The 57671-nt window shown below is 33.0% G+C and carries 49 protein-coding genes and 1 other annotated feature (1 of these 50 running past the window's edge); of the genes, 34 read left to right on the top strand and 15 right to left on the bottom strand.

From position 1 onward, the window contains the following. A protein-coding gene (locus M1D64_RS05220; RefSeq protein WP_041080038.1) for a bifunctional 3,4-dihydroxy-2-butanone-4-phosphate synthase/GTP cyclohydrolase II crosses the window boundary here: on the top strand, positions 1–887 show its 3' portion. The gene continues 295 nt to the left of window position 1, outside the view; 887 of the gene's 1182 nt are visible here — the last part of the coding sequence; its start codon lies off the left edge, out of view; the stop codon is at positions 885–887. Positions 888–900: 13 nt separating this feature from the next. Further along, positions 901–1359 (top strand): 6,7-dimethyl-8-ribityllumazine synthase, encoded by a 459-nt coding sequence (ribH, locus tag M1D64_RS05225; RefSeq protein ID WP_041080037.1) that lies wholly within the window; start codon positions 901–903, stop codon positions 1357–1359. A gap of 264 nt (positions 1360–1623) precedes the next feature. Here the strand turns inward: ribH and M1D64_RS05230 are convergent, their stop codons facing one another. Beyond that, complete coding sequence (locus M1D64_RS05230; protein WP_037538235.1) at positions 1624–2625, bottom strand: proline dehydrogenase family protein; 1002 nt, start codon at positions 2623–2625, stop codon at positions 1624–1626. A 266-nt stretch (positions 2626–2891) separates the two neighbouring features. On the opposite strand from M1D64_RS05230, the gene M1D64_RS05235 reads away from it, so the two are divergent. The 3 genes from M1D64_RS05235 to M1D64_RS05245 all read left to right on the top strand — a co-directional run bounded on the left by M1D64_RS05235 (position 2892) and on the right by M1D64_RS05245 (position 5460). Next, positions 2892–3716 carry an alpha/beta fold hydrolase gene (locus M1D64_RS05235; RefSeq protein WP_037538238.1) on the top strand — a complete coding sequence of 275 codons (825 nt, stop codon included), beginning with the start codon at positions 2892–2894 and terminating at the stop codon, positions 3714–3716. A gap of 235 nt (positions 3717–3951) precedes the next feature. After that, the gene (locus M1D64_RS05240) at positions 3952–4908 is read left to right on the top strand and encodes an L-lactate dehydrogenase (RefSeq protein WP_041080035.1); all 957 of its coding nucleotides are present in this window, start codon (positions 3952–3954) and stop codon (positions 4906–4908) included. Positions 4909–5058: 150 nt separating this feature from the next. Beyond that, positions 5059–5460 carry a transcriptional regulator, SarA/Rot family gene (locus M1D64_RS05245; protein ID WP_002482982.1) on the top strand — a complete coding sequence of 134 codons (402 nt, stop codon included), beginning with the start codon at positions 5059–5061 and terminating at the stop codon, positions 5458–5460. 119 nt (positions 5461–5579) lie between these two features. Here the strand turns inward: M1D64_RS05245 and mnmM are convergent, their stop codons facing one another. Continuing rightward, complete coding sequence (gene mnmM, locus M1D64_RS05250; RefSeq protein ID WP_011302854.1) at positions 5580–6140, bottom strand: tRNA 5-(aminomethyl)-2-thiouridylate-methyltransferase MnmM; 561 nt, start codon at positions 6138–6140, stop codon at positions 5580–5582. Continuing rightward, positions 6137–7090: a tRNA modification radical SAM protein MnmL/YtqA gene (gene mnmL, locus M1D64_RS05255; protein WP_002482984.1), complete on the bottom strand. Its 954-nt coding sequence runs from the start codon at positions 7088–7090 to the stop codon at positions 6137–6139. Before mnmL ends, mnmM begins: the two co-directional genes overlap by 4 nt. Before the next feature lie 109 nt (positions 7091–7199). Between mnmL and M1D64_RS05260 the strand changes: the two genes are divergently transcribed. From M1D64_RS05260 to M1D64_RS05270, 3 genes are all read left to right on the top strand, one after another. Beyond that, entirely contained in the window at positions 7200–8369 is a 1170-nt protein-coding gene (locus M1D64_RS05260) for an MDR family MFS transporter (protein ID WP_075340108.1), read from the top strand. A 287-nt stretch (positions 8370–8656) separates the two neighbouring features. Beyond that, positions 8657–8847, top strand: a binding site (T-box leader). A 50-nt stretch (positions 8848–8897) separates the two neighbouring features. After that, positions 8898–11312, top strand: coding sequence for a leucine--tRNA ligase (gene leuS, locus M1D64_RS05265; RefSeq protein WP_069822067.1), 2415 nt, complete (start codon positions 8898–8900; stop codon positions 11310–11312). Positions 11313–11330: 18 nt separating this feature from the next. Then, positions 11331–11642 (top strand): rhodanese-like domain-containing protein, encoded by a 312-nt coding sequence (locus M1D64_RS05270; RefSeq protein ID WP_002482987.1) that lies wholly within the window; start codon positions 11331–11333, stop codon positions 11640–11642. Between the two features lie 195 nt (positions 11643–11837). Here the strand turns inward: M1D64_RS05270 and M1D64_RS05275 are convergent, their stop codons facing one another. Further along, complete coding sequence (locus M1D64_RS05275; RefSeq protein WP_129530961.1) at positions 11838–13091, bottom strand: BaiN/RdsA family NAD(P)/FAD-dependent oxidoreductase; 1254 nt, start codon at positions 13089–13091, stop codon at positions 11838–11840. Positions 13092–13212: 121 nt separating this feature from the next. Between M1D64_RS05275 and M1D64_RS05280 the strand changes: the two genes are divergently transcribed. The 8 genes from M1D64_RS05280 to M1D64_RS05315 all read left to right on the top strand — a co-directional run bounded on the left by M1D64_RS05280 (position 13213) and on the right by M1D64_RS05315 (position 21385). Then, the gene (locus M1D64_RS05280; protein WP_002482989.1) at positions 13213–14850 is read left to right on the top strand and encodes a putative polysaccharide biosynthesis protein; all 1638 of its coding nucleotides are present in this window, start codon (positions 13213–13215) and stop codon (positions 14848–14850) included. Further along, positions 14847–15545, top strand: a complete 699-nt coding sequence (locus M1D64_RS05285; RefSeq protein WP_037538246.1) for a pseudouridine synthase — start codon at positions 14847–14849, stop codon at positions 15543–15545. Before M1D64_RS05280 ends, M1D64_RS05285 begins: the two co-directional genes overlap by 4 nt. Before the next feature lie 18 nt (positions 15546–15563). Further along, complete coding sequence (locus tag M1D64_RS05290; RefSeq protein ID WP_129530962.1) at positions 15564–15977, top strand: YtxH domain-containing protein; 414 nt, start codon at positions 15564–15566, stop codon at positions 15975–15977. 219 nt (positions 15978–16196) lie between these two features. Continuing rightward, positions 16197–17606, top strand: coding sequence for a dipeptidase PepV (gene pepV / locus M1D64_RS05295; protein ID WP_002482992.1), 1410 nt, complete (start codon positions 16197–16199; stop codon positions 17604–17606). 2 nt (positions 17607–17608) lie between these two features. Further along, complete coding sequence (gene dat, locus M1D64_RS05300) at positions 17609–18454, top strand: D-amino-acid transaminase (RefSeq protein WP_002482993.1); 846 nt, start codon at positions 17609–17611, stop codon at positions 18452–18454. A 464-nt stretch (positions 18455–18918) separates the two neighbouring features. After that, positions 18919–19710, top strand: coding sequence for a phosphotransferase family protein (locus tag M1D64_RS05305; RefSeq protein WP_041080027.1), 792 nt, complete (start codon positions 18919–18921; stop codon positions 19708–19710). 12 nt (positions 19711–19722) lie between these two features. After that, on the top strand, positions 19723–20358 hold the full coding sequence (gene trmB / locus M1D64_RS05310) for a tRNA (guanosine(46)-N7)-methyltransferase TrmB (RefSeq protein WP_037538252.1): 636 nt from the start codon (positions 19723–19725) through the stop codon (positions 20356–20358). A 199-nt stretch (positions 20359–20557) separates the two neighbouring features. Beyond that, positions 20558–21385: a YtnP family quorum-quenching lactonase gene (locus tag M1D64_RS05315; RefSeq protein WP_002482996.1), complete on the top strand. Its 828-nt coding sequence runs from the start codon at positions 20558–20560 to the stop codon at positions 21383–21385. Between the two features lie 88 nt (positions 21386–21473). On the opposite strand, the gene M1D64_RS05320 is transcribed toward M1D64_RS05315, so the two are convergent. Beyond that, complete coding sequence (locus M1D64_RS05320) at positions 21474–21791, bottom strand: hypothetical protein (protein WP_011302866.1); 318 nt, start codon at positions 21789–21791, stop codon at positions 21474–21476. A gap of 82 nt (positions 21792–21873) precedes the next feature. Here M1D64_RS05320 and M1D64_RS05325 point away from each other — a divergent pair, with 82 nt between their 5' ends. From M1D64_RS05325 to ccpA, 10 genes are all read left to right on the top strand, one after another. Beyond that, positions 21874–22950 carry a M42 family metallopeptidase gene (locus M1D64_RS05325; protein ID WP_037538255.1) on the top strand — a complete coding sequence of 359 codons (1077 nt, stop codon included), beginning with the start codon at positions 21874–21876 and terminating at the stop codon, positions 22948–22950. Positions 22951–22967: 17 nt separating this feature from the next. Then, positions 22968–23276, top strand: coding sequence for a thioredoxin family protein (locus M1D64_RS05330; RefSeq protein WP_041080025.1), 309 nt, complete (start codon positions 22968–22970; stop codon positions 23274–23276). A gap of 130 nt (positions 23277–23406) precedes the next feature. Beyond that, positions 23407–24270 carry a DUF1444 domain-containing protein gene (locus M1D64_RS05335; RefSeq protein ID WP_041080024.1) on the top strand — a complete coding sequence of 288 codons (864 nt, stop codon included), beginning with the start codon at positions 23407–23409 and terminating at the stop codon, positions 24268–24270. Positions 24271–24284: 14 nt separating this feature from the next. Next, positions 24285–24884, top strand: coding sequence for a YtpR family tRNA-binding protein (gene ytpR, locus M1D64_RS05340; RefSeq protein WP_002483001.1), 600 nt, complete (start codon positions 24285–24287; stop codon positions 24882–24884). 17 nt (positions 24885–24901) lie between these two features. Further along, the gene (locus M1D64_RS05345) at positions 24902–28654 is read left to right on the top strand and encodes a DNA translocase FtsK (protein ID WP_069822066.1); all 3753 of its coding nucleotides are present in this window, start codon (positions 24902–24904) and stop codon (positions 28652–28654) included. Between the two features lie 23 nt (positions 28655–28677). Further along, complete coding sequence (murC, locus tag M1D64_RS05350; RefSeq protein WP_002483003.1) at positions 28678–29991, top strand: UDP-N-acetylmuramate--L-alanine ligase; 1314 nt, start codon at positions 28678–28680, stop codon at positions 29989–29991. 70 nt (positions 29992–30061) lie between these two features. Next, complete coding sequence (locus M1D64_RS05355) at positions 30062–30556, top strand: DUF948 domain-containing protein (RefSeq protein ID WP_002483004.1); 495 nt, start codon at positions 30062–30064, stop codon at positions 30554–30556. Positions 30557–30635: 79 nt separating this feature from the next. Then, positions 30636–31976: a YtxH domain-containing protein gene (locus M1D64_RS05360; protein ID WP_041080021.1), complete on the top strand. Its 1341-nt coding sequence runs from the start codon at positions 30636–30638 to the stop codon at positions 31974–31976. A gap of 388 nt (positions 31977–32364) precedes the next feature. Continuing rightward, positions 32365–33456 (top strand): bifunctional 3-deoxy-7-phosphoheptulonate synthase/chorismate mutase, encoded by a 1092-nt coding sequence (locus M1D64_RS05365; protein ID WP_002483006.1) that lies wholly within the window; start codon positions 32365–32367, stop codon positions 33454–33456. A gap of 311 nt (positions 33457–33767) precedes the next feature. Continuing rightward, positions 33768–34757: a catabolite control protein A gene (ccpA, locus tag M1D64_RS05370; RefSeq protein ID WP_041080020.1), complete on the top strand. Its 990-nt coding sequence runs from the start codon at positions 33768–33770 to the stop codon at positions 34755–34757. Between the two features lie 296 nt (positions 34758–35053). Here the strand turns inward: ccpA and M1D64_RS05375 are convergent, their stop codons facing one another. Then, positions 35054–36211 carry an acetoin utilization protein AcuC gene (locus M1D64_RS05375; RefSeq protein ID WP_011302874.1) on the bottom strand — a complete coding sequence of 386 codons (1158 nt, stop codon included), beginning with the start codon at positions 36209–36211 and terminating at the stop codon, positions 35054–35056. A gap of 13 nt (positions 36212–36224) precedes the next feature. Beyond that, positions 36225–36857, bottom strand: a complete 633-nt coding sequence (locus tag M1D64_RS05380; RefSeq protein ID WP_002483009.1) for a hypothetical protein — start codon at positions 36855–36857, stop codon at positions 36225–36227. A 179-nt stretch (positions 36858–37036) separates the two neighbouring features. On the opposite strand from M1D64_RS05380, the gene acsA reads away from it, so the two are divergent. Beyond that, positions 37037–38746, top strand: a complete 1710-nt coding sequence (gene acsA / locus M1D64_RS05385; RefSeq protein ID WP_002483010.1) for an acetate--CoA ligase — start codon at positions 37037–37039, stop codon at positions 38744–38746. A gap of 596 nt (positions 38747–39342) precedes the next feature. Further along, a complete protein-coding gene (locus M1D64_RS05390; RefSeq protein WP_069822064.1) occupies positions 39343–41010 on the top strand; it encodes a formate--tetrahydrofolate ligase in 1668 nt (555 codons plus the stop codon). Between the two features lie 237 nt (positions 41011–41247). On the opposite strand, the gene M1D64_RS05395 is transcribed toward M1D64_RS05390, so the two are convergent. Then, positions 41248–42159: a biosynthetic peptidoglycan transglycosylase gene (locus M1D64_RS05395; RefSeq protein ID WP_129530963.1), complete on the bottom strand. Its 912-nt coding sequence runs from the start codon at positions 42157–42159 to the stop codon at positions 41248–41250. A 405-nt stretch (positions 42160–42564) separates the two neighbouring features. On the opposite strand from M1D64_RS05395, the gene tyrS reads away from it, so the two are divergent. Next, complete coding sequence (tyrS, locus tag M1D64_RS05400) at positions 42565–43827, top strand: tyrosine--tRNA ligase (protein WP_041080019.1); 1263 nt, start codon at positions 42565–42567, stop codon at positions 43825–43827. Positions 43828–44116: 289 nt separating this feature from the next. Here tyrS and M1D64_RS05405 read toward each other — a convergent pair whose 3' ends face one another. After that, entirely contained in the window at positions 44117–45391 is a 1275-nt protein-coding gene (locus M1D64_RS05405) for a S1C family serine protease (protein WP_002483014.1), read from the bottom strand. 166 nt (positions 45392–45557) lie between these two features. Here M1D64_RS05405 and M1D64_RS05410 point away from each other — a divergent pair, with 166 nt between their 5' ends. The 3 genes from M1D64_RS05410 (at position 45558) to M1D64_RS05420 (ending at position 49178) form a co-directional block, all read left to right on the top strand. Continuing rightward, positions 45558–46181, top strand: coding sequence for a lysophospholipid acyltransferase family protein (locus M1D64_RS05410; RefSeq protein ID WP_041080017.1), 624 nt, complete (start codon positions 45558–45560; stop codon positions 46179–46181). Positions 46182–46357: 176 nt separating this feature from the next. Beyond that, a complete protein-coding gene (nagE, locus tag M1D64_RS05415) occupies positions 46358–47842 on the top strand; it encodes an N-acetylglucosamine-specific PTS transporter subunit IIBC (protein ID WP_129530964.1) in 1485 nt (494 codons plus the stop codon). 214 nt (positions 47843–48056) lie between these two features. Continuing rightward, positions 48057–49178, top strand: coding sequence for an HAD family hydrolase (locus M1D64_RS05420; protein ID WP_002483017.1), 1122 nt, complete (start codon positions 48057–48059; stop codon positions 49176–49178). 84 nt (positions 49179–49262) lie between these two features. Here the strand turns inward: M1D64_RS05420 and serA are convergent, their stop codons facing one another. The 3 genes from serA to M1D64_RS05435 all read right to left on the bottom strand — a co-directional run bounded on the left by serA (position 49263) and on the right by M1D64_RS05435 (position 52638). Beyond that, the gene (gene serA, locus M1D64_RS05425) at positions 49263–50879 is read right to left on the bottom strand and encodes a phosphoglycerate dehydrogenase (RefSeq protein WP_041080015.1); all 1617 of its coding nucleotides are present in this window, start codon (positions 50877–50879) and stop codon (positions 49263–49265) included. Then, the gene (locus M1D64_RS05430) at positions 50872–52032 is read right to left on the bottom strand and encodes a pyridoxal-phosphate-dependent aminotransferase family protein (RefSeq protein ID WP_041080014.1); all 1161 of its coding nucleotides are present in this window, start codon (positions 52030–52032) and stop codon (positions 50872–50874) included. The genes serA and M1D64_RS05430 overlap by 8 nt, the downstream gene beginning before the upstream one ends. A gap of 165 nt (positions 52033–52197) precedes the next feature. After that, entirely contained in the window at positions 52198–52638 is a 441-nt protein-coding gene (locus M1D64_RS05435) for an SACOL1771 family peroxiredoxin (protein ID WP_041080013.1), read from the bottom strand. 76 nt (positions 52639–52714) lie between these two features. On the opposite strand from M1D64_RS05435, the gene M1D64_RS05440 reads away from it, so the two are divergent. After that, positions 52715–53461: a glycerophosphodiester phosphodiesterase gene (locus M1D64_RS05440; protein ID WP_041080012.1), complete on the top strand. Its 747-nt coding sequence runs from the start codon at positions 52715–52717 to the stop codon at positions 53459–53461. Positions 53462–53707: 246 nt separating this feature from the next. Here M1D64_RS05440 and M1D64_RS05445 read toward each other — a convergent pair whose 3' ends face one another. The 3 genes from M1D64_RS05445 to M1D64_RS05455 form a co-directional block, all read right to left on the bottom strand. Then, entirely contained in the window at positions 53708–54235 is a 528-nt protein-coding gene (locus M1D64_RS05445) for a GNAT family N-acetyltransferase (RefSeq protein WP_037538272.1), read from the bottom strand. 155 nt (positions 54236–54390) lie between these two features. Continuing rightward, entirely contained in the window at positions 54391–54993 is a 603-nt protein-coding gene (gene rpsD / locus M1D64_RS05450) for a 30S ribosomal protein S4 (protein ID WP_002483023.1), read from the bottom strand. A gap of 255 nt (positions 54994–55248) precedes the next feature. Continuing rightward, complete coding sequence (locus M1D64_RS05455; protein ID WP_011302889.1) at positions 55249–55713, bottom strand: GAF domain-containing protein; 465 nt, start codon at positions 55711–55713, stop codon at positions 55249–55251. A 225-nt stretch (positions 55714–55938) separates the two neighbouring features. Between M1D64_RS05455 and ezrA the strand changes: the two genes are divergently transcribed. After that, positions 55939–57630, top strand: coding sequence for a septation ring formation regulator EzrA (gene ezrA, locus M1D64_RS05460; RefSeq protein WP_037538279.1), 1692 nt, complete (start codon positions 55939–55941; stop codon positions 57628–57630). The last annotated feature ends 41 nt before the right edge of the window (positions 57631–57671 follow it).

The following is a 57671-nucleotide window of genomic DNA, read 5'->3' on the forward strand; positions in this document are numbered from 1 at the left end:
GTGCAGACGAAAGAACAATGACAGCGAGAGCATTGATCGATGAGCAAGCTACTGGATCTGATTTTAATAAACCGGGTCATTTATTCCCTTTAATTGCACAAGATAATGGTGTGCTATCAAGACGTGGTCATACTGAAGCGTCTGTGGATTTAGCTAAATTAACTGGCGCTAAACCAGCAGCATTAATTTGTGAAATTATGGATGAAGATGGGACAATGGCAAAAGGAGCGTCATTAGAAGCATTTAAAGAAACGCATGGTTTAGTTATGATTTCTATTGAAGACTTAGAAAAGTATCGAAAATCTTCAATTTCTAAACTAGATGCAAAAGCAAAAGTTAAGATGCCAACAGAATACGGTAACTTTGATATGTATGGCTTTACTACAGATAATAGCGAAGAAGATATTGTTGTTATCGCTAATGGCGACATTAATAAAACTGAAAATGTTCGAATCCATTCAGCATGTTTAACTGGCGACATTTTTCATAGTCAACGATGTGATTGTGGTGAACAATTAGCAGCATCGATGAAATATATAGCAGAGCATGGTGGCATGATACTGTATCTTCCTCAAGAGGGTAGAGGCATAGGCTTAATTAATAAGTTGAAAGCTTACGAATTAATCGAACAGGGTTATGATACAGTTTCTGCAAATATTGCATTAGGATTTGAAGAAGATTTAAGAGATTATCAAAATGCTGCCCAAATATTAAAATATTTTGGTGTGGACAGTGTAAATTTATTAAGTAATAATCCGAAAAAATTTGAAAGTTTAGAATCATATGGTATTCATATTGCGAAGAGAATTGAACTCATCGTACCAGCCAATGCATACAATCAGGATTATATGAATACAAAAAAAGAAAAAATGGGTCACTTAATATAGGAGGTAATGAACAATGAATTTTGAAGGTAAATTAGTAGGTTCAGATTTAAAAGTAGCGATTGTTGTAAGTAGATTTAATGATTTTATTACTAATCGATTATTAGATGGTGCAAAAGATACATTAATTAGACATGAAGTACCGGAAGCTAATATCGATGTAGCATACGTACCAGGAGCATTTGAAATTCCTTTAGTAGCTAAAAAATTAGCTAAGAAAAATGATTATGATGCAGTTATCACTCTAGGTTGTGTTATTAGAGGATCAACGTCTCATTACGATTACGTTTGTAACGAAGTAGCCAAGGGTGTTTCAAAAGCGAATGATGTTACTGATACGCCAGTCATATTCGGTATTTTAACTACAGAAAATATTGAACAAGCAGTAGAACGTGCAGGTACGAAAGCAGGTAATAAAGGTGCAGAAGCAGCAGTAGGTGCGATAGAAATGGCTAATTTATTAAGAGAAATATAAAGTTAAACTTGTCTAATGCTTATCAATTTTTAATATCGTATCGTTTTTCAATTATATTAAATTAGTAGAACGCCAAAGACATGACAGCTTTGGCGTTCTTTGTTTTTATAATAAATTCAATGACTATCTAAATTAGAATTCGGATATGTAAATCTTTTTAAACATCATTGAACTTAAAATTTGTGCTCGTATGATTACTTAGATGTAGTGTTTAAAAAGTGAATTGTTTTAAAATAATTATTTATATATTGAACATTGAATTGATTATTTTTTAAGTACTCTATATAGTATTGAACCTGTAGCTACAACGCCAGCAAATATGCCAGCAATAGTGCCTACTTTTTTCAATATATCTGGTTTTAACAATTCTTTAAACATTAAATTCAAATTTTGTGGTCTTTCAGCTAATCTTCTCATAAAGTAACTGAACCAATCATCTCCATATGGCACATAAATGCAGAAATTGTTGCCTTCGCCGGCAATTTGTTCTGCTAAATCGGAGCGAAAGCCGTATAACATTTGAAATTCATAACGATCTTTATCAATTTTATTATCTTTAATAAATTGTTTGATTTGTGTAATGATTTTATCATCGTGTGTAGCGATAGAAGTAACGTTTTTAGCACTTAACAATCTTTTTTTTATTAAACGTATGTAGTTTTCGTCGATTTCTTCTTTTGTTTGAAAAGCAATAACTTCATTTTCTTTATATGCACCTTTAACCATGCGTAATCTTAGTTCAGGATATTTATCTATGAGCGCATCAGCTTTATATAAATATGCTTGAATGACTGTACCAACATTTTTAAATTCACCTTTTAATCGATCTAATACTTGAGTGATATCAAACAAGCTATCATACTTTTCAGTATCGATATTAATATGCATATTATCAAATTCATTTGCTTTCAATAATATTTCTCGTAAATTACGGTAAGCAAGATCTATATCAAACTCTGAACCTAGTTGGCTTAATTTCACAGACATATGTCCATTTAAACTATGATTATAAATGGCATACATGACTTCCAAAATTTGATCTTTAGCTTGGATAGCTTCACCTTCAGTTACGACAAACTCTCCAAGACAATCAACAGTCACTGTAATTCCCTTGTTGTTTAAACGTTCAATTGTGTCTATCAAGGATTTAATCGTATTACCCGCAACGACTTTATTCGCCCCAAACATGGGTCCTACTTCCTTGGCAGTCTTATTTAAAAACGAATTATTTGATAATCCGATAAAGAAATCTTTCACAATTGGCATATTAATTCCTCCCATTCCGCTTATAGCTATGTTTCAATAATAGTGTAGCATGAATCTAATAGTAATGAAATCGTTTGCAATAAAATATATTACACTTTAAATTTCAATATACACTCATGAGATATGTATTGAACAGAAATAAGAAATTTATTGTGGGAAATAAATTTAGTTTTATGTTTATTTAATATGTTTAAAATGGAAAAAGCATAGCGTATTTTGATACAATAAGCGTAATGAATTTAAATGTAGAAGGGGAAGTATGGATTATGTGGAAATGGGAAACCGAAAATGAAGCAAAAGGTGTCGTAGTAATTGCACATAACATGCTTGAACATACTGGAAGATATGCATATGTGATTACGATGCTTCGCCGAAATGGATATCATGTTATTATGGGCGATTTGCCAGGACAAGGGCAAACATCACGTTCAAATAAAGGTCAAATTGATAATTTTGATGTATATCATGAGCATATACTTGAATGGATTAGAATCGCAAATGAATATAAAATTCCAACTTATGTCCTAGGTATAGGTCTTGGTGGTTTGATTGTCTTAAATTTATTAGAAAAAACAGAAGTGCCGATTGAAGGCCTGATGTTGCTTTCACCACTTTTAGAATTTAAGAAAAGTAATAAATCTAGAAAAGATAAAATTATTTCTAATATAGGTAAAATTGCGAAAGATACTCGATTTAAAGTTGGTATCACAGTTGAAGATTTAACAAGAAACGAAGAAGTTATAGAAGAGACGAATAAAGATCAATTGATGTTAAATAAAGTAACTTACTACTGGTATAAACAGATTATTGAAATTATGAAAGAGACAGTCAACCATTTAAAAGATGTAAAATCATTGCCGTTATTATTAATGTACGGTACAGAAGATAGAGTTGCAGATATAAGCGCAATGGATTTAATAAAAGATAAAATAATGACAGAAGAACTTTATTTTAAAGCGTGGGAAGGATTATATCATGAAATTCATAACGAGCCTGAACGTGATGAAGTCATGCGATATATTTTAGCGTTTTTAAATAATAGTGCAAGTAACAATGGATTTATAGTACATGATGAAAATGAAGTTTCATAGTACCTGAATACAATGATAATACAGTAAGTGGCAAAAGCGGTGGATTTGTATCCTAATTTTAAAAGGATATGATTTCACCGTTTTTTATATTTGATTTTTATTGTAACTTATAATTAATATTTTTGTGAAATAAATTACAAATAACTATTGCAAATGCTCGGAGGAACTGATATATTTATATTGTGAAATAAATCACAATATAAATTATTAATTTTCATGTGAGGAGCGTTCTGTGATGGAATATATAAAAAGTAATAAAGTTGTTTTAATTGGTGATGGTGCAGTTGGATCAAGTTATGCATTTGCATTAGTAGCTCAAGGTGTGGCAGATGAACTCGTTATTATAGATTTAGATGAAGACAAAGTGAAAGGTGATGTAATGGACTTAAACCATGCGGCACCGTATGGAGGTTCACCTGTTAAAATTAAAGCTGGTTCATATAAAGCATGTCACAATGCTGATTTAGTGGTGATTACTGCTGGAGCAGCTCAAAAACCAGGAGAAACGAGATTAGATTTAATTGAAAAGAATACAAAAATATTTAAATCGATTGTTTCTGAAGTTATGGCATCTGGATTTAATGGGATTTTCTTAGTAGCCACTAACCCTGTTGATGTACTTACCTATGTAACACAACAAGTTTCTGGATTACCTAAAGAAAAAGTAATTGGATCAGGTACGATTTTAGATACGGCACGATTCAAATATGAATTAGCTGAAGAATTTGGCGTTTCTGATAGAAGTGTTCATGGACAAATCATTGGGGAACATGGAGACTCTGAACTAGCTGTTTGGTCACAAGCAAATATTGCAGGACAGCCATTATACCAATTGTTAAAAGATGATCCTGAAAAACAACATAGAATAGAAGAAATATTTGTTAATACACGAGATGCAGCCTATGACATTATTCAAGCTAAAGGTGCAACATATTATGGCATTGCTATGGGATTAGTGCATATAACTAAAGCGATTTTAAATAATCAAAATTTAGTGCTTACCGTATCCAGTCGTTTAGAAGGTGAATATGGTCAAGAAGATGTCTATATAGGTGTCCCTACAAAAATTAACAGACAAGGTGCGGTAGAAGTTTTTGAAATACCGTTAAACGATGAAGAAAAAACTTTATTTACCCGTTCTGTTGGTATTTTGAAAGAAATGCAAAATAAAATATCTCATTTAATTGCATAATTCATAGTTTAAATTTAAACTGTATATAAGATTAATTTTATTAAAAATTCTAATATTTATTCAGTGTAGAATTTATTTTACAGTGATTGATGATTTTTTGAAATTAATTTTACATGTTTAAACTTTATACTATGATTGGGGGATTACACTATGGGGAAGACATTTACTGAAAAAGTGGATGGCGTTTTGCAATTAGAATCTGTGTTGAAAGATATCGAGGATATTTTTGACAAAGTTCAAAAGCAATATAAAATGTCAAAAGAAGAAATTTTAATCCTTTTGACACTTTGGAAAGAAGGGTCAATGACTTTAAAAGAAATGGATGACTTTGTTCATATTAAATCATACAAACGTACACGTACGTACAATGATTTAGTTGAAAAAGCGTGGATTATTAAAGAAAGACCACAAAACGACGAACGTACAGTTATTATCCATTTTAATGAAGATTTAAAAGATCAAAGGGAAAGTCTTTTAAACTTTTTTAAAGAAGAAATTGATTCTAACTCATCTACTATTCAAAACAGTCTTAAATCTATCTTAAATCTATAGGAATTATGAATTTTACAGTGTAATTTACACAAAAAAGCTGCCAACAAAGTTTAAATACTTTTATTGGCAGCTTTTTTTATTTTTAAAGCGTGTGCTTTAGGAAAACTAAATGATAGAATTTATCTTTTTTCTATCGCACAAATAAATGGTGGATTATTTTGTTGATTGATAAATTGATATTTTAGAATATGTGCTTTATTTTGATCGAATTGTTCCAAATAATCTAGAATAGCATCTCGCTCCAATTTGCCTTCATCATGGCCATGATAAATAACAAGAATAATGATGCCTTCTATGGATAAAATATTAAATATTGCATTTATGGCAGCAATTGTACTTTCGGCTTGTGTAACAATGGATTTATCTCCTTTTGGTAAATAACCTAAGTTAAAAATCGCTGCGTCAATTTTACCTTGTTGATAATTTGGAATATATGATTGGATATTTGCATGGCTATCTTGAACGATAGTGACATTGTTAAAATCATGAATCTTAAGTTGTGTCTGCTTAATAGCTTCATCTTGTATATCAAAAGCATAGACATTACCGTTTGGAACTTGTTGGGCAAGAAAATGTGTATCATTACCGTTACCGCATGTAGCATCGATCACGATACTGTCATCTGATACGTGTTGTTGAATTAATGTTCTAGCAAAAGGGAGAATGCGTTCAAGTTTCATGACTTAACTGTGCTTTCAAAATATTTTCCTTGGTATGAATCTCGGCGAGCAAGTTCATTATCAATTTCATTGAGAACTTCCCATTTGTTAACACTCCACATAGGACCTACCATTAAATCGATTGGACCATCACCGGTAATTCTATGAACGATCATTTCTTTTGGTATGATTTCTAACTGATCACACACTAATTTAGTGTATTCATCTTGTGACATAAATTCTAGCATGCCTTTATCATATTGCTTAACCATTGGCGTTCCTTTTAATAGGTGAAGTAAATGTATTTTTATACCTTGTACGTCCATTTGAGCGACTTCTCGTGCAGTTTCCATCATCATATTATAATCTTCACCAGGTAAACCATTTATAATATGCGTACAAATGTTTATATTATGTTTGCGTAGTTTGGCAATACCTTCATAATAAGTTTTCATATCATGTGCGCGATTGATTAAATCAGATGTTTCTTGGTGTATTGTTTGAAGACCTAGTTCAACCCATAAGTAAGTACGTTCATTCAATTCTGCTAAATACTCGACTACATCATCAGGTAAACAGTCTGGACGTGTACCTATGGATAAACCAACTACACCAGGCTCTTTCAATGCAGTTTCATATTTTTCACGCAATACCTCTACGGGTGCATGTGTATTTGTAAAAGCTTGGAAGTAGGCGATGTATTGGCCATCGTGCCATTTTTCATGCATTCTATCTTTTATTTCTTTAAATTGTACATCGATTGGATCTACACGATTACCTGCAAAGTCACCGCTACCAGCTGCTGAACAAAATGTACAGCCACCATGTGCAACGGTACCATCTCTATTTGGACAATCAAATCCTCCATCAATTGCAACTTTAAATATTTTTTGTCCAAATTTATTTTTTAAATGATAATTCCATGTATGATATCTTTTATTCTCGAATGCGTAAGGGAAGAATTGTCCCATATAACATTTTCCTTTCTAAATTCATTCTAGTTAAAGATTTTAACATATTTTAATGATATAGTGTTTAAAGTAAAATAAGAAATTTTGATGTAGAAAGGAGCTTAATGTTATGAATATGCCTAAATCAGTGTGGTGGCTAGTAATTGGTATGGCATTAAATATCACAGGCTCAAGTTTCTTATGGCCATTAAATACAATTTATATGAATGAAGAATTAGATAAAAGTCTAACTATCGCCGGATTAGTACTAATGATCAATTCATTTGGCATGGTCATAGGTAACTTATTAGGGGGCATGCTTTTTGATAAATTAGGTGGTTATCGTACTATTATTATAGGAACAGTAATTTGTTTAATGAGTACAACACTGCTTAATTTTTTCCATGGTTGGCCATGGTATGCTGTATGGCTAGTAGCACTAGGATTTGGTGGCGGTATGATTGTTCCAGCAATTTATGCATTGGCTGGCGCCGTGTGGCCACAAGGTGGTCGTCAAACTTTTAATGCAATTTATTTGGCTCAAAATTTAGGTGTAGCCATTGGTGCTGCATCAGGTGGATTTGTAGCAGAATTAAGTTTTAATTATATTTTTATAGCGAACTTATTAATGTATGTCGCATTTGCAATTGTAGCCGTGACACAATTCAAAATTAATTTAGATGTTAAAGTGAAATCAACGGATGCAATGAGTCTTTTATCTAAAGCATATAGACCACAGTTTATAGCGCTAACGTTATTATGCGTTATGTTCAGTATTTGTTGGATTGCTTATATTCAATGGGAAAGTACGATAGCTTCGTTTACTCAAGAAATCAATATTTCAATGAGTCAGTACAGTCTGTTATGGACAGTTAACGGCATTATGATTTTAGTTGCGCAACCTTTAATCTTACCTGTCATTAGATTGTTAAAAGGAAACCTAAAATATCAAATGCTTGTTGGGATTGTCATCTTTATTCTCTCTTTCTTTGTGACAAGTTTTGCTGAACAATTTTCAATTTTCATGGTAGCTATGATTATACTTACTTTAGGAGAAATGTTTGTTTGGCCAGCCGTACCAACAATAGCGAATCAATTAGCGCCTAAAGGGAAAGAAGGTTCATTCCAAGGTTATGTTAATTCTGCTGCAACTGTGGGAAAAGCTTTTGGACCATTAATTGGCGGTGTTGTTGTAGATTCGTTTAATATGCAAGCTATGTTTTTAAGTATGATTGTATTATTACTTATTGCACTGGTATTCCTGTTAATATACGATAAAAAATTACCAAAAGATACGTAAGATATCTGATGAGTCTGGGATATAAATAAATATCTTAGGCTCGTTTTCAATTGGCAGTCAATGTATCGTCAGCGCTTTGTACAGAAGTGTGCCTTTTGTATAAGCATGAACCTTAATTATCCTTGCGGGCGTGGGTCTATGAAATCACTGTGAAAAACGTTGGTCTCTGTCTCACTAATTTATATAATAATTTATTTTTTAGTTATACATGCTTATCATATGTAGTAAATAAGTATGTTTCCTGTTAAATCAGGTTTTACTCTTGAAATAAATAGTTATTTCAAATATTATTAGTAATGTATAGGAGTAGTAACTTTAAAACTTATCTACAGAGAACTAGGGTTGGTGGAACCTAGTGTTAAGTTAAAGTGAACTTACCAGGACTTAAAGATAATTTATGACATCTCTTACTATTAGTTAAAATGAGTGCACATTTAATGTGAATTTGGGTGGTACCGCGGCGAAAGTCGTCCCTTTGTAATTAAATAATAGTTTGGGGTGTTTTTTTATTGAATAGGAGGAAAAGTAGTGAATTACAGTCATAATGAAATTGAAAAGAAATGGCAGGACTATTGGGAAGCAAATAAAACTTTTAAAACGAGCGACAATTTAGGGCAAAAGAAATTTTATGCTTTAGATATGTTCCCTTATCCATCAGGAGCAGGCCTGCATGTTGGTCACCCAGAAGGGTATACTGCTACAGATATCATCTCTCGTTATAAACGTATGTTAGGTTATAACGTATTACACCCAATGGGTTGGGATGCATTTGGCTTACCAGCTGAACAATATGCATTAGATACAGGTAATGATCCACGAGAGTTCACTAAAGAAAATATTCAGACCTTTAAGCGTCAGATAAAAGAACTTGGTTTCAGTTATGACTGGGATAGAGAAGTGAATACGACAGATCCTGAATACTACAAATGGACACAATGGATTTTCATACAATTATATAATAAAGGTTTAGCTTATGTAGATGAAGTGGCTGTGAATTGGTGTCCAGCATTAGGTACGGTATTATCGAATGAAGAAGTTATTGATGGCGTATCAGAACGTGGCGGCCATCCTGTATATAGACGTCCAATGAAGCAATGGGTTCTTAAAATTACCGAATATGCAGACAGATTGTTAGAAGATTTAGATGAATTAGACTGGCCAGAGTCATTGAAAGATATGCAACGTAACTGGATTGGCCGTTCTGAAGGTGCATCAGTGGCATTTGATGTGAAAGATTATAATGAGCAAATTGAAGTATTTACTACTAGACCTGATACAATATACGGTGCGTCATTTTTAGTGCTTAGCCCAGAACACGAGCTTGTAGATTTGATTACTACGGAAGATAATAAAGATGATGTAGAAGCTTATCAAAAAGAAGCGGCTAAGAAATCTGATTTAGAACGTACTGGCTTATCAAAAGAAAAGTCTGGTGTATTCACTGGTGCATATGCTGTTAATCCATTATCAGGGCAACAAGTACCAATATGGATTGCAGATTACGTACTATCCACTTACGGTACTGGTGCGGTCATGGCTGTACCTAGTGGTGATCAGCGTGATTATGAATTCGCTAAAACATTTGACTTACCAATTATAGAAGTCATCGAAGGCGGAGATATGAGCAAGGAAGCCTACACTGGCGACGGACCGCATATTAATTCTGGTGAACTAAACGGATTATACAATGAAGCAGCTATAGAAAAAGCGATTGAATTGTTAGAAAATAAAAATGCCGGTATGCGTAAAGTAAACTACAAACTTAGAGATTGGTTGTTCAGTAGACAAAGATATTGGGGCGAACCTATTCCAGTTATTCACTGGGAAGATGGCTCAATGACGACAGTACCTGAAGATGAACTACCATTACTTTTACCAGAAACTGATGAAATAAAACCGTCAGGGACAGGTGAATCACCGTTAGCGAATATTGATGAATTTGTAAACGTTGTCGATGAAGCCACAGGTATGAAAGGCCGTCGTGAAACAAATACGATGCCACAATGGGCAGGTAGCTGTTGGTATTATCTAAGATATATTGATCCAGACAATGAGCAAATGTTAGCAGATCCTGAAAAATTAAAACATTGGTTGCCTGTAGATTTGTATATTGGTGGCGTAGAACATGCTGTATTACATTTATTGTATGCACGATTTTGGCACAAAGTATTATTTGATTTAGGTGTGGTACCAACAAAAGAACCATTCCAAAGGTTATTCAACCAAGGTATGATTTTGGGTGAAGGTAACGAAAAAATGAGTAAATCTAAAGGTAATGTAATTAATCCAGATGATATTGTAAAATCTCATGGTGCGGATACGTTACGTTTATATGAGATGTTTATGGGACCGCTTGATGCCGCTATCGCTTGGAGCGAAAATGGTTTAGATGGTTCGAGACGTTTCTTAGATAGGATTTGGCGTTTATTAATTACAGAAGATGGTTCAATTTCTAATAAAGTGGTAAACAATCATAGTAAGGCTTTAGATAAGAGTTATCACCAAACAGTGAAAAAAGTTACAGAAGATTACAATTCGCTTAACTTTAACACAGCGATTAGTCAACTTATGGTATTTATTAATGATTGTTATAAAGCGGAAGAAATTTATAAACCATATATCGAAGGCTTTATTAAAATGCTAGCGCCGATTGCACCTCATATATCTGAAGAATTGTGGTCACGTTTAGGCCATGATGAAACAATCACTTATCAACCATGGCCATCCTACGATGACGCGTTACTTGTTGATGACGAAATTGAGATTGTCGTACAAGTAAATGGTAAAGTGCGTGCTAAAATTAATGTATCTAAAGATATTGCGAAAGAAGAAATGGAGCAAATCGCACTAGATAATGAACATGTTAAATCTGAAATAGAAGGTAAAGATATTAAAAAAGTTATTGCAGTTCCTAAAAAACTTGTTAATATCGTTGCTAAATAAACACAGGAGGAATTAATTATGGAATCTATCACAGTAACTGAACTAAAAGAGAAAATTTTGGATGCAAACCCAGTTAACATTGTGGACGTTAGAACTGATCAAGAAACAGCGATGGGTATCATTCCAGGTGCTGAAACCATTCCAATGAATAGTATTCCAGATAATCTAAACTATTTTAATGATAATGAAACGTATTATATTATCTGTAAAGCCGGTGGCAGAAGTGCGCAAGTCGTTCAATACCTTGAACAAAATGGCGTGAATGCAGTGAATGTTGAAGGTGGTATGGATGAATTTGGTGATGAAGGTTTAGATATTAAAAGTATTTAATTATAAAATAAGTAGTTAATTAAAAGCCGAGACATAAGCATATGTCTCGGCTTTCTTAAGGTAATCAACAGTTTATTTATAATGCTTTATTTGTCCATATAGTAATGGCTTTACAGTGAATGATGCACTGCTACTTTATCAAATATTAATGAAACTATTGGATTTCAATGTTATCTTTTACTATATATAATCAATTTAGAAAAGGCTTGCATTAGTGCCAGCTACATGACCTGTGACAAGGGCGCTTGTGATATTATATCCACCTGTATAACCGTGGATATCCAGTACTTCACCACATAAAAACAAACCAGGTACAAACTTAGACATCATTGTTTTGGGTTGTATTTCTTTTAATGAAACACCACCTCCTGTAACGAAGGCTTTTTCAATAGAAAGTGTGCCGTTAACCGTAAAGGTAAATCCTTTTAATAATTCTACAAGTTGATTAATTTGTGCGTTGGCAATATGGTGCGCTGTTAAATCATCTGAGATATGGGCTTGCTTAATTAAAAATAACAAATAGCGCTCTTCAATTAAGCCATGCAAACTATTTTTAACAAATTTATCAGGTGTTTCTTCTAACAAACGTCTAATCTTTTGTTCGAGTTCATTTTTGGTAAGTTCAGGAAAGGCATCCAGTTGCATTTGAATATCTTGTTTTTTTTGATTCTTTTGTTCTTTATATACAAATTGACTACACCTTAGTGCAGCGGGTCCACTAATTCCAAAGTGAGTGAATAACATATCCATTTGATGTGTGATTCGTGTTTTACCATTCTTTTTTAAAACGGATAGCGCAACATTTTTTAAACTCAAACCTTTGAGACGTTTGTTTTTGATAAATGTTTCAGAAGAAGTGATGGGTACTTCAGTTGGAAATAATTCAGTAATGGAATGTCCCAAGTGTTCGGCAAATTTATAACCATCACCTGTTGAACCAGTTTGAGGGACGCTTGTGCCACCGGTGGCAATAATTAAACTATTGCTTGAAAATTGTTGCTGATCATTTAATGTTACGGTGAAAGTATGTTGGTCCGTGTATTCAATTGATGATACAGTGGATTCTTCTTTTATTTCTACGTTATTCTGTTGCAAAGTATTGATGAGTGCGTCAACAACATCTTGTGCTTTATTAGAGACGGGGAACATACGACCGTGGTCTTCTTCCTTTAAAAGAACGCCTCTAGATTCGAAAAAATGGATGATAGATTCATTATCAAAAACAGAAAAAGGGCTATATAAAAATTTCCCATTACCAGGTATATTTTTGATGATTTCATCATAAGGTAAGCGATTTGTTACGTTGCAACGTCCGCCTCCAGAAATTTTCAATTTACGACCGAGTCCTTTTTTCTTTTCAATTAATAAAATATTATGATTATTGAGACTTGCCGCAGCAGCTGCCATTAGCCCGCTAGGACCGCCACCGATTATAATTGTTTGATACATTTTATTGCCTCCCATAAGCGTATAGTGTTATTTTATAGTAATATAGTTTTGAAAAAAAGTAGCTATCACGTTATTATTAAGATTACGAGTGTAAAATTTAATTTGAGATAGGAAGATCAGAATGAGTGAAAGTAAAGAGTTAGTGAGAGGGACCTTTTTAATTACGCTAAGTATTTTAATTACTAAAGTATTAGGTGTAATTTACATTATTCCATTCTACGCCATAATTGGTGGAGAAGAAAATCTGGCGCCTTTCAACTACGCGTATACCCCATATAATATTGCCATTGCCATCGCAACAGCAGGTGTGCCATTGGCAGCATCAAAATATGTTTCGAAATACAATGCGTTAGGCGCATATAAAATTAGTGAAAAACTATATAAATCTAGTTTTATTGTTATGACCATAACAGGATTTATTGGATTTTTAGTATTATATTTATTAGCTCCAAGCATAGCTGGTATTACATTAGCCAATAAAGGTCATGTAGATGGTGGCTGGACTGTTGATGATATTACTTGGATTATAAGAATTATTAGTATCGTGGTCATTTTTATTCCATTATTAGCGACGTGGCGTGGTGTATTCCAAGGTTATAAATCTATGGGGCCAACTGCGGTATCAGAAGTCATAGAACAAATTGCACGTATTTTATTCATTTTAATAGGAAGCTATTTAGTGCTTAATGTGTTTAATGGTAGTGTACTTGTAGCGAATGGTGTTGCGACGTTTGCAGCGGCAATCGGTGCAATCGCAGCAATCATCGTCTTATGGTATTACTGGAGAAAAAGAAAGAGCAACATAGAACGCATGGTTGCAACGGATCATACAGGTATGGATGTCTCATATGGCAAGATGTATAAAGAGATTATTTCATATAGTATTCCTTTCGTTATTGTAAGTTTGAACTTCCCGCTGTTTAATTTAGTCGATCAGTTTACACATAACACTGCGTTGAATTTAGCAGGTGTACCAAGCAATTTGCATGATTACTTTTTCTCAATTCTGAATATGACAACTAACAAAATTGTGATGATTCCGACATCTTTATCAGCGGGTTTTGCTGTGAGTTTGATTCCATTCATTACAAAGACTTATGCATCAGGCCAGTTACATGAAATGCACAGACAAATACGCACATCTTTAGGTGTATTAATGTACATAACAGTGCCAGCCAGTTTAGGTATTATGGCATTGGCCTTACCTCTGTATACAGTTTTCTATAGTTATAATATTGACGGTAGCCATTTATTATTTTATTATGCACCCGTTGCAATATTAATCGCGTTATTAAGTGTGACAGCGTCAATGTTACAAGGTATAGATAAACAAAAATTAACAGTATTTGTCATTTTAGCAGCAGTAGTAATAAAAATTATTTTAAACACGCCGCTTATAGTTACTTTCCATACGGCAGGCGCAATTTTAAGTACGGCAATCGCGTTATTATTTGCAGTTTTATGTAATTTTTATATTCTTAAAAAGTATGCGAAATTTAACTTTTCTGAGACTTGGTTACACTTTGGAAAAATATTTATGTATGGATTTATTATGATGATTGGGGTTGAATTGACATTCTTCATATTACAAATGTTTATTTCTCCAGAACATAAAATAGGTTCTCTAATTATTCTTGTTATAAGTGTTGTGGTAGGTATGCTGATTTATGGTAGCATGACAATGAAAACAAGACTTGCTGATCAATTCTTAGGTGAAATTCCAAATAAAATCAGACGCAAATTAGGTATTATTAAATGAGATTAGATAAATTTTTATCAAATATGGGTGTTGGCACTCGAACAGAAGTAAAACAACGCTTAAAAAAAAAGCAAGTCACAATTGATGATAAGGTAGAAACGTCACCTAAGAAGCAAATCAATCCAGAACTAGAAATAGTGAAAGTCAATGACCAAAAGATAGACTTTGTTAACAAAGTCTATCTCATGCTTAATAAACCTAAGGACTATATATCAGCTACAACAGATGAACAGCACAAGACAGTGCTCGATTTAATAGAGGGCTATAGATACTTAGATTTGTTTCCAGTCGGCCGATTAGATAAAGATACAGAAGGACTTTTATTGATTACCAATGATGGACAATTTAATCACGAATTAATGAGTCCAGGTAAACATGTCGCTAAAACTTATGAAGTGATTTCTCAAAAAAACATTACAAAAAATGATATAAATGCATTTAAAGTGGGTATTGAATTAAATGAGGGATTGGCGAAACCTGCAAAATTAGTCCAAGGTGATGAATTAAACAAATCGTTTGTCACAATATATGAAGGACGTTACCATCAAGTGAAGCGAATGTTTCATGCTATAGATAATGAAGTCTTAGCTTTGAAACGTATTCGTATTGGCGACTTACAACTTGATTCAACATTAGCATCAGGAGAATATCGTCATTTAACTCAGCAAGATTTTAAACTATTAGGATTAAAATAAAGAAGAGGTGTAAATATTATGTCAAAATTATTTAAAGCAATCGTAGGCATAGGGGGAGCAGCTGTAGCAGTAGTGCTTTCCAAAAAAGAAAATAGAGATAAATTAAAAGATGAGTACAGTAAATACAAATCTAATCCAGAATCATACAAACAAAATGCAAAAGATATCGCTAGTCAAATCAGTTCAAAAGCTGGCGAAACATATAATGAAGTAAAACAGGATCCTAAAGGTTATGCTTCAAAAGTAAAACAAGATCCTAAAGGTTTCATTAATGAACAAAAAGATCGTTTCTCTAATGTGTCTGAACAAGAAGAAGAGCACGTTGAAGAAGCAAGATTTACAGATGAAGGTGCAGCCAATCCTTTAAACAATTTACGAGTTGTAACTGAAGAAGAGTTAAAAAATAATAGCAATAAACATGACGGTAAGTAATACGTTGTCATGATTTTATATCAAACCTAGTTCGCAATTGGAACTAGGTTTTTTATATTAATACAGTTTATATATATAGTAAAAGTAAGCGGTTTAACTGTTTTATTATAAAGCATAACAGTTGATTTTTTTGTTTTATGATTACATCTCACTGTAGTTTCTCTACGACTTCATGTAAAATATTAAATATATAAGTTATAAGAAGGAAGTTGATTGTATATGTGGAGAGACAAAGTAAAAGAATATGAGGATTTCATACTAGAAGATTTGAAAGGTTTACTTTCAATTGAAAGTGTAAGAGAAGACGATAAAGCTTCTGCTGAAAATCCAGTAGGACCTGGACCTAGACAAGCTTTAGATTACATGTATAAAATCGCAGAACGTGACGGCTTTGGCACACATGATGTTGATCATATCGCGGGACGTATTGAAGCGGGTAAAGGCGATGATGTATTTGGTATTTTATGCCATGTGGATGTTGTACCTGCAGGCGATGGATGGGATTCAGATCCGTTTAATCCAGTAGTAACTGATGATAAAATTATTGCTCGTGGTACGTTAGATGATAAAGGGCCGACCATTGCTGCTTATTATGCAGTTAAAATTTTAAATGAAATGAATGTAAACTGGAAGAAACGTATACATATTATTATTGGTACAGATGAAGAGTCTGATTGGAAATGTACTGAGCGTTATTTCCAATCAGAAGAAATGCCTGAATTAGGGTTCGCTCCAGATGCTGAATTTCCTGCTATTCATGGTGAAAAAGGAATAAGCACGTTTGATGTAATTCAAAATGAAAAAGCAGATGATCAAGATGAGCCTGAATATGAATTGCGTTCATTTGTATCAGGACAAAGATATAACATGGTGCCTGATGAAGCGATTGCCAATGTAGTTGTTAAAGAAAATATGACAGATGTTATCCAAAATTTTGAACAATACTTAAACGAGCATGACGTTGAAGGTGAAAGTGTTGTAGATAGCGGTGTCTTGGTGCTTAAAGTACAAGGTAAAGCGGTTCATGGGATGGATCCATCTATAGGCGTCAATGCAGGATTATATTTACTTAATTTCCTTGCAACATTAAATTTAGATAAAACTGCTGCAAATTTCGTAGCGTTTAGCGAACGATACTTGTTTGAGTCACATTTTGGAGAAAAAATGGGAATGAAATTCCACACAGATGTTATGGGCGACGTGACTACTAATGTTGGAATTATCACTTATGATAATCAAGATGGTGGCAAATTCGGCATTAATTTAAGATATCCAGAAGGTTTTGAATTTGAAGAATCGTTAACAAGATTCAAGGGAGAAATTCAATCACTAGGATTTTCAATTGAGTTAGGTAAAAATCAAACGCCACATTATGTAGAAAAAGACGACCCATTCGTACAAAGCTTAGTACAAGCCTACCGTAACCAAACTGGTGATGATACAGAACCGTATACGATTGGTGGCGGTACTTATGCACGAAATTTAGATAAAGGTGTTGCATTTGGTGCGATGTTTAGTGATTCTGAAGATTTAATGCATCAAAAAAATGAATATATAACTAAAAAACAATTATTCAATGCGACAAGTATCTATTTAGAATCATTATATAAATTGTGTGTGGAGGAATAAATATGACAAAAGTATTAATAAATGAAAAACTCGTTGATGAACAAGATGCAAATGTGCCTTATAATGATAGAGGTTATGTATTTGGCGACGGTATTTATGAATATATTAGAGTATATGATAATAGTGTATTTACTGCTAAGGAACATTTTGAAAGACTTTTACGTAGTGCAAAAGAAATTGGTCTTGAATTAAAATATAGCGTTGAGGAACTTACGGAATTAATACAGGAGTTATTATCAACAAATGGTGTGATTAATGGTGGTGTCTACATTCAAGTTACACGTGGTGCCGCACCGCGTGATCATGCCTTTCCAACACCTTCTGTTGAAACCAATATTATGGCTTTCACTAAATCATATGATCGTCCTTACAAATCATTAGAAGAAGGTATTAATGCGATCACTACTGAAGATATTCGTTGGTTAAGATGCGATATTAAGAGTTTAAACTTGTTGGGTAATGTATTAGCTAAAGAATATGCAGTTAAATATAATGCTCAAGAAGCAATACAACATCGTGGTGATATTGTCACAGAAGGTTCTTCTAGTAATGTGTATGCAATCAAAGATGGTGAAATCTATACACATCCTGTAAATAATTATATTTTAAATGGTATTACGCGTATGGTAATTAAATCTGTTGCTGAAGATAAAGGGATACCTTTTAATGAAGAAACGTTTACATTAGACTTTTTGAAAAGTGCGGATGAAATCATTGTATCAAGTACTTCAATTGAGGTTATGCCAGTTGTTAAATTAAACGGTGAAAATGTCGGTGATGGTCAAGTTGGCTCGATAACAAAATCATTGCAAGAAGGATTTAACAGATACATTGATACACATAGTTAATATTTTCAATAAATAGATAGAAAATATAACAAAAATTCATATTAAATTATGTTATAATGCTAACTGAGCCGTTTGAAAGAAACTAATAGAAATAAGAAAGTAAAAAGTGACTTTTTGTTTCTCATTATTGGTTGAAATTCATACCCAAACATTATAAAATCTTTTATGAGTCTTGAAATTGAACGAGAAAAATTTCTTGAAAAAAGATAGAGAAATATTAAAAAATATGCTTTGTTTGGGTTTCTTTTATGGTATGCTATAAAAGTTACTATAATTTGAAAATCAGTTATTTATAATTTTAAAAATTAACTTGAGCCACATGGGACATTATGCTAGTCATAACACTTGAGACAGCATAAATTATGGTTGAAGTTTAAAAAAATTTGCTATAGAAAATGATTATATATGGCTCTCGAAAAATGTTTTTCAGGAGCCATTTTCTAATTGAAAGTGAGGTGAACGTGTTGGAGCAGTTTTATCAATTGGGATGGACGCTTGACTCAGCAGGCGGTGCATCGGGTGAGGCGTACATGGCCGAACAGGATGGACAAAAATTATTCTTAAAAAGAAATTCAAATCCATTTATAGCTGCATTATCAGCTGAAGGTATTGTGCCTAAACTTGTATGGACGAAACGCATTGAAACTGGCGAAGTTGTAACAGCACAACATTGGAAAAATGGTAGAGAACTTACTTTCAATGAAATGCATGAACAACGTGTAGCGAATTTATTGAAAAAAATTCATAGTTCGAAGACATTATTAAACATGCTAAAACGTATGGAAATGGAACCTATCACGCCAGATATTTTATTAAATAAAATAAATGCTTCGTTATCAAGAGATGTACTGACACATCACGTGGTTAGAAAAGCTTTAACGTATTTGGAAGATCACATGCCTAACTTAGATCCTCGTTTCTTTACAGTTGTTCATGGTGATGTTAACCATAATAATTGGTTGTTATCAGATCATGATGAGCTATATCTCGTTGATTGGGAAGGTGCAATGATTGCTGATCCCGCAATTGATTTAGGTATGCTGCTGTACAATTACGTTCCAGAAAATAAATGGCCAGAGTGGTTAAACTTGTATGGTACAAAAGATTCAATGGATTTACAAAAACGTATGAAGTGGTATACCGTTGTACAATCTATCGGTATGGTTCAATGGTATGAAGAACAAAAACGTTACAAAGATATGAATATGTGGCTAACTTTTTTAAATCAAGTGATGAATAATAATGCTTTTATATAAGGAGTTATCAAAATGAGAATGCGCTATAAGCCTTGGGCAGAGGACTACTTAAAAAAAGAACCGAATATAGTTGATATCGATGGTAGTCATGCAGGGCGAATCAGTGAATGGTTTGATAATGATCAACCGATTTATATTGAAGTAGGATCAGGTATGGGTCAATTCATAACTACGCTTGCAGCAAAACATCCCGAAATAAACTTTATCTCTATGGAAAGAGAGAAAAGTGTTATGATAAAAGTCTTAGATAAAGTTATTGAACAAGGCTTAACAAATATCAAGTTAATTTGTAATGATGCAATTGAACTTAATGATTATTTCAAAGATGGAGAAGTATCAAGATTATACCTTAATTTCTCAGATCCATGGCCTAAAAAAAGACATACTAAACGTCGTTTGACATATCAAACATACCTAGCATTGTATAAACAAGTTTTAAAAGATGATGGTGAAATCCATTTTAAAACAGACAATCGTGGTCTGTTTGCATATAGTTTAGAAAGTATGTCTCAATTTGGTATGTATTTTACAAAAATCAACCTGAATTTGCATGAAGAAGATGATGAAGAGAATATTGAGACTGAATACGAAAGAAAATTTTCTGATAAAGGTTCAAGAATTTATCGTATGGAAGCTAAGTTTCATTAAATATAATTACGCACTCAATTGATAGGACATAGGTTCTATCAATTTTTTTATGTCCAAATTAAGATTTTTATAATTTAATGTAAATAGAGTTGTGCTAATTTAAATGTATTTATGTCCATTATTTTACCTAGAACATTGTTTGTATTACTATTAATGTTCAGTAGTTATTGTGTTTATATTTTACGAGGAGGATAAGTAGATGAAATTAGGGGATTTTCGTATACATTATTTAAATGGTGGTATCACTCACATTGATGGTGGCGCAATGTTTGGCGTGGTGCCTAAGGCGTTATGGACTAAAAAATATGAAGTGAATGATAAGAATCAAATTCCATTACCAACGCATCCAATATTAATACAATCGAACGATTATAATATTATCATTGATACAGGTATAGGTTCAGGAAAATTAACAGATAAAGAACGTAGAAATTTTGGAGCTCATTATGAAAGCCAAATTAGTGAAGACTTAAAGGCTTTAGATTTAACGACTGCAGATATTGATTATGTATTAATGACACATTTACATTTCGATCATGCTGCTGGATTAACAGATAATGAGGGTAATTCAATTTTTAATAAAGCAATCCATGTGATTCAACAAGATGAATGGCATGAATTTCAAAGCCCTAATATACGCAGTAAATCAACATATTGGCCAAAGAATAATGGAGATTTTAAAAAACGATTACTATTGTTTGAAAATGAAATCGAAATAGTGCCAGGTATTAAAATGATTCATACGGGCGGTCATAGTTTTGGTCATGCAATCATTACAATTGAAAGTCAGAATGAAAAAGCGGTGCATATGGGTGATATTTTTCCAACAACTGCACATAGAAATCCATTATGGGTCACAGCTTATGATGATTACCCTATGCAATCAATTAGAGAAAAAGAACGTTTAGTACCGTATTATATTCATCAAAATTATTGGTTTTTATATTATCATGATGTAAATTATTTTGCGGTGAAATTTGATAAGCAAAATATAACTGAATTTGATACATTTATTTCTAGGAATTAAAAAGGTTAAAGCTAAGCGGCACATGAATAAGAAGATATTCTGAGTTAGAATATGTTTGTCATCGTGTCGCTATGGCTTTAACCTTCTATCATTTGCATTCAATGATATCTAATATTTCACCTGTTTTGGCATCAGCATAAAAGTCATAATATGTAAGTGTGTTATGGTTTCGTGTCGTAATGCCACCTTGAAAAGCAATGATTTTTGAATCGGATTTTGTATACGTCATCGGCACTTTTAATATATATGATCCTATAACATTCATAAAATAAGTTTTTACTTCTTTAGTGATTTTTTCAGGATCTCGATATTGGATATGTTTTCGACGTTTATAAAAATAAATTGATCCTGCAATTGTAGTTAGGAAAAATAATAAGAGGATGAACCAATTTTTTTTATTTAACATAACATAATCTACCCCCAATAAAGTCATATTTATAGTTTACCATAATGAAGATGATATAATAAATATTAAGGAGTGAGAGACGTTGAACATAGATAAAAGTAAAACATTGAATAGAATGAAAACATTAACAGAATTACATGGTGTAGCAGGTTTTGAAGAAAATGTAAAATCATATTTGAAAGCAGAAATGGAACCATTTGTGGATGAATTTGTTTATAATCGTATGGGCGGATTTTACGGTGTTAAACGTTCGAAATCAAGTAATCCAAAACGAATCATGGTTGCTGCACATATGGATGAAATTGGTTTCATGGTCACAAATATCACGTCAAATGGTATGCTACAATTTACTAATTTAGGTGGCGTTGCAAACGATATATGGCAAGGCCAAAGGCTAAAAGTTAGAACGCGAAATAATGATGAGATTACAGGTATTGTAGCTAATATTCCGAAACATTTTAGAACTGGAAATGAAGGAGCACCTAAAATAGAAGATTTATTATTGGATATTGGTGCAGAAAATGCTGAAGATGTATCGGCACGTGGTATTGCTATTGGTGATACGATTGCACCTGATACGCCTTTTACACAGTTATCAGAGCATCGATTTGCCAGTAAAGCCTGGGATAACCGTTATGGTTGTTTAATTGGTATTGAGCTACTGGAATTATTAAAAAATACTGAATTGGACTTTGATTTATATGTCGGTGCAAATGTGCAAGAAGAAGTAGGATTAAGAGGAGCAAGTGCAGCGGCAGAGTTAATCGATCCTGATGTAGCATTTGTTGTAGATTGTTCGCCTGCGAATGATATGAAAGGTAAGCAAAATTTATCAGGGGAATTAGCTGGAGGTACATTAATCAGAATTAAAGATGGTACAATGTTACTTCGACCAACCTTTAGAGATTATTTGCTTGATTTAGCGAAGCAGTATGATATTAAACATCAATACTATATTTCTCCAGGTGGTACGGATGGTGGAGAAATACACAAGGCAAAATTAGGTATCCCAACCGCTGTGATAGGTGTGTGCGCACGATATATTCATAGTACAAACGCAGTGTTTGATATTAGAGATTATGAAGCTGCCAGAAGCCTGTTAGAACAATCAGTTAGACATTTAAATGAAGACCAAATAAAAATATTACAATATAAATAATAATTAGGAGTGGTATTATGCAACAATTAGAAAGTGAGCAGCAATTTGAAAATCTGAAAAATGAACAAACAGTGTTTTTATTTACAGCAGATTGGTGCCCAGATTGTAAAGTTATAGAACCAGATTTACCTCAATTAGAAGCAAAATATACTAATTATAAATTTATTTCAGTTGATAGAGACAAATTTATTGATATATGCATTAATTATGACATTATGGGTATACCTAGTTTTCTAGTATTCCGTGACGGGAATCAAATTGGCAGTTATATTGGAAAAGAACGAAAATCCAAAGAACAAATAGACCAATTTTTAGCGTCTTTGTAGGTGGCATTAATTTAGGATTAAATTAAAGTTAAATTATAAAAATATATACCCTTAGAGCGCACATTTTTTCTGTTCCTAAGGGTATATTTATTGTAAACTATAGTAAGGCACGTAAATAGGAGTGTTAATAATGAATGTCTTTCAAATGAGAGATAAATTAAAAGATAGATTGAATCATCTTGATGTGAAATTTAGTTTTAATCGAGAAGATGAAACACTACGTATCTCAAGAATAGATAATGGTAAAGGCGTTACCGTTAAAATTAATCCAATAGTAGCTAAATATAAATCTCAAAAAGAAAAAATAGTCGATGAAATTGTGTATTATGTTGAAGAAGCAGTCGAGCAAATGAAAGGGGAGGCATTGGAAAATACGGATTATATCCAAATTATGCCGGTTTTAAGATCTCCTAGCTTTGATAAAAAAGACAAAAATGGTAATTCATTTGTAATCGATGCACATACAGCAGAAACAAACATTTATTATGCAGTTGATTTAGGTAAGTCATATCGTCTAATTGATGAAGCGATGTTAGAAGAATTAAAGCTAACAAAGCAACAATTAAAAGAAATGGCGCTATTTAATGTGCGCAAATTAGAAAATAAGTATACAACTGACGAAGTTAAAGGTAATATTTTTTACTTTGTGAATTCAAATGATGGTTATGATGCAAGTAGAATTTTAAATACGTCATTTTTAAATGAAATACAAGCACAATGTGAAGGTGAAATGTTAGTAGCGGTACCTCATCAAGATGTGCTTATCATTGCAGATATCCGCAATAAGACGGGTTACGATGTGATGGCGCATTTAACTATGGAGTTTTTCACTAAAGGATTAGTGCCAATAACATCATTATCTTTAGGTTATGATAAAGGGCATTTTGAACCAATCTTTATTTTAGGTAAAAATAATAAACAAAAAAGAGATCCTAATGTGATTCAAAGATTGGAAGCTACACGAAAACAATATGAAAATAAAGATAAGAAATAAGGAGTAATGAAGTTATGAATTTATTTTATAATAAAGAAGCTGTTGGCGATGTTGCATTTTTACAAATTAATCCTACAGAAGGTGAATATAACTACGTCACTCAAGGGGATGTAGTTGAAATACAGAATGACGGAGAAGTCGTTGGTTACAATATCTTTAATGCATCAAACAAAGCAACACTAACAGGTAATGGACATATTAAGTTGACTGAAACATTAGTTCAAGCGTTTCAAAAAGCAATTGAAGCTGCTGGATTTACTTATAAATTAGACGCAGACTTTACTCCTAAATTTGTAGTGGGCTATGTTGAAACAAAAGACAAGCATCCAGATGCAGATAAATTAAGTGTTCTAAGTGTTGATGTTGCAACTGAAAAACTACAAATTGTTTGCGGGGCACCGAATGTTGAAGCTGGACAAAAAGTGGTGGTAGCAAAAGTTGGTGCAGTTATGCCAAGTGGTATGGTTATTAAAGATGCAGAACTTAGAGGCGTTGCATCAAGTGGTATGATTTGTTCGATGAAAGAGTTAGGATTACCAAATGCACCACAAGAAAAAGGTATTATGGTTCTAAGTGATGATTACACTGTAGGGCAATCATTTTTTGAAGTATAAAAAGGAGGTAATGTAGTATGAGCTGGTTCGACAAGTTATTTGGAGAAGATAATGAATCAACAGATAATTATCTTAATAAAAGAAGCCAACGACGTCAAAAAGCTACACAACAAGAAGAACATGATTCATTACTTCCTCAAAATAATGATGTTTATGAAAGACCCAAAGGGAAATTCAGGTTTCCTATGCGTGTTTTAGAAGAGGCAAATGACAGTTTGAAGACAGATGATGAGTTGAATTCTGATATTGCGTCTACATCTCATAAAACTTCCCATGATGTACATAATGATGTGAGTCATGGGAATGCACATCATCAACAAAGAAGACGTAGACATATGTATGATAAAACACCAACTCAAAATATAAACTCGAGTGATTCAGTTGGGCAACAATCGCAACAACAAGATCATTACCAAACTGAAAATGAGACTAGAACACATAAAGGCAAAAGAATGAGGATTCAAACGGATGTTTTACGAGCAAATGCTTCGTCAAAACACAAACCAACGACGTCAAATTTTCATCATAGCGATTTTAAAGCGAGTGAAGTGCCTTCAGCGATTTTTGGTACTAAAAAACCCCGTCCTTTAGAAAATGGTGTCATTAAACGTCAAGATGATTCAGAAGAAGGTACGCAAGCGGAAAATGAGACGAATCATCGTAATTATAATGATGAATCATCTCAACAGAAACACCAAACAGTAAAAGATTCAGATAGTAATTCAACAGATATTCAAAATGAAGCACATATGTATCATGAAAATTCAAATGATACTGCATATGATCTATCTGATAACAAAGAGCGCCGTGACGCACAACATGTTGAGGAAAATGGTGAAGAAGTTGAGCTGAATCAACCAGTAACAAGTCAAAATAAAAAAGATAATACGATTAAAATAGAAAACATCTATGCTTCTCAGATTGTTGAAGAAATTAGACGAGAGAGAGAACGTAAAGTATTACAGAAGCGTCAATTTAAAAAGGCACTTCAACAAAAACGTCATGATAATCAAGACAAACAAGAAGATAGTATACAAAAAGCAATTGACGAAATGTATGCAAAACAAGCGCGGAATTACATAGGTGAAAGCTCGTTAGATGAAGATGGTAACGCAATGAATATGTCCAAATCGAAAACGTCAACATCACGTCAAAGTGCAGAAAATCAGCAACAAACAGAATCGACGAATAGTGAAGATATTGAAGAAGATTCAAATACACCATTTAATTATGAAGAAGTTGATTTAGATCATGTACGCGATGTTCATACGATTAATAATGAACAGGTTAATGTAAATACTAAAAATGACAGTTCCGCAATTGAAGCAAATCAAAATCAAGTTGAACAGGTCACACCTAACAGTGATTTCGAAAATCAAAACGATGAGAACAACACTGCAATAGAGTCTAGTCAAAGTGATATGTCAGAAAATGAGCGCACATACATCTTAGAGAAATCATTTGAGCGTTATTTAGATGAGAATGACGTGGATGATGCGCAGTATAGAGAATTATCTGAAACAGACCCTAAATCCAAAGAATCATTAGCTTTTGATTCATTAGATTCACAAAGTGAAAATGAGCAATTGTCAGAGTCATTATCACAACCAGACCATGGTTTTGAAAATTCAGAGTCCGATATTATCGATAATCATGTAACTTCAAATGATGCAGCACCATCAGAGGCATCACAGCTAGAATCTGATGAAAGTATGAATGAAAATGAATCGCTTAACGTCCAAAATGAAATATTAGATGAAAGGTCTGAATTGGAGCAATCTGATAGTACTGATAATAATAATGGAAATCATATTAAGCAACCCGACGAAACTAAAACGTATAAAAAGGCTACATCTATCAAGAAAGGTAGTAAACCTTTCAATGTCGTGATGACACCATCAGATAAAAAGCGTATGTTAGATGCACAAAAAGAAAAAAATAAGTCAAACATACAATTAAATAATGTAGATAATTTTAAACATAATACGTCATCCGATATTAGCGACAAACAATCACAGTCGAATAATGATCAATTAGCAAATGAACCTGCTTCAGAGTCATTGACTGTAACTGATGACAACCAAAACGAAACGAATTTATCACATGACTTGATTGATGAACAGAGTGACTTTAAACCGGAAACGGATGCTTCTTCTTATAGTGATGATTATAATCGAAATGACTCAACTCAGTCTAATGTACAACAAGAGTCAGTTGAAAGTGCTGAGTCAGATATGACAAATGTGCCTTCTGAACAAAATGAAAATCATAAGCAAAATGTACAAGAACCAGTTCTCAAACCTGAAACTTCTGGTAACCAATTAGGTGGATTAAAAACACCAACTGAGGATGATAATAAGGCTACTATTAGAAGAGGACCCAATATTAAACTTCCAAGTATTGAGTTATTAGAAGCGCCAAAACAACATGAAATTGACAATGCTTGGATTGAAGATAAAAAACAGGAATTGAATGAAGCTTTTTATTATTTCAATGTGCCTGCAGAAGTTCAAAATGTTACTGAAGGCCCTAGTGTGACACGATTTGAATTATCAGTCGAAAAAGGTGTGAAAGTATCTAGAATAACAGCTTTACAAGACGATATAAAAATGGCGCTTGCAGCTAAGGATATTCGTATTGAAGCACCCATTCCAGGTACGAGTCTAGTTGGTATAGAGGTACCAAATCAAAATGCAACAACTGTAAATTTACGTTCAATTTTAGAAGAACCAGCGTTTAAAAATGCAGAATCCAAATTAACTGTAGCTATGGGACTTAGAATTAATAATGAACCTTTATTAATGGATATTTCTAAAACACCGCATGCTTTAATAGCTGGTGCAACAGGCTCAGGTAAATCCGTATGTATTAATAGTATATTAATGTCGTTATTATATAAAAATCATCCTGAGGAATTAAGATTGTTACTTATTGATCCGAAAATGGTTGAATTAGCACCTTATAATGACTTACCACATTTAGTTGCACCTGTGATAACAGATGTAAAAGCAGCAACGCAAAGTTTAAAATGGGCTGTTGAAGAAATGGAAAGACGTTATAAAGTTTTTGCTAAATATCATGTTAGAAATATTACGGCGTTTAATAAGAAAGCAACTTATGAGGATAGAATGCCAAAAATTGTTATAGTAATAGATGAATTAGCAGATTTAATGATGATGGCACCACAAGAGGTGGAACAATCTATTGCGCGCATTGCACAAAAAGCACGTGCATGTGGTATTCATATGCTAGTTGCAACGCAAAGACCTTCTGTTAATGTCATCACTGGATTAATCAAAGCAAATATACCTACTAGAATTGCATTTATGGTATCATCTAGCGTAGACTCTCGCACTATCTTAGATAGTGGTGGTGCAGAACGTTTATTAGGTTATGGTGACATGCTTTACCTAGGAAGCGGTATGAATAAACCTATCCGTGTTCAAGGTACATTTGTCTCTGATGAAGAAATTGATGATGTTGTAGATTTCATAAAACAACAACGAGATCCGGAATACTTATTTGAAGAAAAAGAATTATTGAAAAAAACAGAAAGTCAACCACAAGATGATTTATTCGATGATGTGTGTCGATTTATGCTAAATGAAGGACATATTTCAACTTCATTAGTACAGCGTCATTTCCAAATCGGATATAATCGTGCTGCAAGAATTATTGATCAACTAGAACAACTTGGCTATGTGTCGGGCGCAAATGGATCTAAACCAAGAGATGTATACATTACAGAATCAGATTTGAATGAGAATTAATATAGAGATAAAGGAGTGTTACAATGACACATTATCATTTTGTCGGTATAAAAGGTGCCGGTATGAGTTCATTAGCACAAATAATGCATGATCTTGGAAACGAAGTACAAGGTTCAGATATTAAAAATTATGTTTTTACAGAAGTGGCATTAAAAAACAATGGTATTAAAATACTGCCATTTGATGCGAATAGTATTCAATCAGATATGGTAGTCGTACAAGGAAACGCATTCCCGGATACGCATGAAGAAGTTGTGAAAGCACATGAATTAAAACTTGAAGTTATTCGCTACCATGACTTCTTAGGTCATATTATTAACCAATATACGTCAGTCGCCGTAACTGGTGCACATGGTAAAACTTCGACAACTGGTTTATTATCACACGTAATGAATGGTGATAAGAAAACATCTTTCTTAATTGGCGATGGAACTGGACTTGGCATACCAGCAAGTGATTACTTTGCGTTTGAAGCATGTGAATATCGTAGACACTTTTTAAGCTATCATCCAGACTATGCCATTATGACCAATATAGATTTTGATCATCCAGATTATTTCAAAGACGTTGATGATGTATTTAATGCTTTCCAAGAAATGGCGCATAACGTTAAAAAAGCGATTATTGCTTGGGGTGATGATACACACTTGCGTAAAATTGAAGCAGACGTACCTGTTTATTATTATGGATTCTCAAATAAAGATGACGTTTATGCAGATAATTTAGAGATAAGTGAAAAAGGTACAAAATTTGATGTATATATTAAAGGTGAATATTTTGATACTTTCCTTTCACCACAATTTGGCGATCATAATATATTAAATGCCTTATCGGTTATTACGATTAGTTACTTAGAAAGTTTAAATATCGATAATATTAAAGAAGCATTAGAGACTTTTGGTGGCGTGAAACGTAGATTCAATGAAACAAAAGTAGGAAATCAAGTATTAGTAGATGATTATGCACACCATCCTAGAGAAATTAGTGCTACAATTGAGACAGCGAGAAAAAAATATCCTAACAAAGATGTTATCGCAGTGTTTCAACCTCATACATTTAGTAGAACACAAGCATTCTTGGGTGAATTTGCAGAATGTTTAAGTTTAGCCGATAAAACATTTTTATGTGAAATTTTTGGTTCGATAAGAGAAAATAGCGGTAACTTAACGATTCAAGATTTAGTTCAAAGAATTGATGGTGCAACATTGATTGATGAGGAAAGTGTAAATGCGCTTGAACAATATAGTGATGCTGTTATTTTATTTATGGGTGCAGGAGATATTCAAAAAATTCAACGTGCATACATGGAAAAAATAGGTGTTACTTCTCCATTTTAATATGTTTATGTTAAAATGATGGGGGTATTTATATTAAATAACAACATATGATTAATAGGAGGCGTTTTAAATGGAATGGATTTTACCTATAGCTGGAATTATTGCAGCGGTTGCATTTCTAATATTAGTAATTGGTATCGTTGTGGTATTACTTTCAGTTAAGAAAAATTTAGATCACGTAGCAAAAACACTTGATGGTGTCGAAGGACAGGTTCAAGGTATTACGCGTGAATCTACAGATTTACTTCATAAAGCGAACCGCTTAACTGAAGATATTCAAGACAAATCAGATCGTTTAAATTCAGTAGTTGATGCTGTTAAAGGTATCGGTGATTCTGTACAAACTTTAAATGGTTCTGTTGATAGAGTGACAAACTCAATTACGCACAATATTTCTCAAAATGAAGATAAAATTTCTCAAGTAGTACAATGGTCAAATGTAGCAATGGAAGTTGCTGATAAATGGCAAAATAGAAGAAATCGTAGAGATAGTGCAAATTACAAAACGAGCAGTGTAGCAAATGACACGAATCATAGCTATACTACACGTGTAGATAACAAATAATTCATATATTAAAAAACAAATGCACTTAAATGAGGTTTGAAACTTATTTAAGTGCATTTGTTATAGGGGGCATTGGACAATGAAGTATTATAACCGTGATAATTATGAAAGAAATTTAGAAAGTTACGAAGTGCCAGAATATTTTACAAAAGGTGCCAGAAATGAATTTGTATATGGATTTATTGTAGGTGCTGTTATAGGTTCCGCTGTTGGTTTAGTATCCATTAGTAAGTCGAGAGCAACGAATAAATCTATTCCAGAACAAGACAATCAATTTAAATCTAGCATTATTGAGCAGTCCGAATTAGAACGTCAAGAAGCTGACGATAAAGTAAATGAAATTAAATCAACTATTGACGACGCGCAAAATAAAAATACAGAAGTAACCGATGCAGAATTATCTGCGCAACGTGTAGCGATTCAACAAGAAACTTCTGATAATAATTTAGCTAATATGTCACCGGATGCCCAAGAACAACAGGAAGTGACAACTAGTGAAGATGCAAATCAATCAGATGACAGTTTAGCACATATAGATCCAAATGCAGAACCAAGTGAAAGTGAAATTAATGCACAACAAAATGCAATTAAAGAAGAAACAGAAACAAGTGATGCGAATATAGATGGTGAAAACTCAAATAGCAATGCAGTTACTGCAGGTACAGCAGCTGGTGGTGCAGTTGCAGCGAGTGGATTAGCTAAAGCAGCACATGATAAAAATGAAGCGTTAAATGAAGATAATCAAGTTGCAGAAAACACATCTAATCTTTTAAAAGAAGAAGAAGCGCCTGCTAACACTAACACAAATAATAAAACGCCGAATTTGGTTACTCAAAGCGATGAAACAGATGATAGTAAGCAAGGGGCAATTGCAGGTGTGGTAACTGCGTCAGGTTTAGCATTAGCGGCTAAAAATAAAAATAAAGCATTAGATGACAATCCTTCTGTTGCAGAAAACACAGCTAATTTACTTAAGCCAGAAGCTCCAGCACAGACAAAACATAAAGTTGTACCTAATTTGGTTACGCCAAAGGTTGAAAGTGCTGTTGAATCTACAACAGATAAAGTAGAACAAGGCGATAAAAAAAATGATACAAAAGTTAAACCAGAAGCTGCAGACCAGAGAGTAAAACAAACACACGATCAAGTTGCATTTAAAGATGGTATCATCGTTCATGAAAATGCTTCTGGTCAAACGCAATCAGCAACAACTCCTACAAATTTAGATTCAAAAAATGATGGTATCATTAATCATGATGATTCAGAATCTGCAGATAACCTATCATCTACAAAAGACGCAAGTACTTTGACAAATGAAAGTACTACTGAATCTGAAGCAACATATTCAAAAAACAGACCACAAACGAAGAAAACAGAAAAAGCAAAAAGTAAGATTGATAAAAGAACATTTAATGATTAAAAATATTTAATAAAAAGAATCGGACGCTTTGTTCGATTCTTTTTTTATGTAGTATTATTTGATACATATCTATTTGCTTAATAGAACATCATGTAAAGCGTATCGTTGATTAAATATGACATGTCTTATGAATTTGAAGCATATCATGAACAAGGAATTTGTAAATTTATCTATAAAATTTATAAAAAAGAAGTAATAGTGTAAAATATAACTAGCAAATGACTGAAAATTTAGTTATCATTAATGTTATTCACTTTTTAAGTGAATTTTTAATAATCCTTACTTGAACTTATAAGGAGTTATTGTTAGAATAACCTTTAACATATATTTTATCGCTTTAAAGCAGAATAAAATATTGGTTTTAAAATTTTTCATAGAGGTGAATAAAATGGCAGACAAATTACAAGAATACAGAGATGAGATAGTTGAAATTAATGAAAAAATCTTAGGTCTTTTATCTAAAAGAGGTAAGATAGCACAAAAGATTGGTGAAGAAAAACGCAAACAAGGTACACTTGTTTACGACCCACAACGCGAAAAAGAAATGATTAATCAGTTATTAGATCAAAATGAAGGTCCATTTAATGACAATGTGATTAAACAACTATTCAAAGAAATTTTTAAAGCCTCTACTGATTTACAAAAATCTGAAAATGAAAAACATTTATATGTGTCGAGAAAATTAAAACCAGAAGATACAATCGTTCAATTTGACAACGGAGGCATCATTGGAGACGGCAACAAATCATTTGTATTTGGTCCATGTTCAGTTGAATCACAGGAACAAGTCGATGCAGTCGCAGCTAATTTACAAGCGAGAGGTGAGAAATTCATTAGAGGTGGCGCATTTAAACCTCGTACATCACCGTATGATTTCCAAGGCTTAGGTGTCGAAGGGCTTAAAATACTTAAAAATACGAAAGATAAATATGGTTTAAACGTTGTAAGTGAAATTGTAAACCCAGCAGACTTTGAAGTTGCTGATCAATATTTAGATGTATTCCAAATTGGTGCACGTAATATGCAAAACTTTGAATTATTAAAAGAAGCTGGTCGTTCAAATAAACCTGTATTATTAAAACGTGGTTTATCAGCAACGATTGAAGAATTTATTTTTGCAGCTGAATATATCGCATCACAAGGTAATGAAAATATCATTTTATGTGAACGTGGTATCCGTACTTATGAAAAAGCAACTAGAAACACGTTAGATATTTCTGCAGTGCCAATTTTAAAACAAGGCACACACTTACCAGTTATGGTAGATGTTACACATAGCACTGGTCGTAAAGATATCATGCTACCTACTGCAAAAGCAGGATTAGCTGTTGGTGCAGATGGTATTATGGCTGAGGTTCACCCTGATCCATCTGTAGCATTAAGTGATAGTGGACAACAAATGGATTTCAATGAATTTGATGCGTTCTATAAAGAACTTAAACCATTAGCTGATATGTATAATAATAAACAACTTAAATAAAGTATTACGTTAATTAAAATGAATGCCTTATAATCCTAACTATTTAGTTAGTATGGATTATAAGGTTTTTTATTTTAAAAACATTTATTAATAATTGGTTTATTTTTAATAAAAAGCGTATGAAATGACGTATCATTCATTAAGTTATAAAAATCGATTAAAGATAAATAGACGTTCATATCATATGAATTGAATTATTTATGAATTTTAAAAACAAAATGATTTTACAATGAGCAAAAATATGGTAAACTTTGAAAATGTTATGAAAACAAGTTACAATGATAAAGAAATCGCTTTCAAGGAGGAAAAATATGACTGTAACAATATATGATGTAGCTCGTGAAGCTCGCGTTTCTATGGCAACTGTATCACGTGTTGTCAATGGAAATCAGAATGTTAAGCCGGAAACACGTGATAAGGTTAACGATGTTATCAAAAAATTAAATTATCGTCCGAATGCAGTGGCAAGAGGATTAGCAAGTAAACGTACAACAACAGTTGGCGTAATCATACCAGATATTTCAAATGTTTATTATTCACAATTGGCTCGTGGATTAGAAGATATTGCAACAATGTATAAATATCATTCTATTATTTCTAATTCAGATAACGATCCAAATAAAGAAAAAGAAATTTTCAATAATCTACTTAGTAAACAAGTAGATGGTATTATCTTCTTAGGTGGTACTATTTCAGAAGAAATTAAAGAACTTATTAATAAATCATCTGTTCCAGTTGTTGTTTCAGGAACAAATGGTAAAGATGAAGGTATTTCATCAGTTAATATTGATTTCAAAACAGCAGCAAAAGAAATTACTACTGAATTGATTGAAAAAGGTGCTAAAACATTTGCGTTTGTCGGTGGCGATTATTCCAAAAAAGCACAAGAAGATGTATTGACTGGGCTAAAAGAGGTTTTAGATTCAAATCATCTTGAATTAAAAAATGAACTTATTTTTAATGGCAATGAAACTTACAAAGATGGGCTACGCGCATTTGAATCATTAAAATCTGGAAAACCAGAAGCGATTTTGTCAATCAGTGATGAACAAGCTATTGGTCTTGTACATGCAGCACAAGATGAAGGTGTGAACGTTCCAGAGGATGTACAAATCATTAGTTTTAACAACACAAGATTAGTTGAGATGGTAAGACCACAACTTTCAAGCGTTATTCAACCTTTATATGACATTGGTGCAGTAGGTATGAGATTATTAACTAAATATATGAATGAAGAAGAAATTGATGAACCGAATGTTATTCTTCCACATAGAATTGAATATAGAGGGACGACGAAATAAATCGTCAATGCGTTTTAAAGCAAATATATAAATTAAAGCCTACACAAATTATTGTGTAGGCTTTAATTTATACTCTGAGCTAGTACATATTGAAGATGAGCTTTTTTGTATTTATTATATTTTGAAAGGTCATGTATATCTGGGATACGGTGTGAACATGTATTTTTCACCCATAGTAGGGTGATGAATCTAAGCTTAACAGTAAATGCTTCTAAAATTTTTAACATACAATGTTTTAGGCGGATTTCTTCAAAATGACCAAGTTGTTCAAATTATTATTTTAACTATAAATCTTACTATTTAAACCAACTAATTACCTGTTGTGCATGTTTTAAATTGGTAGCTGTAATTTCTTCCTCTCTAGGTATATCGATGTAATTTTCTTTATCATCCTGCCAGTGCTTTGGTAAAGTACAGGTAGCATAAGGTTGCCATTTTTCAAGCCATTGTGATGGTAATTGACCTTGTGGTGGTGGTGCTTCTATAAGCGCTAGGAATACGTGTGACCAAGCTCTTGGCACTACTTTCCAAATGTTATAACCGCCACCGCCAAACATCATGACTTTGCCATTTGTATATGTATCAGCCAAAGATTTAATGATATAAGGAATTTGGTAAAGTGTGTTTAATGTACAACTCATGTGTGTTAGTGGGTCCAAATAATGCACATCCACACCATGAACACTAACAATGATATCTGGTTTGAAAGAAGCAATAATAGGTTCAATCGTTTGCTTAAATACCTCTAAATAAGAGCTATCTTCTGTGTATGGTTCTAAAGGAATATTAACTGTATAGCCGAAACCTTGCTCATTACCACGTTCTGTGTAATGTCCAGATCCAGGAAATAGAAATTTGCCTGTTTCATGGATCGAATAAATTAAAGCTTGGTCTTCAGTGTAAAAACTCCACTGTGTACCATCACCATGATGTGCATCTGTGTCTATACATAATACACGTTGATTATAGTGTTTAATCAAGTAAGCAATAGTGATAGCCACATCGTTATATATACAAAATCCATTTGCACGACCTGGTAGACTATGATGTAAGCCACCTCCGAGATGACAACCATTTTTAACGCTTTTATCCATGATAGCATCAGCTAAATTTAACGCACCACCAACAATTCTAGCGCTATGTTGGTGCATCCGTCTAAATTGCAATGTATCATCACCATCTAAGCCATATTTTTTAGCTTCTTGTAAATTTAAAATACCATGGGACGCACGTCTAATGGCTTGTATATAGTCATAAGAATGTATTAGTGATAATTCCTCATCTGTTGCGATTCTCGGTGTTATGATGTGTTCAGGCTTTAAACTGCCTAGATCTAACAATAATTCTGTAGTTAGTTTTAATCTCATTTGATTAAAAGGATGATCATTGCTGAAACGATATTGAAGTAATTCATTTGCGTATACATAGCCCGTAGTTTGTTGCATATTACTCATAAATTTCTCCCCTTTAAAAGAAAAAGCGATTCATAAATCTGATATTATCAAATTCTTGTAATTGATTGATTGAAATACGTGAACCAATTCTTGCCATTAAACAATTTGCAGGATGACTTGTAATTTCAGGGTCATCAGTAGCAAAAATTTCAAGGCCCCCATAACCCATTAGTTTTTGCATTAGTTTTTTATATTCATATACGTCGAGACCAGAATTTTTTAAATCCCAGTGCCAGTAATATTCTGTAGTTAATACGATATAATCTTCATATTCATCTGCTTTTAAGCTTAATTTGATAAGTTCACTTCCTAAATGTAAATGTCGATAAGGCAAACTGATTTCAATAGCACCAAGTTCGATTAAATAATCTAGATTGCCACTAGACCAACGTTCGAGTGGATCTGGATAGTGATAAGTCACATAACCGATGATATGTTGTGCTTCATGTAAGACATAGATACGACCTTCTTCTAGTTCACTGATTTCTTTTATTGCCTCAAATTGATCTTTAGGTGGTCGAAATGCATATAAACCATCATCAAACGTCATCGTATCGAGTGAAGAAAGTGGTACAGGACCTTCTATTATAAAATCACCTTCATTTAAGTGATAGGTTTGAGATTGATATGTTTTGATATGTTTCATTTTTTCACTCCAAACTACCGCATATAATATAGTCAACAAGTTTGTTATCTACATTATAAGTTAAAAAGAGGAAAAATAACATATAAATAAATACGCTTACACTTATTATTTTGAAAATTCCGATAACATTCGTTATAATAATTTTTAAGCAATCGATTTCATTCAGAGGGGGATTTAAAATGAAAGTAGAAGTTTATAAAGGTGAAAGTGGAGATTTTAACCTTCAAGACTATGAAAAAGAATACAATCATTTTAACTGGAAAGATGTAGAAAAATCATTTTCATGGTACGAATCTGGCAATGTTAATATGGCACATGAATGTATAGATCGTCATGTGGACGAAGGCAAAGGGGATAAAATTGCCTTACATTATAAAGATGATAAACGTAAAGAAAGTTATACTTTTGAAGAAATGAAAATCAATTCAAATAAAGCTGCGAATGTTTTAAAAGAAAAAGCAAATGTTGAAAAAGGAGATCGTGTTTTTGTATTTATGCCGAGAACACCTGAACTCTATTTTGCGTTGTTTGGAACTTTGAAAATAGGTGCAATTGTTGGACCTCTATTTGAAGCATTTATGGAAAAAGCGGTTGGAGATCGTTTACAAAATAGTGAAGCAAAAGTAATTATTACAACGAATGCGTTACTTCCTAGAATTCCTAAAGAAAATCTACCTCATTTAGAAACAATTGTTGTCGTAGACGAAGTCGTTGATGAAAACTATGTCGATTTTAATAGTGAATTCCAACAAGCAAGTGAGTCATTTGATACGGAATGGTTAACAATGGATGACGGTTTGATACTTCACTATACTTCTGGTTCTACCGGACAACCTAAAGGTGTTTTACATGCACAAAGAGCAATGCTCTTACATTATATATCAGGTAAGTATGTATTAGATTTTAAAGAGGATGATGTTTATTGGTGTACTGCAGATCCTGGTTGGGTCACAGGAACATCATATGGTATCTTTAGTCCTTGGTTAAGTGGTGTAACAAACTGTATTGCTGGTGGAAGATTTTCACCAGAGGCTTGGTACAGTATGATTGAAGAATTTAAAGTTACCATTTGGTATACAGCACCTACAGCACTTAGAATGTTAATGAGTGCAGGGGATGATGTAGTTGAAAAATATGATCTTTCTTCAATCAAGAGTATTTTATCTGTTGGCGAACCTTTAAATCCAGAGGTCATTAAATGGGCAAAAGATGTCTTTGGCAAACGTGTACTCGATACGTGGTGGATGACAGAAACTGGTGGTCATATGATCGTCAATTATCCTTCTATGGATGTAAAATTAGGCTCAATGGGTAAACCTTTACCAGGGATAGAAGCAGCAATCATTGATGATCAAGGTAATGAATTACCAGCGAATCGTATGGGTAATCTAGCGATTAAAAAAGGTTGGCCATCTATGATGGTGTCCATTTGGAAAAATCCAGAGAAATATGATTCTTATTTCATTGGAGATTGGTATGTATCAGGCGACTCTGCATATAAAGATGAAGATGGCTATTATTGGTTCCAAGGCCGTGTTGATGATGTGATTATGACAGCTGGTGAACGTGTTGGCCCATTTGAAGTTGAGTCTAAATTGGTTGAACATGAAGCAGTAGCTGAAGCGGGTGTAATTGGTAAGCCAGATCCAGTTCGTGGTGAAATTATCAAAGCATTTGTGGCGTTACGACCTGATTATCAAGAATCAGATGAACTTAAAAAAGAAATTCGTAAGTTTGTAAAAGAAGGCTTAGCGGCACATGCTGCACCAAGAGAAATCGAATTTAAAGAAAAATTACCAAAAACACGTTCAGGTAAAATCATGCGTCGCGTATTAAAAGCATGGGAATTAGATCTGCCAGAAGGCGATTTAAGTACTATGGAAGACTAGTATAAACGATAAAAGACGAGTTGAATTTACATGCTAAAGTGAAATCATATTTAATTTATTATCGTAGCTATCAAATACAATTGTATAAATGATTAAAATGAAACAAAAGCTATATCCTTAAACATTTAAAGGGTATAGCTTTTATTAATTTAAAATAATAACAACTTAGCAATATTTAGCCTATTAACAATAAATCGTTAATTGATTCAAGATAGTGATTTAAAGTAATTAGCACTGCAATTTAAAATTTTTAGTTTCTTCATTTACATAAATGGAAGTACTGAAAAAATTTATAGAAAGCAGATGTATTAAGCATTATGATAAACTACGATATATAAGTAAAGTAAGTTACCATGATTAATGAATTAAAACTCATAGCGACATATGGTGTAATAGTACAATATAAGTATATGTTTTTAGTTTAAATTTACAATTTTACACATATAAATTTGAAAGCGCTATCTCTGTTTGTCGACAATGCTATTTAAGTTGGTTAAAATTAACTATGTAAGGAATTATTTTTTATCAGTAGTATATATCACTAACATATAAAGATTATTGATTTAAAAATTTATTTTAAGAAGGGGCGAATGAATTTGGCACATTTATCTGATTTAGATATTGCAAATCAATCAACATTAAAACCGATAGGAGAAATTGCTGAGAAGGCGGGAATTCCTTCAGATGCACTAGAACCTTATGGACATTATAAAGCGAAGATTGATATTAATCAGGTTCAACAGAATAATGGCAAAGGTAAAGTAGTGTTAGTTACTGCTATGAGTCCTACGCCTGCTGGTGAAGGTAAATCAACTGTTACGGTTGGTTTAGCAGATGCATTCAATCAACTTAAGAAAAAAGTAATGGTCGCACTTCGTGAACCAGCATTAGGGCCAACATTTGGTATCAAAGGTGGTGCCACTGGTGGTGGTTATGCACAAGTATTACCTATGGAAGACATTAATTTACACTTTAATGGTGACTTCCATGCGATTACTACAGCGAATAACGCATTATCTGCATTTATCGATAATCACATTCATCAGGGAAATGAATTGGAGATTGATCAAAGACGTATCGAGTGGAAACGTGTATTAGATATGAATGACCGTGCGTTACGTAATGTGATTGTTGGACTAGGTGGTCCTACACAAGGTGTACCACGTGAAGATGGTTTCAATATCACGGTCGCTTCAGAAATAATGGCCATTTTATGCCTAGCTAACGACATAAACGACTTAAAATCTAAAATAAGTAATATTACAATCGGTTATACACCTAGTCGTAAGCCAGTAACCGTTGCTGACCTAAAAGTTGAAGGTGCGTTAGCGATGATTTTAAAAGATGCGATTAAACCGAACTTGGTACAAACAATTGAGGGAACACCTGCATTAGTACATGGTGGCCCATTTGCCAACATTGCACATGGTTGTAATTCAATCTTAGCTACAGAGACAGCTAGAGATTTAGCAGATATTGTAGTTACAGAGGCTGGCTTTGGATCTGACTTAGGTGCAGAAAAATTCATTGATATCAAAGCGCGTGAAGCAGGTTTTGAACCATCTGCCGTAGTTGTCGTTGCAACAATTCGTGCTATTAAAATGCATGGTGGTGTAGCTAAAGATAACTTAAAAGAAGAGAACGTAGACGCATTAAAACAAGGTATCGTAAACTTAGAACGCCATGTGAAAAACGTTAAAAAATATGGCTTAGAACCGGTAGTTGCATTAAATGCGTTTGTACATGATACAGAAGCAGAAACTGAATTTGTTGAACAGTGGGCCAAAGAAAATGGCGTGCGTTTAGCTCTAACAGAAGTTTGGGAAAAAGGCTGTAAAGGTGGTATCGATTTAGCTAACAAAGTCTTAGAAGTCATCGATCAACCACAAGATTTCAAACATTTATATGAATTAGAACAACCGTTAGAAGATAAAATTGAAACCATTGTAAAAGAAATTTATGGTGGTGCCAAAGTTGCATTTAGTAGTAAAGCTCAGAAACAATTAAAACAATTTAAAGAAAATGGTTGGGATAACTATCCTATTTGTATGGCTAAGACACAATATTCATTTACGGATGATGCTACAGAGTTAGGTGCACCAGAGGGTTTTGAAATTACTATTCGTGAATTAGAAGCAAAAACAGGTGCAGGATTTATTGTTGCTTTAACAGGTGCAATTATGACAATGCCAGGTTTACCTAAAAAACCAGCAGCATTAAATATGGATGTTACAGATGATGGACATGCAGTAGGTTTATTCTAATAGTTTAACGGCACAATGAAATGTTGTTAACAGACATTTTTATTAACTATAATGGCAATCTAATGTGCTCGCGCATTAGGTTGCTTTCTTAATTTATTGTCTATACGCTTACGATGTTAAAAGTCACATACTACTTTAAAATTTCGTAGGCATAGATATGACTCTAATCTAAAACTATAAAAAATCGCTATGAAATAATTAACTGACACAGATTATTTTATAGCGATTTTTATGTATTTATTTTGTCATTAAATGCTTTTTGATATCAAATTTTTCTGATTGATTAAATTGATGCTGTGTTATTTTCTTTTCAACTAACATACGTTTTAATACATAATGTTGTCTATTGATGCCTATTTGAATTTGATCATCTGGTTTGAGGACACCATCTTCTTGATAAGGTGTGTAATAATAAGGACTTTGTAATAAACCAATGAGGTATGCAGATTCAGCAATATTAACTTCTGAAGGTGGCTTTCCAAACAAATTATAGGAAGCTGATGAAATACCAGATATATTAGCTCCATTATAATCACGACCAAAAGGTACAATGTTTAAATATGTATATATAATTTCATCTTTTGTTAGTAAGTTTTCAGCGCGCATAGACAACACAAGCTCATTTGCTTTTCGATCATAAGTTTTTTCGTTGGTTAAGACTTGATTCTTTACTAATTGTTGAGTAATTGTACTGCCGCCCGTTGCTGCATCGGTATTAAATAAATCCTGTCCAACTGCTCGCAGTAATGCTTTAGGTAAAATACCATTATGTCTATAAAATAAGCTATCTTCGGAAGCTGTTAATGCTTTAATTATATTTTTATTAACATTTTTAGGACCCACTATTAATGGGTTTAATGATTGGTTATATTCGGAAAGGATATGTTGATTACTATAGTTAATATCCTGAGTACCGGGAATATTAAGCAATTTCAATCTTAGTGTATTATCAGATATGTGTTCTGATTCTTTAGTGATGCTTTGAAAATAAAATACAGTAATGGCTAATAGTATGATTAAGGTACATGTAAGAATCGTAAAAAAACCAATAAAAATATGTTTGAGTTTTTTGTAAATGATTTCAAATTTTTCATACTTTGATATTTGCGGTTGATGTTGTAAATTATTTTCAACTTTTTGGTGCGTCATATGTTGCCTCCTTATTTAAGCAACATTATAACACAATTTATGTTATTGACTTTTAAATTATAGTTAATTATAATAAGTATCAATTCGATATCGTTTTTGGATAGAGGAGAAGTAGCGTTTTGTGTAAACTAAAGAGAGTTAGTGGTTGCTGTGAACTAATGTTACATAATTTGTGAATACACCTTAAGTTTTTAATGAATCCAAACGTTTTAGTTAATGAACGTATCATTAATAAAGTTATTTGACTTAAAGTATGGTGGTACCGTGCGCATGCGCCCTTACATTAATTTGTAAGGGCGTTTTTCTATTTTTTTAGAAATCTATATATGTTGCAATTTAACACATACTACTTAACTCGAACTTTTATTCAAAGCGATATCTTAATTAATACAGGAGGTTGATACAATGACAAACGCACTATTAGAAGATTTAAAATGGAGAGGTTTAATCTATCAACAAACAGATGAGTCTGGAATAGAAAACATCTTGAACAAAGAGCAAGTGACATTATATTGTGGTGCAGATCCAACAGCAGATAGTTTGCATATCGGTCATTTATTACCATTTTTAACACTACGCCGCTTTCAAGAGCATGGACATCGCCCACTTGTATTAATTGGTGGTGGGACAGGTATGATTGGCGATCCTTCTGGTAAATCTGAAGAACGTACTTTACAAACTGAAGCACAGGTCGAAACAAACGTACAAGGTATCTATAAACAAATGCATAAAATATTTGAATTTGATACTGAAAAAGGTGCAAAACTTGTTAATAATAAAGATTGGTTAGGACAAATTTCTTTAATCGACTTTTTACGTGATTATGGTAAACATGTAGGTGTGAATTACATGTTAGGTAAAGATTCTATTCAAACACGATTAGAGCACGGTATTTCTTATACTGAATTCACATATACAATTTTACAAGCGATTGATTTTGGTCATCTTAATAGAACGTACAATTGTAAGGTACAAGTAGGTGGCTCAGATCAATGGGGTAACATTACAAGTGGTATAGAGTTAATGCGTCGCATGTACGGTCAAACAGAGGCTTATGGGCTTACTATTCCTTTAGTAGTAAAATCAGACGGCAAAAAGTTTGGTAAAACTGAAGGGGGCGCTGTTTGGTTAGATGCAGCAAAAACCAGTCCTTATGAATTTTACCAATTCTGGATTAACACGACAGATGATGATGTTATTAAATTCTTGAAATACTTCACTTTCTTAGAACAAGAAGAAATTGAAGCTTTAGAAAAATCATTAAATGAAGCACCACATTTACGTGAAGCGCAAAAGGCTTTAGCAGAAAATGTTACGCGTTTTATACATGGTCAAGATGCATTAGATGACGCTATTCGTATTTCACAAGCGCTATTTGCTGGTGATTTACAATCACTATCTGCCTCAGAATTAAAAGAAGGCTTTAAAGATGTACCTCAAGTAGAATTAAGTAGTGAAACTAGAAATATTGTTGAAATCATTGTTGAGACTGGTATTTCATCTTCTAAACGCCAAGCACGAGAAGATGTAAACAATGGTGCTATCTATATTAATGGTATCAGACAGCAAGATGTAAATTATGAACTTACAAATGAAGATAAAATCGAAAATGAATTCACGATTATTCGCCGTGGTAAGAAAAAATACTTTATGGTTAATTACAAATAACATATTTAAACATGATCGCCATCCTTTGAATGAATGTTTCAAGGGATGGCGATCTTTTCTATTGAGTAGTAGACGAATGAATGGAAAAAGTAAAGTTTCACTGTTTTAAAGAACTACTAATTCATATGAATGTGAAAGTAGTTTTAAAAAGCAGTGCTAAAAATAGTTTGATAGTACGATAGATTTTTAAGATTTAGTATCCAATATATAAAGAAGAGTCTGAGACATTCATGGATGTCCCAGACTTAAAACCAATATGAAATATTAACTTAAATAGCTTACCTTATATTTAGTTAAAAGGTGACGAACTTTCACTTTCAGAACTATCATTGTTATTCGATGATTTTTGTTCTTTTAATGTTACTTTTATATTTTGTTCTTTACCATTACGTTCTACAGTTAAATTCACTGTATCACCGGGTTTTTTATTTGCATAAAGATAGGAGCGAACATCTGTATCTTCTTTCACTTTTTTGTCATCAATTTGTGTAATGATGTCTCCTTCTTTAAGACCATTGTTTCCTTCAACTTTAGCGATATATACGCCATCTTTACGTGACGTTTTCAGTTGGTCTTTATACTGTTCTGGAATTTCACTTACGTTGAGTAAACCAATGCCGATAGAAGGACGTTCTATTTTACCATTTTCTACAAGTTCTTTAATGGTTACTTTTACTTCGTTACTAGGTATTGCAAAGCCGATACCTTCAACTTGTTCACTTGCAATCTTCATCGAATTAATACCAACAAGGTTACCGTTGATATCTACCAATGCACCACCTGAATTACCAGGGTTAATTGCCGCATCAGTTTGAAGTACATTTACTTTATTAGATCCAGCGGATGTTTGTGTGTCAATCGTACGTTCACTCGCAGAGATAATGCCTGATGTTACAGAATTAGCAAACTCTAAGCCTAAAGGGTTACCCATCGCAAAAACACTATCTCCGGTTTTTACTTTTGAAGAATTAGCAAAGTCAATGGCTTTGGTACCTTTGCTATCATTTATTTTGAGTACGGCCATATCTGTTAACGCATCTTTACCGATTAATTTAGCATCGACTTGTTTAGAATTATGCAATTGTACTTTAATCTCACTCGCACCATCAATGACATGGTTATTGGTTACAATATAAGCAGAACCATTATTTTTTTGATAAATGACACCTGAGCCAACGCCAGCTTCTTGTGATTTATTTGATTTACCTTTTAAAAGGTCATCTAAATTTTGTGCTTTCTGCATATTGATTACACCAACAATAGCAGGGGAGACGTCATTAATCATTTGATTAACTGAATCATATTTATCGCTTTTACCATCTAAGGTATTTCCACCGCTATTATGATTAGAAGCTTCGTTCACATCGGAACCACCATTATCAAGTACCGTGCTTTCCATAAGTCTTCCCACTCCTAGAACAATTAAGGCACCGATAATGCCTGCAACTAAGGCAACAATTATGGTTTTAAACCACGGGAATTTAGGTTTGAATCTCTTTTTTGATGGCTGAGTCGTTTGTGTTGGTTGCTGATTTGTATTATTTTCATTGTTAAATTCTGACATATACTACCTCCGATAATTACTCTATATCCTATTATGAAAGTTTTATACAACTTTTTCTAGTATATCACTATACGACTTTAGACTGAAATATAAATCTCCTTGTTCATAATAAGACTAAATGATAAAATCAATAAGTAAATATTAGCAAAACGAAGTAGGTGCGAAGATGTATAAATTTATAAGTGGTCTATTGGAATTGATCATACTGAAAATAAGTAAATCATTAGAAGTTCAAGGAAAAGAAAATATTCCGCAACTTCATAGATATGTTGTGACATGTACTCATGAAAGCTATAATGAAGTGATTATGTTAGGAACTGCAATTTATCCAAATCAAATTCATTATATGGCGAAGAAAGAATTGTTTAATAACAAATGGTTTGGCAAGTTTTTATCTTCTCTTAATGCGTTTCCAGTCGATAGAGAAAATCCGGGACCGAGTACACTAAAAAAACCCATTAAGTTATTAAAAGAAAATAAAACAGTTGGTATTTTTCCAACAGGGCATCGTATGAAATATGATGAAGGTGCACCAATGAAAAGGGGTGCAGTAACGATTGCTTTAATGGCGCAAGCCCCAATATTACCAGCAGCATATGTGGGTCCTAAAAAGATCAAAGGTTTAGTTACTGGGAAAGCCATTATTAAATTTGGTGAACCGATTGAAACTAAAAATTTACCAAAAACAATGAAACGTAATGAAAAACTAGAATATTTAACAAAAGAATTAGAAAGAAAAACAATACAATTACAATCGGAATTAAATGAATATGTAAAAAATAATAATTAATATTCAATGTTTTTGAAATAGTAAGACTATTATATTTTTATACGTAATTTTTAAATTATGTGTTATTATGTAATTGTACAATGACAGCGAGTAAATCGTTTACATACACCACGTGGACTATATTGTGCATGTGGTGTTTTTTATATGTAATTAACTATTTGAAATGGGGAATTGTTATGTTTAGTTTCTTTCAAAGACTAGGTAGATCTCTTATGCTACCGGTTGCAGTTTTACCAGCAGCTGCAATCATAATAGGTATCGGTAACGCATTATTGGCATTGGGGATATTACCGACAGTAGCTGCATTCTTTTCTTCTGCAGGTTCTACGATACTTGAGCAACTTGGTATCCTCTTTGCTATTGGGGTAGCATTAGGTATGGCTAAGAAAAATGATGGGGCTGTAGCACTTGCGGCAGCTGTAGGTTTCTTTTTAACGACAGTAGTATTGAGTCCAGAAAAATTGGCGCCGTTACTGGGGGTTAAAGAGACGGGTGTGGATGCAGCATTTGAACAAATGAATAATTCAAATGTTTTTATCGGCTTAATTATAGGTTTAATTGCAGCATATACCTACAATAAATTCAGTAAAACAGAATTACCAACAGCTTTATCCTTCTTTAGTGGTAAGCGATTAGTACCGATTTTAACAGCTTTTTTTAGTATTATTTTGGCTGTAATCATGTTATTTGTTTGGCCGTTCATTTTTTCAGCAATCGTTATATTTGGGACATGGATTTTAGACTTAGGCCCTGTAGGTGCATTCTTGTATGGTTTCTTCAACCGTTTGTTAATTCCGACAGGTTTACATCACGCTTTAAACTCAGTATTTTGGTTTGATTTAGCAGGTATAAATGATATTGCAAAATTCCAAACTGGCGATGGTGCAGTTCATGGTGTTACAGGACGATACATGGCTGGGTTTTTCCCAGTTATGATGTTTGGTATTCCAGCAGCAGCTTTAGCTATGTATCATACTGCAGAATCAAAACAGAAAAAACGTGTATATGGTTTAATGTTTGGTGGCGCAATTTCAGCATTTTTTGTAGGTGTTACCGAACCTATTGAATTTTCATTTATGTTTGTTGCACCAATACTTTTTGTTATCCATGCATTATTAACGGGTTTATCTATGTTTATAGCAGCACTATTTCACTGGACAGCTGGATTTTCATTTAGTGCAGGATTAATTGACTATGTCTTGTCATTAATCAATCCAGTATCTAATCAACCTTATATGCTACTTGTACAAGGCTTAGTATTCTTTGTTATTTATTATGTTGTATTTAGACTTGCTATAAAAGTACTGAAATTAAACACACCAGGACGTGGCGATAATTTACTTCCTGATCCAACATCAGATGAAGCTACAACAGCTGATGTTGATGAAAATGAAACACAAACTAAATCGACAAATAAATATTCGCAACCAGCTAAACAAATTTTAGAAGGTCTTGGCGGCAAGGAAAATATTATGTCATTAACAAACTGTGCAACACGTTTACGAATGGAATTGCATGATAATAGCGCAATTGATGAAGCTAAAATTAAAGGCGCAGGTGCTGTAGGTGTTACACAAAGTGGTAAACATAATACACAGGTCATTATTGGTATGCAGGTACAGCAAATCGCTGATGAAATAGAAGTACAAATGGAAAATTAAATATAATGCTTGATAAGTCTGAGACATCCATCATTGTCTCAGACTTTTTAAACGCTTCATTATTGGAAAAGGAAAAAATTAAATAATTTAAAAATTTTATCTTTGACCGCTTTTATTTTCACATGATTTATCTTGAAAATACATTGCTCTTTTCATAGTAAGATAGTACGATATACTAGTATCAGAATTTTCTGATTAAAGGAGAGTTGGTATAATGAAGTCGGTATTATTTGATGTTGATGGTGTTTTTTTAAGTGAAGAAAGGTGTTTTGATGTATCTGCACTAACTGTTTATGAAATCCTGATGAGTGAGTCATACATAGGTTTAGATACAACTGTACAGTTTGAAAATTTAAGTGATGCAAAAATCTCTGAAATAAGAGATATTGTTTTTTATCATGATGAAATATTAACTAAATTAAAATCGTTAGGCTTAAATTCCAATTGGGATATGTTGTTTGTCGTTTTGGCAATCCATTTTATTGAAATTTGTAAGACATTGCCTTCTGAAGATGTCAATCGCGTGCTCGATTCTAATCAATTTGGACAAGAGACGTTTCAGTGGATAGGTGAAAAAATTGAAAATGTTTCTTTAGATTTTACATTGCCACTATCATTCCTAGATGGTGTAACAGCAGGTAAGGAAAATATTTATCAAGATTTAATACATTATGCAAGTGAACAATTAAATACGACAAAAACAGCCGTATTTGAACTGAAAAGTCCGTTCTGGATGCTTGCACAAGAAGTTTATCAAGAATGGTATTTAGGACATCAACTTTTCAACGAGGTAGAAAAGAAAGAAAATCGGTCTGACTTTAAACATGGCTATATATATAATGAAGTCGTGTTAAGACCTGTATCAGAGATTAAGCAATTATTAGCAGATTTAAAGTCGGCAAATTATCATATTGCCATAGCAACTGGCAGACCGAGAACTGAAACAATAGTGCCTTTTGAAACAATAGGTATTAAGTCTTACTTTGATGAAGTACATATTGTAACTGCCAGTGAAGTTTTAATTGCAGAAGATTTATATCCAGAATTAAAGCCACTAGGTAAGCCTAATCCATTTAGCTATTTAGCGACATTGGAAGGGAACCATCAAGATAAATATAGACACTATGCTACTAATCAAGAAAATCGTGTAGACAAAGATGAAGTCTTTGTTGTTGGCGATTCTTTAGCAGATTTATTGAGTGCGAAAAAGATAGGAGCAACATTTATCGGACCGTTAACAGGTTTGAAAGGTATACATGCACGTGATGAATTAGTAGATTATGGTGCTGATTATATTGTCGATCATGTAGGTGAGATTAGAAATATTTTATTGTAAAAATAACCTGTTACAATCGTATATTAGACAAAAAAGCAGCTTAACCCTTCGCTTTATAAGGATTAAGCTGCTTTTATTATTTATTTAAATAATATAATTTGCATCTGGTTCTATTTCAAGTTCAACGCTTCTAATTAAATTGAAACCTTCAATTTCATATAAGCCATCTATAACATCATCAGTAACTGGATGATCAATGGATAAGATCATCAATGCGTTACCACCTTGATTAATACGACCAAGGTGCATAGAAGCAATATTAATGCCATATTCCCCTAGAATTTGACCAGTACGGCCTACAATACCTGGTCTATCATTATGATTGATGATAAGCTGATGGCGCTCTGGTTTAAAGTCAACGGGATAGTCATTGATTCTTACTATTCTAGGACCGTATCCATTTAATACTGTAGCACCTATTTTAATTTGTGTATCTTTGTTAATAAGGGTTAATTCAATATAGTTACTAAACCCACGATGTTTTGCATTTTTTTCAATATTATAAGACACACCTTGTTCATTAAGAAGTACGAGTGCATTAATTAAGTTTACACGTTCTGCTAGATCTTGTTTTAATACACCTGATACGAGCGTACGCGTAAGTAAACTTGTGTCATCCAGAGCAATGTCGCCTTCATATTTAATATGCAATTCACGGGGTGCTTTTTCAAGCAATTGTATACCAACTTCACCGGTAAGTTGACTTAATTCAATATATGGTTTTAATTCATCATTAATTTCACTATAAGTCATTTTCGGTGCATTAATCGCATTGAATACATTACCATTTTCAAATATATCAACAATTTCATTTGCTACTGATACTGCAACTTTTTCTTGTGCCTCCACAGTTGAAGCTCCAAGGTGTGGCGTTACAATAATTTTTTCATGATTTACAAGAGGGGATTCCGTTGCTGGCTCACTTTCAAATACGTCTATTGCCGCACTTTGTATTTGATTTTGATTAAGCGCATCAACCAAAGCGGCTTCATCAATAATACCACCACGTGCTACATTTATAATTTGCAAATTTGGTTTAGCTTTCTCGAAAAATGCTTTACCTACAATGCCTTTTGTTTTTGGTGTAAGTGGCGTGTGAACTGTAACGAAATCTGATTGCTCTGCAATCTCTTCAACAGTAGCTCGAGTGACATTCAATTCTTTCGCTTTATCTTCAGAAAGATAAGGATCAAATGCTAAAATGTGCATCCCAAAGCTTTGTGCACGTTTAGCGACACCCAAACCAATTCTACCGGCACCAATGACGCCAAGCGTTTTATTGTAAAGTTCAGTTCCGCGATATGTCTTACGATCCCACTTGCCATCTTTCAACGATTGATGTGCCTGAGGAATATTACGAGCCATGGATAAAATCATTGCCATTGAATGTTCTGTTGCAGAAATTGTATTACCATCAGGTGCGTTAATAACAATCACACCATGTTTTGTCGCTGCATCGACATCGATGTTATCTACACCAACACCGGCTCTCGCAATCACTTTTAAATTTGGGGCAGCTTCAATGATTGCCTCAGTTACTTGCGTTTGACTACGAACGATAAGTGCTTGATAATCTGCAATTTGATTAATAAGTTCTGCTTCATCTAACTCTGTATCGATGACAACTTCAAAATCATTGTGATCGATTAAGCTTTTTAAACCTTCTGGTGAGATTGGATCTGATACTAAAATTTTATACATATGCTTTGATAACCTCCGTATACTGAGTAATGGCTGTGCCAATATAAGATTGATTTCTATATTCTGTTAAGAGAATTTCTAAAGCTGATACGACTTGTAATATATCGAAAGGTGAGATTTGCCCCATATGACCAATGCGTAAAATTTCTCCTTTTAAATGGCCTTGACCGCCTGCAATGGTGATGGCGAAACGTTTTTTTAGTTCTGTTTTAATATAATCTAATTCTTCTTTTGAATTCGGTATAAAGGCAGTAACGGTAGGAGAAGCATAAGCTTCGTCTACAAGAAGATTTAAATCCAAAGCGGTTAACGCTTGTCTTAACGCATCGCGAATAGCGTAATGACGACGTATAACTTGTTCAAATCCTTCTTCATTTACTAATTGTGCATAAGCATTGACCCCTCTAAACAATGAAACATTCGGCGTAAAGGGTGTTGAATGTTCAGCTTGTGATTTTAGATATTTATTTAAATCTAAATAGAAACGTGGTGTAGTGACCTCGGCAAATCTAGCTTTCGCACGATCATTATATGCGACAAATGCCAATCCTGGTGGTAACATAATTGCTTTTTGACTTCCTGAAATAAGTACATCAATTTGATCTCGTTCTAAATCCACATCAACAGCACCAATACAGCTTACACCGTCGACAACGTAAAAAATGGATGGATCATAATTTTTTAAAGCATGACCTAATTCATTTACAGGATGTAAGACGGCGGTTGATGTTTCACAATATTGACTGTAGACAGCTGTGACTTGTCTATTCAAAGATTTTAAGAAATCTATAAAATCGGGTACATTGACAGCTTTACCCCATTCGACTTCAAAAATATGTACATTTTTATAATAGGATTCAGCAATTTGTTTAAAGCGATTACCGAATGCACCGGAAACAATAATCACAATATCATCTTCTGGGTTAGCTAGGTTTAGCATACTTGCTTCAAGAGAACTTGTACCGCTTGAAGTTAAGATGATAACATCGTTTTTAGCACCAAAGATAGGTTTTAGTGCGCGAAATGCTTCCTCCGCTATTGATTCAAAATCACTTGATCGGTGTCCAACCATAGGTAATTGTGTTGCGTGTAATATTTGTTCTGGTACTGGTGTAGGTCCTGGTGTAAGTAACAATGGATGATAATATTTCATGACTAATTCCCCCAATGCTTAAGATTGTACAAGTTTAGCAAATTTTCAGAAAATAAAAAAGCTTTTAGTTAGAAAAAAGGGCGAAATAGAATCAATCTAAAAATAATGTAAGGGTATTCATTGTTAATTTAATCATATTCCGCCACATATAAAAAATTTTTGAAATTATTTTATTTTTGGTACTATTTTTACTTCAACGTTTCCCCTCAAGGAATTAGAAATCATGCAATTGTTGTCTGCAACCTTTAACAATTTAGGGAGTTTCTTAGTTAAATTATCTTTTTGTTCTTGAGATATATAAATTTCTGGATAGTGTACGATATTATCCATGCGAAACTTTGCATTTTCAAAAATAGCTGTACCAATCGATGATTGAGCGATTTTAATATCTGTGAAACCAGAACGTTCCAAAACAGCTGCTAATGAAATGATATAGCAAGAAGAAGCAGCAGAAACAAGCAATTCATCTGGATTAGTTCCTGTACCATTACCCCCTAAACCCGATGGTATAGAAATTTGCTCTTCTAAAATATCGCCTTGTAAGTTGCCGACTGTGTCACGACCACCATTCCAATTTGTTTGTACTTTAAATTCATGTTGGACCATATCGATTGACCTCCTGATTAAATGTGATAACTTAAGTTTAGTTGAAATTGAGAGATAAAGAAAGTAGGAGGAAGGTTTGCAAGATAACAAATTTAATCGCCAACAATTTGTATTAGTTGCACATCGCGGATTGGCTACTAAGTATCCAGAAAATACACGCATCGCGTTGGAAGCTGCCTTAACTAGCAATATAGATATGTTGGAAATAGATATACATAGAACAATAGATAATCATCTTGTAGTCATTCATGATAAGACGATAGACCGTACATCTAATGGCAAAGGAAAAGTAAAGGCGTATACATTAGAAGCTTTGCGACAATTTGACTTTGGCATATATAAAGACGAGGCATTTAAAGGGCAAATAATCATGAAGTTAGATGATGTCTTAGCAATGGTTAAAGAAGCCCCTCAAAAATTATTGATAGAACTCAAATACCCTAAATTATATCCAAATATAGAAATAGAACTTCTCAATAAATTGGAGGCATATGAAATGCCTAAAGAAAAGGTGATTATTGAATCATTTGATCAACAAATGATTCAAAAAATACATAACTTAAAGAAGGGGTATAAGTTAGGTATTTTAATTAGTAAGAAAAAATATTGGTACAGGTTACCTAAATTTAAACAAATCAGTAAATACGCACAGTATATCAATCCACAGTTTTCATTAGTGAATGAAAAATTTTTAAAAAGAGCAAATAAGAACGGATTAATGGTGATGCCATATACAGTAAATGACTCTGAAACGGCCAACAGACTCATAACGTTAGGAGTTCATGGGTTAATATCAGATAATCCAGAAACACTTATAAATTAATTTAAAACTGAAATGAAACAGTTTGTATAAAGTTATTTATATTAGTATTAAATTAGACATAAAAGTGGCCGAGACAGCAATGTATGTCTCGGCGCTTTTATGCCTTTGAAAAGGAATAGTAAGATATATGAATGAGCAAAAGAAAAGCTCACCTTCTTTTAATTTTGTGGATACTGGGATATAACAACTATACAGTTGTTATATTAAAAATCATTACTTTTAATGTATATTTTAACTCGTAGCTAACTAACGAATGTGTGATAAATCATTATCATGGTGATTTATCCAGTTCTTTTTTAGTAATCCCATTACAAAACAATCACTGTATTCGCCTCTAGTATAAAAGTGTTCTTGTAAGGTACCTTCAATAGTGAAGTTTTGACTTTTATAAATATGGACAGCTTTTTCATTGCTTACATCTACAAACAAATATATTTTATGTAAATTTAGTACAAGAAATGCATAATCAATGGCCATTTTAAAGGCATTCTTAGCAAAGCCTTTACCACTGAATTTTGGATCAACAATGATTTGAATCTCACAGTTACTATGTATAAAATTAATTTCTACTAATTCTACAACACCAATTCGTATATGGTCGTGTTCGATAATGAATCGGCGTTCTGATTCATCTAAGATATGTTTTTTATATAAAGATTGAAGCTCACTTAATGATTGATAGGGTTCTTCAAACCAATATGACATAATAGAATATTCATTATTTAAGTGATGAACGAAATCTAAATCTGTTTCTTCTAATGCTCTAATAATCAAGATTAACACTCCTCTATACTTATAGCATACGAAATGTCAGAAGGTTTGTAAATTAAGACGTGACATATAATAGGGGTGTATGTCAGTTTGTATTAAAAACCAAAATAAAAAAACCAAGAAACCCGTAAAGGACTTCTTGGTTGAAAAGACAATGTTTATCTTGAGTAGTACTCAACGATAAGTTGTTCATTGATTTCAGCAGGTAATTCACTACGTTCTGGAACGCGGATATATTTACCTTTTAAGTTATCTGCATCAAACTCTAAGTAGTCTGGTACGAAATTGTTAATTTCAACTGATTCAGCAATGATATCTAATTTTAAAGATTTTTCACGAACTGAGATTTCTTGACCAGGTTTTAAAGTGTATGATGGAATATCAACACGTTTGCCATCTACTTCGATGTGACCGTGGTTAACGATTTGACGAGCTTGACGACGTGTACGCGCTAAACCTAATGAATATACAACTGCATCTAAACGAGCAGCTAATAATTGCATGAAGTTTTCACCGTGGACACCATGTTGGTTACCAGCGATTTCGAATGTATTACGGAATTGTCTTTCAGTCATTCCATATAAGTAACGTAATTTTTGTTTTTCACGTAATTGTAATGCATATTCTGATAATTTTTTACGTTGGTTAGGACCGTGTTGACCTGGTGCATAAGGACGTTTTTCTAATTCCTTACCAGTACCACTTAATGAGATACCTAAACGACGTGATTTTTTCCAGTTTGAACCTCTAAATCGAGCCATAATAAGACTCCTCCTTTTTCTCTTTTGTTTGTTATGAAAAAACAAAAAAGAGTGTTGCATGCTTACTTGGATATATTGTTTTATGTGTCCTCGCCTCATAGCAACGGTTACACGGCACGTCCGCGTTGGGAACAACATAGAGCCAACTAATACGCAACTGCTAATTTCGTTTATTCACACAAAGTACATTGTAACATGTTATCGGTTGCTGTCAATAGTCTTTTCGACTTTGTCCATATTCAAGTTGCGATGGAATTATGATATTTGCTTTTCAATACGAGCAACAATTTGTTCTAGGCCATTTTTGTCTACATCAGTAAATCTACTTGTAATAGGCGCATCGATATCTAATACACCAATAATTTGGTTATTTTTACGAAGTGGAACAACAATTTCAGATTTGCTATTCGCATCACAAGCAATGTGACCTGGAAATGCATTCACATCATCTACAAGTTGTGTTTGTTCTTCAGAAACAGCAGTACCGCATACACCTTTGCCGATTGCGATATGAACACATGCAGGATGACCTTGGAATGGCCCTAAAATTAATGCTTCGTTTTCAATAAGATAAAATCCAACCCAGTTAATTTGATCAATCGAATCATTTAGTAGCGCGGATACATTACTCAGTATAGCAATTAAATTCGACTCATCTTCTATTAAACTACTCACTTGTTTTTCCAATAAATTATAGTTTGTTTCTTTAACTTCCGTCATTAGATAACCTCACTTTTTACTTTTCATTTAGTATAAAGACTGTTTTAATAGTAATCAATCAATTGATTTGAAAAGGGTTAGATAATAAATAACCTAATACATATTATTATTAGAGATCATTTTAAATAAAATAAAAAATATTCACATGAATTAATCCATTTTCTCTTTTAATGCATAGGTAACTTACGTTATAATAAACAGTGATAAAATAGGAGGAGAAAACATATGGTGTTGTATATCGTTTTAGCAATTATATTCATTATACTCATTATTGTTGGTGTATTGTTCTATATGCGTTCAAATAAAAGCCAAATGATAGAAAAGGCTGAAGAACGAAAGCATAAAGTTGAACAATTACCATACGATGAAAGTTTATCTCAATTAACAGAATTTAACTTAACAGGTGAGACAAAATCAACGTATGATAGATTGAAACAATCATCGTTAGATAGTAAAAATCAGTATTTATTACCGGTAGAAGAAAAGATTCATGATGCAGAGGGCTTGCTTGATAAATTTAAGTTTTCACAAGCTCAAACTGAAGTGGATGAAGCGCATGAAATGATGGATCAATATGAAGCGAACTATAATGAGCTCACTACACAAGTAGAAGAGATTATAGGACTACATAAACAAAGTGACCATTTATATAATGAATGTAAAACGGATTACCGCGAAATGAAGCGTGATGTGTTAGCAAACAGACATCAATTCGGCGAAGCAGCTTCACCGCTTGAACAAGAAATCGAATCTTTTGTTCCAGAAATGGAAACTTATGAAACGCTTAAATCAGAAGGTAATTTCAATCAAGCACATGACCATATCAAAACTTTAAATGATGACATGAATTATTTAAAAACAGATATGGATGAAATTCCAGATTTAATAAAAGAAGCACAAAAAGAATTGCCCGGCCAATTCCAAGACATTAAATATGGTTGTAGAGACTTGAAAGTAGAAGGCTACGACTTGGATCATGTCAAAATTGATAGCACGCTTCAAACATTAAAAACGGAGTTAAGCTTTGTAGAGCCAATGATAAGCAGATTAGAACTTGATGAAGCAAATGAAAAATTAAACAGCATTAATGACCGATTAGATGAAATGTACGAACTAATCGAGCTTGAAGTTAAAGCTAAAAATGATGTTGAAGAAACAAAAGAAGTTATTACAGATAATTTATTTAGAGCAAAAGAAATGAACTATACATTACAAACTGAAATTGAATATGTGCGCGAAAATTATTATATAAATGAAAGTGACGTACAAAATGTAAGACAGTTTGAAAATGAAATTCAAAATATGATTTCAGTATATGATGAAATTTTACGTGAAATGGCGAAATCTGCAGTGCGTTATAGTGAAGTGCAAGACAACTTGAAATATATCGAAGAACATGTAGCTGTTATTAATGAAAAACAAGAAAAATTACAAAATCATTTAATTCAATTGCGTGAAGATGAGGCAGAAGCTGAAGAAAATATTTTACGAGTACAAAGTAAAAAAGAAGAAGTATATAGAAAATTACTTGCTTCTAATTTACCAAGTGTACCGGAACGTTTTATCATTATGAAAAATGAAATTGATTATGAAGTAAGAGAAGTTAACAAGAAATTTAGTGTACGTCCAATTCATGTCAAACAGTTAAAAGATAAAGTATCTAAAGTCGTCCTACAAATGAATAAATTTGATGATGAAGCTACAGATGTACTTGTTAATGCAGTTTATGCAGAAAAACTAATTGAATATGGCAATCGTTATCGTAAAGATAGTTCAAATATTGATAAAAGTCTTAATGAAGCAGAACGCTTATTTAAGAACAATAGGTATAAACGTTCAATTGAAATTTCTGAACAAGCATTGGAAAGCGTTGAGCCTGGTATTACAAAACAAATAGAATCAAAAGTTATTGGTTAATATTAAACACATTACGCATAACTATAGATTAGAAAAGACTC

Source organism: Staphylococcus sp. Z5-21 (assembly GCF_056529615.1).

Excerpts from the sequence above, each read along its gene's own strand:
- ribH (WP_041080037.1), top strand. The coding sequence starts at position 901 with ATGAATTTTGAAGGTAAATTAGTAGGTTCAGATTTAAAAGTAGCGATT.
- M1D64_RS05230 (WP_037538235.1), bottom strand. The coding sequence starts at position 2,625 with ATGCCAATTGTGAAAGATTTCTTTATCGGATTATCAAATAATTCGTTT.
- M1D64_RS05235 (WP_037538238.1), top strand. The coding sequence starts at position 2,892 with ATGTGGAAATGGGAAACCGAAAATGAAGCAAAAGGTGTCGTAGTAATT.
- M1D64_RS05240 (WP_041080035.1), top strand. The coding sequence starts at position 3,952 with ATGGAATATATAAAAAGTAATAAAGTTGTTTTAATTGGTGATGGTGCA.
- M1D64_RS05245 (WP_002482982.1), top strand. The coding sequence starts at position 5,059 with ATGGGGAAGACATTTACTGAAAAAGTGGATGGCGTTTTGCAATTAGAA.
- mnmM (WP_011302854.1), bottom strand. The coding sequence starts at position 6,140 with ATGAAACTTGAACGCATTCTCCCTTTTGCTAGAACATTAATTCAACAA.
- mnmL (WP_002482984.1), bottom strand. The coding sequence starts at position 7,090 with ATGGGACAATTCTTCCCTTACGCATTCGAGAATAAAAGATATCATACA.
- M1D64_RS05260 (WP_075340108.1), top strand. The coding sequence starts at position 7,200 with ATGAATATGCCTAAATCAGTGTGGTGGCTAGTAATTGGTATGGCATTA.
- M1D64_RS05270 (WP_002482987.1), top strand. The coding sequence starts at position 11,331 with ATGGAATCTATCACAGTAACTGAACTAAAAGAGAAAATTTTGGATGCA.
- M1D64_RS05275 (WP_129530961.1), bottom strand. The coding sequence starts at position 13,091 with ATGTATCAAACAATTATAATCGGTGGCGGTCCTAGCGGGCTAATGGCA.
- M1D64_RS05280 (WP_002482989.1), top strand. The coding sequence starts at position 13,213 with ATGAGTGAAAGTAAAGAGTTAGTGAGAGGGACCTTTTTAATTACGCTA.
- M1D64_RS05285 (WP_037538246.1), top strand. The coding sequence starts at position 14,847 with ATGAGATTAGATAAATTTTTATCAAATATGGGTGTTGGCACTCGAACA.
- M1D64_RS05290 (WP_129530962.1), top strand. The coding sequence starts at position 15,564 with ATGTCAAAATTATTTAAAGCAATCGTAGGCATAGGGGGAGCAGCTGTA.
- pepV (WP_002482992.1), top strand. The coding sequence starts at position 16,197 with ATGTGGAGAGACAAAGTAAAAGAATATGAGGATTTCATACTAGAAGAT.
- dat (WP_002482993.1), top strand. The coding sequence starts at position 17,609 with ATGACAAAAGTATTAATAAATGAAAAACTCGTTGATGAACAAGATGCA.
- trmB (WP_037538252.1), top strand. The coding sequence starts at position 19,723 with ATGAGAATGCGCTATAAGCCTTGGGCAGAGGACTACTTAAAAAAAGAA.
- M1D64_RS05315 (WP_002482996.1), top strand. The coding sequence starts at position 20,558 with ATGAAATTAGGGGATTTTCGTATACATTATTTAAATGGTGGTATCACT.
- M1D64_RS05320 (WP_011302866.1), bottom strand. The coding sequence starts at position 21,791 with ATGTTAAATAAAAAAAATTGGTTCATCCTCTTATTATTTTTCCTAACT.
- M1D64_RS05330 (WP_041080025.1), top strand. The coding sequence starts at position 22,968 with ATGCAACAATTAGAAAGTGAGCAGCAATTTGAAAATCTGAAAAATGAA.
- M1D64_RS05335 (WP_041080024.1), top strand. The coding sequence starts at position 23,407 with ATGAATGTCTTTCAAATGAGAGATAAATTAAAAGATAGATTGAATCAT.
- ytpR (WP_002483001.1), top strand. The coding sequence starts at position 24,285 with ATGAATTTATTTTATAATAAAGAAGCTGTTGGCGATGTTGCATTTTTA.
- M1D64_RS05345 (WP_069822066.1), top strand. The coding sequence starts at position 24,902 with ATGAGCTGGTTCGACAAGTTATTTGGAGAAGATAATGAATCAACAGAT.
- murC (WP_002483003.1), top strand. The coding sequence starts at position 28,678 with ATGACACATTATCATTTTGTCGGTATAAAAGGTGCCGGTATGAGTTCA.
- M1D64_RS05355 (WP_002483004.1), top strand. The coding sequence starts at position 30,062 with ATGGAATGGATTTTACCTATAGCTGGAATTATTGCAGCGGTTGCATTT.
- M1D64_RS05360 (WP_041080021.1), top strand. The coding sequence starts at position 30,636 with ATGAAGTATTATAACCGTGATAATTATGAAAGAAATTTAGAAAGTTAC.
- M1D64_RS05365 (WP_002483006.1), top strand. The coding sequence starts at position 32,365 with ATGGCAGACAAATTACAAGAATACAGAGATGAGATAGTTGAAATTAAT.
- ccpA (WP_041080020.1), top strand. The coding sequence starts at position 33,768 with ATGACTGTAACAATATATGATGTAGCTCGTGAAGCTCGCGTTTCTATG.
- M1D64_RS05375 (WP_011302874.1), bottom strand. The coding sequence starts at position 36,211 with ATGAGTAATATGCAACAAACTACGGGCTATGTATACGCAAATGAATTA.
- M1D64_RS05380 (WP_002483009.1), bottom strand. The coding sequence starts at position 36,857 with ATGAAACATATCAAAACATATCAATCTCAAACCTATCACTTAAATGAA.
- acsA (WP_002483010.1), top strand. The coding sequence starts at position 37,037 with ATGAAAGTAGAAGTTTATAAAGGTGAAAGTGGAGATTTTAACCTTCAA.
- M1D64_RS05395 (WP_129530963.1), bottom strand. The coding sequence starts at position 42,159 with ATGACGCACCAAAAAGTTGAAAATAATTTACAACATCAACCGCAAATA.
- tyrS (WP_041080019.1), top strand. The coding sequence starts at position 42,565 with ATGACAAACGCACTATTAGAAGATTTAAAATGGAGAGGTTTAATCTAT.
- M1D64_RS05405 (WP_002483014.1), bottom strand. The coding sequence starts at position 45,391 with ATGTCAGAATTTAACAATGAAAATAATACAAATCAGCAACCAACACAA.
- M1D64_RS05410 (WP_041080017.1), top strand. The coding sequence starts at position 45,558 with ATGTATAAATTTATAAGTGGTCTATTGGAATTGATCATACTGAAAATA.
- nagE (WP_129530964.1), top strand. The coding sequence starts at position 46,358 with ATGTTTAGTTTCTTTCAAAGACTAGGTAGATCTCTTATGCTACCGGTT.
- M1D64_RS05420 (WP_002483017.1), top strand. The coding sequence starts at position 48,057 with ATGAAGTCGGTATTATTTGATGTTGATGGTGTTTTTTTAAGTGAAGAA.
- serA (WP_041080015.1), bottom strand. The coding sequence starts at position 50,879 with ATGTATAAAATTTTAGTATCAGATCCAATCTCACCAGAAGGTTTAAAA.
- M1D64_RS05430 (WP_041080014.1), bottom strand. The coding sequence starts at position 52,032 with ATGAAATATTATCATCCATTGTTACTTACACCAGGACCTACACCAGTA.
- M1D64_RS05435 (WP_041080013.1), bottom strand. The coding sequence starts at position 52,638 with ATGGTCCAACATGAATTTAAAGTACAAACAAATTGGAATGGTGGTCGT.
- rpsD (WP_002483023.1), bottom strand. The coding sequence starts at position 54,993 with ATGGCTCGATTTAGAGGTTCAAACTGGAAAAAATCACGTCGTTTAGGT.
- M1D64_RS05455 (WP_011302889.1), bottom strand. The coding sequence starts at position 55,713 with ATGACGGAAGTTAAAGAAACAAACTATAATTTATTGGAAAAACAAGTG.
- ezrA (WP_037538279.1), top strand. The coding sequence starts at position 55,939 with ATGGTGTTGTATATCGTTTTAGCAATTATATTCATTATACTCATTATT.